General features: G+C 69.6%; 42 protein-coding genes and 1 other RNA gene (1 of these 43 only partly in view). 31 read left to right on the top strand and 12 right to left on the bottom strand.

Going from position 1 to position 49666, the window contains the following annotated elements:
* Nucleotides 1-911: 911 nt before the first annotated feature.
* The 9 genes from CEK65_RS00440 (at nucleotide 912) to CEK65_RS21075 (ending at nucleotide 12554) form a co-directional block, all read left to right on the top strand.
* Nucleotides 912-2420, top strand: coding sequence for an outer membrane beta-barrel protein (locus tag CEK65_RS00440; RefSeq protein WP_152180399.1), 1509 nt, complete (start codon nucleotides 912-914; stop codon nucleotides 2418-2420).
* Nucleotides 2421-2712: 292 nt separating this feature from the next.
* Nucleotides 2713-2805 carry a potassium-transporting ATPase subunit F gene (locus tag CEK65_RS00435; protein WP_010341961.1) on the top strand — a complete coding sequence of 31 codons (93 nt, stop codon included), beginning with the start codon at nucleotides 2713-2715 and terminating at the stop codon, nucleotides 2803-2805.
* 16 nt (nucleotides 2806-2821) lie between these two features.
* On the top strand, nucleotides 2822-4540 hold the full coding sequence (gene kdpA, locus CEK65_RS00430; protein ID WP_152180398.1) for a potassium-transporting ATPase subunit KdpA: 1719 nt from the start codon (nucleotides 2822-2824) through the stop codon (nucleotides 4538-4540).
* Nucleotides 4541-4550: 10 nt separating this feature from the next.
* A complete protein-coding gene (gene kdpB / locus CEK65_RS00425) occupies nucleotides 4551-6620 on the top strand; it encodes a potassium-transporting ATPase subunit KdpB (RefSeq protein WP_152180397.1) in 2070 nt (689 codons plus the stop codon).
* Between the two features lie 72 nt (nucleotides 6621-6692).
* Nucleotides 6693-7289, top strand: a complete 597-nt coding sequence (gene kdpC, locus CEK65_RS00420) for a potassium-transporting ATPase subunit KdpC (RefSeq protein ID WP_226980423.1) — start codon at nucleotides 6693-6695, stop codon at nucleotides 7287-7289.
* A gap of 66 nt (nucleotides 7290-7355) precedes the next feature.
* On the top strand, nucleotides 7356-10034 hold the full coding sequence (locus CEK65_RS00415) for a sensor histidine kinase KdpD (protein WP_043093192.1): 2679 nt from the start codon (nucleotides 7356-7358) through the stop codon (nucleotides 10032-10034).
* The gene (locus CEK65_RS00410; protein WP_152180395.1) at nucleotides 10024-10752 is read left to right on the top strand and encodes a response regulator; all 729 of its coding nucleotides are present in this window, start codon (nucleotides 10024-10026) and stop codon (nucleotides 10750-10752) included. Before CEK65_RS00415 ends, CEK65_RS00410 begins: the two co-directional genes overlap by 11 nt.
* 387 nt (nucleotides 10753-11139) lie before the next feature.
* Nucleotides 11140-11547 carry a hypothetical protein gene (locus tag CEK65_RS00405; RefSeq protein WP_152180394.1) on the top strand — a complete coding sequence of 136 codons (408 nt, stop codon included), beginning with the start codon at nucleotides 11140-11142 and terminating at the stop codon, nucleotides 11545-11547.
* 32 nt (nucleotides 11548-11579) lie between these two features.
* A complete protein-coding gene (locus tag CEK65_RS21075; RefSeq protein WP_226980418.1) occupies nucleotides 11580-12554 on the top strand; it encodes a hypothetical protein in 975 nt (324 codons plus the stop codon).
* A gap of 20 nt (nucleotides 12555-12574) precedes the next feature.
* On the opposite strand, the gene CEK65_RS00395 is transcribed toward CEK65_RS21075, so the two are convergent.
* From CEK65_RS00395 to CEK65_RS00380, 4 genes are read right to left on the bottom strand one after another with little or no spacing between them, the layout of a single operon-like run.
* On the bottom strand, nucleotides 12575-13960 hold the full coding sequence (locus CEK65_RS00395) for an FAD-linked oxidase C-terminal domain-containing protein (RefSeq protein ID WP_152180393.1): 1386 nt from the start codon (nucleotides 13958-13960) through the stop codon (nucleotides 12575-12577).
* Nucleotides 13957-14508 (bottom strand): metal-dependent hydrolase, encoded by a 552-nt coding sequence (locus tag CEK65_RS00390; RefSeq protein ID WP_152180392.1) that lies wholly within the window; start codon nucleotides 14506-14508, stop codon nucleotides 13957-13959. The genes CEK65_RS00395 and CEK65_RS00390 overlap by 4 nt, the downstream gene beginning before the upstream one ends.
* A gap of 1 nt (nucleotide 14509) precedes the next feature.
* Nucleotides 14510-14878, bottom strand: a complete 369-nt coding sequence (locus CEK65_RS00385; protein WP_152180391.1) for a YraN family protein — start codon at nucleotides 14876-14878, stop codon at nucleotides 14510-14512.
* Nucleotides 14868-16592 (bottom strand): penicillin-binding protein activator, encoded by a 1725-nt coding sequence (locus CEK65_RS00380; protein ID WP_152180390.1) that lies wholly within the window; start codon nucleotides 16590-16592, stop codon nucleotides 14868-14870. Before CEK65_RS00380 ends, CEK65_RS00385 begins: the two co-directional genes overlap by 11 nt.
* Nucleotides 16593-16673: 81 nt before the next feature.
* Between CEK65_RS00380 and rsmI the strand changes: the two genes are divergently transcribed.
* Nucleotides 16674-17498 (top strand): 16S rRNA (cytidine(1402)-2'-O)-methyltransferase, encoded by an 825-nt coding sequence (gene rsmI / locus CEK65_RS00375; RefSeq protein ID WP_017914495.1) that lies wholly within the window; start codon nucleotides 16674-16676, stop codon nucleotides 17496-17498.
* A gap of 61 nt (nucleotides 17499-17559) precedes the next feature.
* On the opposite strand, the gene CEK65_RS00370 is transcribed toward rsmI, so the two are convergent.
* The 4 genes from CEK65_RS00370 to CEK65_RS00355 form a co-directional block, all read right to left on the bottom strand.
* Nucleotides 17560-18024, bottom strand: coding sequence for a DUF2442 domain-containing protein (locus CEK65_RS00370; RefSeq protein ID WP_017911117.1), 465 nt, complete (start codon nucleotides 18022-18024; stop codon nucleotides 17560-17562).
* Nucleotides 18021-18251 (bottom strand): DUF4160 domain-containing protein, encoded by a 231-nt coding sequence (locus CEK65_RS00365; protein WP_017914496.1) that lies wholly within the window; start codon nucleotides 18249-18251, stop codon nucleotides 18021-18023. The genes CEK65_RS00370 and CEK65_RS00365 overlap by 4 nt, the downstream gene beginning before the upstream one ends.
* 139 nt (nucleotides 18252-18390) lie before the next feature.
* An RNA gene (gene rnpB / locus CEK65_RS00360) (RNase P RNA component class A) lies at nucleotides 18391-18757 on the bottom strand.
* A gap of 207 nt (nucleotides 18758-18964) precedes the next feature.
* Nucleotides 18965-19729: an NRDE family protein gene (locus CEK65_RS00355; protein WP_152180389.1), complete on the bottom strand. Its 765-nt coding sequence runs from the start codon at nucleotides 19727-19729 to the stop codon at nucleotides 18965-18967.
* 326 nt (nucleotides 19730-20055) lie between these two features.
* Here CEK65_RS00355 and mraZ point away from each other — a divergent pair, with 326 nt between their 5' ends.
* The 15 genes from mraZ (at nucleotide 20056) to lpxC (ending at nucleotide 37797) form a co-directional block, all read left to right on the top strand.
* Nucleotides 20056-20502, top strand: coding sequence for a division/cell wall cluster transcriptional repressor MraZ (gene mraZ, locus CEK65_RS00350; RefSeq protein ID WP_026144304.1), 447 nt, complete (start codon nucleotides 20056-20058; stop codon nucleotides 20500-20502).
* 14 nt (nucleotides 20503-20516) lie between these two features.
* The gene (gene rsmH, locus CEK65_RS00345; protein ID WP_152180405.1) at nucleotides 20517-21629 is read left to right on the top strand and encodes a 16S rRNA (cytosine(1402)-N(4))-methyltransferase RsmH; all 1113 of its coding nucleotides are present in this window, start codon (nucleotides 20517-20519) and stop codon (nucleotides 21627-21629) included.
* Complete coding sequence (gene ftsL, locus CEK65_RS00340) at nucleotides 21626-21889, top strand: cell division protein FtsL (RefSeq protein WP_010344441.1); 264 nt, start codon at nucleotides 21626-21628, stop codon at nucleotides 21887-21889. Before rsmH ends, ftsL begins: the two co-directional genes overlap by 4 nt.
* Entirely contained in the window at nucleotides 21886-23754 is a 1869-nt protein-coding gene (locus CEK65_RS00335) for a penicillin-binding transpeptidase domain-containing protein (protein ID WP_043093186.1), read from the top strand. Before ftsL ends, CEK65_RS00335 begins: the two co-directional genes overlap by 4 nt.
* The gene (locus CEK65_RS00330; protein ID WP_152180388.1) at nucleotides 23751-25235 is read left to right on the top strand and encodes a UDP-N-acetylmuramoyl-L-alanyl-D-glutamate--2,6-diaminopimelate ligase; all 1485 of its coding nucleotides are present in this window, start codon (nucleotides 23751-23753) and stop codon (nucleotides 25233-25235) included. The genes CEK65_RS00335 and CEK65_RS00330 overlap by 4 nt, the downstream gene beginning before the upstream one ends.
* Nucleotides 25232-26773, top strand: coding sequence for a UDP-N-acetylmuramoyl-tripeptide--D-alanyl-D-alanine ligase (murF, locus tag CEK65_RS00325; protein ID WP_152180387.1), 1542 nt, complete (start codon nucleotides 25232-25234; stop codon nucleotides 26771-26773). The genes CEK65_RS00330 and murF overlap by 4 nt, the downstream gene beginning before the upstream one ends.
* Entirely contained in the window at nucleotides 26763-27848 is a 1086-nt protein-coding gene (mraY, locus tag CEK65_RS00320) for a phospho-N-acetylmuramoyl-pentapeptide-transferase (protein ID WP_010344435.1), read from the top strand. Before murF ends, mraY begins: the two co-directional genes overlap by 11 nt.
* Nucleotides 27848-29170 carry a putative lipid II flippase FtsW gene (ftsW, locus tag CEK65_RS00315; RefSeq protein ID WP_043093180.1) on the top strand — a complete coding sequence of 441 codons (1323 nt, stop codon included), beginning with the start codon at nucleotides 27848-27850 and terminating at the stop codon, nucleotides 29168-29170. Before mraY ends, ftsW begins: the two co-directional genes overlap by 1 nt.
* On the top strand, nucleotides 29167-30405 hold the full coding sequence (gene murG, locus CEK65_RS00310; protein ID WP_152180386.1) for an undecaprenyldiphospho-muramoylpentapeptide beta-N-acetylglucosaminyltransferase: 1239 nt from the start codon (nucleotides 29167-29169) through the stop codon (nucleotides 30403-30405). The genes ftsW and murG overlap by 4 nt, the downstream gene beginning before the upstream one ends.
* Nucleotides 30402-31838, top strand: a complete 1437-nt coding sequence (murC, locus tag CEK65_RS00305) for a UDP-N-acetylmuramate--L-alanine ligase (RefSeq protein ID WP_010340124.1) — start codon at nucleotides 30402-30404, stop codon at nucleotides 31836-31838. The genes murG and murC overlap by 4 nt, the downstream gene beginning before the upstream one ends.
* Complete coding sequence (locus CEK65_RS00300) at nucleotides 31835-32776, top strand: D-alanine--D-alanine ligase (RefSeq protein ID WP_152180385.1); 942 nt, start codon at nucleotides 31835-31837, stop codon at nucleotides 32774-32776. The genes murC and CEK65_RS00300 overlap by 4 nt, the downstream gene beginning before the upstream one ends.
* 130 nt (nucleotides 32777-32906) lie before the next feature.
* Nucleotides 32907-33761, top strand: a complete 855-nt coding sequence (locus tag CEK65_RS00295) for a cell division protein FtsQ/DivIB (protein ID WP_152180384.1) — start codon at nucleotides 32907-32909, stop codon at nucleotides 33759-33761.
* On the top strand, nucleotides 33758-34993 hold the full coding sequence (gene ftsA / locus CEK65_RS00290; protein ID WP_010340121.1) for a cell division protein FtsA: 1236 nt from the start codon (nucleotides 33758-33760) through the stop codon (nucleotides 34991-34993). Before CEK65_RS00295 ends, ftsA begins: the two co-directional genes overlap by 4 nt.
* Before the next feature lie 280 nt (nucleotides 34994-35273).
* Complete coding sequence (gene ftsZ / locus CEK65_RS00285) at nucleotides 35274-36500, top strand: cell division protein FtsZ (RefSeq protein WP_017912957.1); 1227 nt, start codon at nucleotides 35274-35276, stop codon at nucleotides 36498-36500.
* A gap of 382 nt (nucleotides 36501-36882) precedes the next feature.
* A complete protein-coding gene (gene lpxC, locus CEK65_RS00280) occupies nucleotides 36883-37797 on the top strand; it encodes a UDP-3-O-acyl-N-acetylglucosamine deacetylase (protein WP_010340119.1) in 915 nt (304 codons plus the stop codon).
* Between the two features lie 144 nt (nucleotides 37798-37941).
* Here lpxC and CEK65_RS00275 read toward each other — a convergent pair whose 3' ends face one another.
* Nucleotides 37942-38418: a DUF721 domain-containing protein gene (locus CEK65_RS00275; protein WP_148827893.1), complete on the bottom strand. Its 477-nt coding sequence runs from the start codon at nucleotides 38416-38418 to the stop codon at nucleotides 37942-37944.
* A gap of 10 nt (nucleotides 38419-38428) precedes the next feature.
* Between CEK65_RS00275 and CEK65_RS00270 the strand changes: the two genes are divergently transcribed.
* The 4 genes from CEK65_RS00270 to CEK65_RS00255 all read left to right on the top strand — a co-directional run bounded on the left by CEK65_RS00270 (nucleotide 38429) and on the right by CEK65_RS00255 (nucleotide 44204).
* Nucleotides 38429-39376 carry a M23 family metallopeptidase gene (locus tag CEK65_RS00270; RefSeq protein ID WP_017916714.1) on the top strand — a complete coding sequence of 316 codons (948 nt, stop codon included), beginning with the start codon at nucleotides 38429-38431 and terminating at the stop codon, nucleotides 39374-39376.
* Nucleotides 39377-39539: 163 nt separating this feature from the next.
* Nucleotides 39540-42281 carry a preprotein translocase subunit SecA gene (gene secA, locus CEK65_RS00265; RefSeq protein WP_017909647.1) on the top strand — a complete coding sequence of 914 codons (2742 nt, stop codon included), beginning with the start codon at nucleotides 39540-39542 and terminating at the stop codon, nucleotides 42279-42281.
* Nucleotides 42282-42577: 296 nt separating this feature from the next.
* On the top strand, nucleotides 42578-42952 hold the full coding sequence (locus CEK65_RS00260; protein WP_017916715.1) for a VOC family protein: 375 nt from the start codon (nucleotides 42578-42580) through the stop codon (nucleotides 42950-42952).
* A gap of 289 nt (nucleotides 42953-43241) precedes the next feature.
* Nucleotides 43242-44204 (top strand): Nudix family hydrolase, encoded by a 963-nt coding sequence (locus CEK65_RS00255; protein WP_152180383.1) that lies wholly within the window; start codon nucleotides 43242-43244, stop codon nucleotides 44202-44204.
* A 715-nt stretch (nucleotides 44205-44919) separates the two neighbouring features.
* Here the strand turns inward: CEK65_RS00255 and CEK65_RS00250 are convergent.
* The 3 genes from CEK65_RS00250 to CEK65_RS00240 form a co-directional block, all read right to left on the bottom strand.
* Nucleotides 44920-45537 carry a DUF4124 domain-containing protein gene (locus tag CEK65_RS00250; protein WP_152180382.1) on the bottom strand — a complete coding sequence of 206 codons (618 nt, stop codon included), beginning with the start codon at nucleotides 45535-45537 and terminating at the stop codon, nucleotides 44920-44922.
* A 163-nt stretch (nucleotides 45538-45700) separates the two neighbouring features.
* Entirely contained in the window at nucleotides 45701-46543 is an 843-nt protein-coding gene (metF, locus tag CEK65_RS00245; protein ID WP_017909642.1) for a methylenetetrahydrofolate reductase [NAD(P)H], read from the bottom strand.
* A 151-nt stretch (nucleotides 46544-46694) separates the two neighbouring features.
* Complete coding sequence (locus tag CEK65_RS00240) at nucleotides 46695-48065, bottom strand: alpha-amylase family protein (RefSeq protein ID WP_193314647.1); 1371 nt, start codon at nucleotides 48063-48065, stop codon at nucleotides 46695-46697.
* Between the two features lie 333 nt (nucleotides 48066-48398).
* Here CEK65_RS00240 and CEK65_RS00235 point away from each other — a divergent pair, with 333 nt between their 5' ends.
* Together CEK65_RS00235 and CEK65_RS00230 are read left to right on the top strand one after the other, a co-directional pair.
* Nucleotides 48399-49319 (top strand): M14 family metallocarboxypeptidase, encoded by a 921-nt coding sequence (locus tag CEK65_RS00235; protein WP_152180380.1) that lies wholly within the window; start codon nucleotides 48399-48401, stop codon nucleotides 49317-49319.
* 246 nt (nucleotides 49320-49565) lie between these two features.
* A protein-coding gene (locus CEK65_RS00230; protein WP_017912964.1) for a DUF3228 family protein crosses the window boundary here: on the top strand, nucleotides 49566-49666 show its 5' portion. It continues 457 nt past the right edge of the window; the window shows 101 of its 558 coding nt (coding positions 1-101); its start codon is at nucleotides 49566-49568; the stop codon falls past the right edge of the window.

The following is a 49666-nucleotide window of genomic DNA, read 5'->3' as shown; positions in this document are numbered from 1 at the left end:
AGCGCTTCGCGCGTCGGACCCTCACCCCAACCCCTCTCCCGGCGGGAGAGGGGCTTTAGCTTCTCCCTTCTCCCATCGGGAGAAGGTGCCCCGCAGGGGCGGATGAGGGTACGGGCGAAGCCTCGTGCAGTTGGATCAGCGCAGCGCTTCGCGCCGGACCCTCACCCCAACCCCTCTCCCGGCGGGAGAGGGGCTTTAGCTTCTCCCTTCTCCCACCGGGAGAAGGTGCCCCGCAGGGGCGGATGAGGGTACGGGCGCAGCCTCGTGCAGTTGGATCAGCGCAACGCTTCGCTTGCCGCACCCTCACCCTCACCCTCACCCCAACCCCTCTCCCGATGGGAGAGGGGCTTTGAGCTTCTCCCTTCTCCCACCGGGAGAAGGTGCCCCGCAGGGGCGGATGAGGGTACGGCACCACGCATCGCCACATAGCGCGCACACCACGCCAGCACAGCACACGAATTTACGCAGCTTTTATTCGAACCCACCTGCGCTTTGCAACGAAGATATTCGGCGATTCCTATACTTTCCGCGCTGACGACGGGGATGCTCGCGTGGAATCGATGGCTGCAATCTTGAGCGTGTCGCAGGCCGCACCGATCGCCTGCAGGCGCCGCGTGCCGCAGACGCAACGGCATGCCGTCCGCGTCCGCGTGGCGGCCATGCCGCGTGCGCCGCGACACCACCATGGCTGCCGCAGCGCGCTGCAGCATCCGCCGCCACACGGCCGCGCGCGTTCGCTGCACGCGCGTTGACGACATAACGCCGCCGCCACCGCGGCGCTGCATTCCAACTCCCTCCCCGCGATGCGCCACCCGGCGCATCGCCTGCGATGGCGCGCGCGCGTGAGGCGGTGCGCCGTCGTTGCCTCCCTCCACCCAACGAAGGACGGCTCGTTGCGAGCCGACGTCGCGATGTCCATGAAGCTCCATCCCTTGTTCCTGTCCCTGGCCGTGCTGTGCGCCGGCGATGCCGCCGCCGCGGGCCTGGCTGCGCCCGTGGCGGAGGCGATGCCGGCGTCGGACGCCGATACTGCGCCGCTGGCGCGCAGCGCCGATTGTTCCAATGGCTTCTTCTCGCGCCTGGCCTCGGCCTATCGCGAGGATGCGCAACCGGCCGATCCCGATGCGCCGACGCCGGCGCACCGCGGCCTGGCGTCGCCGTTCTCCTCGCCGCCGTTCCCGTCGGCCGAATGGCAGCTCGGCGCGGTGGACTACCCGGTCGGCGTGCCCAACGAGAACGCGCAGTACCCGGTCGAGAAGGCGCTGGCCTGCACGCGCGTGGGGCAGTGGATGCAGCGCAACCGCATCGAGCTGTACGGCTGGATCAATCCCTCGCTCAACGCCAGCACGTCCTCGCGCAGCAACTATCCGCTGTCCTACTCCACGCGGCCCAACCGCGGCGAGTTCAACCAGGCGCTGATCCGCCTGCAGCGCGTGCCGGACACGGTGCAGACCGACCATGTCGACTGGGGCTTCCACCTCGACGACCTGTACGGCTACGACTACCACTACACCACGATGAAGGGCGTCACCAGCGACCAGTTGCTGCATCATCCGCAGTCCAATAGCGCACTCAACGGCAAGATCTACGGCAACGATCCGATGATCGCGCACGTGGACCTGTACCTGCCATCGGTGGCGCAGGGCATGCTGGTCACGGTCGGCCGCTATCTGTCGCTGCCGGACATCGAGGCGCAGTTCTCGCCGAACAACTACCTGCTGACCCATTCGATCCTGTACACGGTCGACGCCTATACCAACATGGGCATCCTCACTACCACCAAGCTCAACGACCAGTGGACGCTGCAGCTCGGCGTGCACGGCGGCGACGATTCGGCGATCTGGGACGCGACCAGCCGCCTGAGCGCGCAGGCCTGCCTGCGCTGGGTCTCCAAGAGCAACGACGACATGCTGTATCCGTGCGTGGAGTCGTACAACAACGCCGCGCAGACCTACAACAACCTGCAGGAGTTCGTGCTCACCTGGGGCCACCGCTTCTCGCCGAAGGTGCACATGCTCACCGAGGCCTACCATATCTATGTGCGCGACCAGGCGCTGGCCACCGATCCGTCGCAGTCGCACGCGCCGACCGGACGCCCGGGCTATGCGCTGGGCGAGGCGCCGGACTTCCCGCTGGGGCGCAGCAGCGCCGACGCCATCGTCAACTACGTCAACATCCAGCTCGGCGCGTCGGACATGCTGGCGATCCGCAACGAGTTCGTGAACGATCATGAAGGCCAGCGCACCGGTTTCGCCACGCGCTATTCCAGCCACACCATCGGCCTCACCCACTGGGTGTCGCAGGACCTGGAGATCCGCCCGGAGCTGCGCTACGAGCACGCCTACGATTTCCCCGCCTACGACGGCGGGCGCCGCAACCATCAGGCGACGGCGCTGATCGACGCGATCCTGCATTACTGAGGTCGTCGCGCGCTGCCGTGCAGGCGGCGGCGCGGCGCCGGCAGACGTGGCGCACGCGCCTGCGTCGCGCGGTTTTACGCAGAATTTATGCGTGCCGCGCGCCTTCGCCACGGAGAGTTTATGGCGGCGGCTTCGATAATGCCGGCCTGGGCCAGAAGGCCTGTCCGACCCGGCGTGCGTGGCCATGTTGCGCTTCCCTTCTGCCTCCGTGCGCAGGCCGCGTCCGGCGGTGTTCCCACGCGATTGCGGCCTGCCGTGCGGCGGGCCGTCCCTTTGTTTCGGAGTTGAGACCATGAGCGGTTGGCTTTCGTTCGTTTGCGGCGTGGCGGTGATCGTCGCGGCCGGTTACCTGCTGTACGTGATCCTGCGCCCCGAAGATTTCTGAGCCGAGTGCCACTTCCATGATCGATACATTGCTTGTCTATGCGCTCGCGCTGCTGCTGGGATGGCCGCTGGGCCTGTACCTGGCCAAGGTGATGCGGGGGGCGCCGATGCGCGGCGACGCGCTGTTCGGCTGGATCGAACGCCCGCTGTACCGCCTGCTCGGCACCGACCCGGCGCGCGGCATGCACTGGCGCGCCTATGCCGGCGCGTTCCTGGCCAGCAACCTGGTACTGGGCGTGCTGGTGTTCGTGCTGTTCGTGACCCAGGCCTGGCTGCCGTTCAATCCGGATGCGGTGCCCAACATGCGCTGGGACGTGGCCTTGCACACCATGGTCTCGTTTCTGACCAACACCAATCAGCAGCACTACTCGGGCCAGGCGCAGCTGTCGTACCTGTCGCAAGCGGTGGGCGTGGTCGGCCTGCAGTTCATCACGCCGATGATGGGCCTGGCGCTGGTGGCGGCGACGCTGCGCGGCCTGTTCGGTGGGCGTGGCCAGGATGCGGCGCGCAAGGCGGCCGCGAGTGGCGGCGAGACGGCGCAGGAGGTCGACCTCGGCAACTACTGGGCCGACGTGATCCGTCCGACCCTGCGCTTCCTGCTGCCGCTGTGCCTGCTGTGGACGCTGCTGCTGACCCAGCAGGGCGTGCCTTCGACGCTGGCGGCCGGTCCGGTCGCCACGCCGCTGGACGCCAGCGCCGGCCAGCAGACACAGAAGATCCCGCTCGGCCCGGTCGCGGCGATGGTGGCGATCAAACAGCTCGGCACCAACGGCGGCGGCTGGTACGGCCCCAACAGCGCGATGGCGCTGGAAAATCCCACGCCGTTCTCCAACCTGCTGGAGATGTTGGGCATCGTGCTGATCCCGGTGGCGGTGGCGTTCATGGTCGGCCCGTTCACCGGGCGCCGCAAGTTCACTGCGCTGGTGTTCGGCAGCATGCTGGTGATGTCGCTGGCGTCCACCGCGGTGTCGCTGTGGGCCGAAGGCCACGCGCCCGGCAGTGCCGCGCTGATGGAGGGCAAGGAGGTGCGCTTCGGCGTCGATGCCTCGGCGGCCTGGTCGTCGCTGACCACGCAGACCTCCAACGGCTCGGTCAACGCCATGCACGATTCGCTGGCGCCGCTGACCGGTGGCGTGGCGATGATCAACATGCTGATCAACGCGATCTGGGGCGGTATCGGTTGCGGCCTGCAGCAGTTCCTGGTGTACCTGCTGCTGAGCGTGTTCCTGGCCGGCCTGATGACCGGGCGCACCCCGGAACTGTTCGGACGCAAGATCGAGGCACCGGAAGTGCGCCTGCTGGCGCTGCTGATCCTGCTGCAGCCGCTGGTGCTGCTCGGCTTCACCGCGGTCACCCTGGCGCTGCCGGCCTCGATCTCGGCGACTTCCAATCCGGGCTTCCACGGCATCAGCCAGGTGTTCTACGAGTACACCTCGGCGTTCGCCAACAACGGCTCCGGTTTCGAGGGGCTGGGCGACGGCATTCCATGGTGGAACCTGAGCTGCACCGTGGTGCTGCTGCTGGGCCGCTATCCGGCGCTGATCGTGCCGCTGATCGTGGCCGCGCAACTGGCGCGCAAGCGGGTGGCGCCGGAAACCGGCGGCAGCCTGCAGGTGGAAACCCCGACCTTCGCGCTGACCCTGATCGCGGTCATCGCGATCCTGACCGTTCTGCAATTCACGCCGGCTTTGGTGTTGGGACCGATCGCCGATCACCTGACCCTGGCCGCGCACTGAGACGACGACGATGAGCACCCCGCTTCCTTCTACTTCCGTGGCTTCTTCGCCGGCGCGCCGGCCTGGGCTGTTCGATGCCGCGGCGCTGCGCGCAGCCTTGCGCGACAGCGTGCTGAAGCTGTCGCCGCGGCACCTGCTGGGCAGCCCGGTGATGGCCGTGGTGTTCGCCGGCACGCTGCTGTCGGCGCTGATCACCGTGTCCGGCCAGGGCCCGGCCGGCTTCGGCTGGGCGGTGACCGCGATCCTGCTGGTCACCGTGCTGTTCGGCAACTTCGCCGAGGCGGTGGCCGAGGCGCGCGGCCGCGGCCAGGCTGCGTCGCTGCGGCGCGCACGCAAGGATCTGGTGGCGCGCCGGGTCGCCAGCGCACGGCTGGACGGCGAAACCAGCGTGCCCGCCGCCGAACTGCGCCCGGGCGACCTGGTGGTGGTCTCGGCCGGCGAGCTGATCCCGGCCGATGGCGAGATCGTGCACGGCCTGGCCACGATCAACGAAGCTGCGGTCACCGGCGAATCGGCGCCGGTGCTGCGCGAGGCCGGCACCGACCGCTCCGGCGTCATCGGCGGCACCAAGGTGCTGTCCGACGAGATCCTGGTGAAGGTCACCGCCGAGCCGGGCCACAGCTTCCTGGACCGGATGATCGCGCTGGTGGAAGGCGCCAACCGGCAGAAGACGCCGAACGAGATCGCGCTGACCATGCTGCTGGCGGCGATGACCCTGACCTTCCTGATCGTGGTCGCCTCGCTGCCGGCGATCGCCGGCTTCGTCGGCGTGCACGTGGATCCGCTGCTGCTGATCGCGCTGCTGGTGTGCCTGATCCCGACCACCATCGGCGGGTTGCTGCCGGCGATCGGCATCGCCGGCATGAACCGCGCGCTGTCGGCCAACGTGCTGGCCAAGTCGGGCAAGGCGGTGGAAGTGGCCGGCGACGTCGACGTGCTGCTGCTGGACAAGACCGGCACCATCACCCACGGCGACCGCCAGGCCACCGTGTTCCATGCGCTGAGCGGCGTGGACGTGGCGCAGCTGCGCGAGGCGGCGATGCTGTCGTCGCTGGCCGACCCGACCCCGGAAGGCAAGTCGATCGTGCGCCTGGCGCGCGAGCAGGGCCTGCCGCCGGCCGATCCGGCGGGCGCCGAGTTCGTCGCCTTCACCGCGCAGACCCGCATGTCCGGCGTCGACCTCCCGGCCAACGGCATGCAGCCGCCGCGGTCGATCCGCAAGGGCGCCGCCGATGCGTTGATCCGCCACGTCACCGCGCTGGGCGGGCAGGTGCCGGCGGAGCTGAAGAGCCGCGTCGAGCAGGTCGCGCGCAGCGGCGCCACGCCGCTGGTGGTGGCCGAGGGCCGGCACGTGCTGGGCGTGGTCGAGCTGTCGGACGTGGTCAAGCACGGCGTGCGCGAGAAGTTCGCGCGGCTGCGCGCGATGGGCGTCAAGACGGTGATGATCACCGGCGACAACCCGCTGACCGCCGCGGCCATCGCCGCCGAGGCCGGCGTCGACGACTACATCGCCGAGGCCACGCCCGAGGACAAGCTGGCGCGCATCCGCCAGGAGCAGGCCGGCGGACGCCTGGTGGCGATGGTCGGCGACGGCACCAACGACGCGCCGGCGCTGGCCCAGGCCGACGTCGGCCTGGCGATGAACTCCGGCACTCAGGCGGCCAAGGAGGCCGGCAACATGGTCGATCTGGATTCGGATCCGGCCAAGCTGCTGGCGGTGGTGGAAGTGGGCAAGCAGCAGCTGATCACCCGCGGCGCGCTGACCACCTTCTCGCTGGCCAACGACGTGTCCAAGTACTTCGCGATCCTGCCGGCGCTGTTCGCCGCCTCGATCCCGCAGATGGCCGCGCTGAACGTGATGCGCCTGTCCAGCCCGACCAACGCGGTGCTCGCCGCGCTGATCTTCAATGCGCTGGTGATCCCGGCACTGATCCCGCTGGCGCTGCGCGGCGTGCGCTTCACCCCGTCCTCGGCGACCTCGCTGCTGCGCCGGAACATGCTGATCTACGGTGTGGGCGGCGTGCTGCTGCCGTTCGTCGGGATCAAGGCCATCGACCTGCTGCTGGTGGCGCTGGGCTGACCCCAGCGCCGATTCTCACGCTCCTTCGGAATTACCTCCATGACCGTGTCTTCCGTTTCCCTTCGCGAACCGATGCGCTGGCGCGCGGTGCTGGTGTTGCCGCTGCTGGTGCTCGCGTCCGCGGCGCTGTACTCGTTGCTGGCCACCGTGCTGGCCGGCGCGCTGTTCCCCGAGCAGGCCAACGGCAGCCTGCGCAGCCACGATGGCCGCGTGGTCGGCTCGGCGCTGGTGGCGCAGCCGTTCGCCGCCGCCGGCTATTTCCAGCCGCGTCCGTCCGGCGCGAAGTACGACCCGATGTCGGCGGCCGGCAGCAACCAGGCGCGCAGCAACCCCGACCTGCGCAAGCGCCTGGACGCCACCCGCCAGGCGGTGGCCGCGCGCGAAGGCATCGACCCGGCGCAGGTGCCGGACGATCTGATCACCCAGTCCGGCAGCGGCATGGACCCGGACATCAGTGTGGAAGCGGCGCACATCCAAGTGGCGCGCGTCGCCGCGGCGCGCGGCCTGCCGCCGCAGACCGTCGCCGCCTTGGTCGCCGCGCAGACCCAGCCGCGCCAGTTCGGCGTGCTGGGGGAGCCGCGGGTGAACGTGCTGGCGCTGAATCTGGCCTTGGACGCGGCTGGGAATGGGGAAACGGGAATCGGGAATGGGAAGGAGCAAAAGCAGTAGGGCGGATGGCCCGAGGCTGTACGCTTCGCGAATCCCCAATTCCGAATCCCCAATCCCGGCCCTTCAATGCCCGACCCCCGCACCCAACAGGCCGACGCCCTGATCGGCGAACTGCAGCGCGAGCGCGGCGGGCGCCTGACCGTGTTCCTCGGCGCGGCGCCGGGGGTCGGCAAGACCTACGCGATGCTGTCGCGTGCGCGGCAGTTGCAGCAGCAGGGCAGCAACCTGGTGGTCGGCGTGGTCGAGACCCACGGCCGCGCCGAGACCGCGGCGCTGCTGGAGGGTCTCACCGTGCAGCCGCGGCGGCGGCTGGAGTACCGCGGCCGCACCCTGGACGAGATGGACCTGGATGCGCTGCTGGCGCTGCGCCCGCCGCTGGTGCTGGTGGACGAGTTGGCCCATCGCAACGCGCCGGGCAGCCGCCACGAGCGGCGCTGGCAGGACGTACAGGAACTGCTCGACGCCGGCATCGACGTCTACAGCACGGTCAACATCCAGCACCTGGAAAGCCTCAACGACGTGGTCCACCGCATCACCGGCGTGCGCGTCAGCGAGACCGTGCCCGATGCGATCTTCGACCGCCTGCGCGACATCGTGCTGGTCGACCTGCCGCCACGTGAACTGATCGAGCGCCTGCAGCAGGGCAAGGTCTACCTGCCCGAGCAGGCCGGGCAGGCGCTGCAGGCCTTCTTCTCGCCGTCGAACCTGGCCGCGCTGCGCGAGCTGGCGATGCAGACCGCCGCCGACCGCGTCGACAACGATCTGCGCGACGTGCAGGCCGCGCAGGGCCGCACCAGCGTGGCGCTGCGGCGCACGGTGATGGTGGCGATCGACGGGCGCGGCCAGTCCGACTACCTGGTGCGCGTAGCGCGGCGCCTGGCCGAGCGCCGCGGCGCGCCGTGGACGGTGGTCACCGTGCAGACCCAGGCGCAGCCGGATGCCGACTGGCAACTGGAGATCGACCGCGCCTTCGCGCTGGCGCGCCGGCTGGGCGGCGAGGCCGCGCTGCTGCACGGCGCCAACGTCGCCGATGCCTTGCTCGACCATGCCGCGCGCAGCGGCGTGTCCACGCTGGTGCTGGGCCGCACCCGCGAGCGCCCGCTGGCGCGCATGATCAACCGCACGCTGACCCAGCAGCTGCTGCAACGCGGCGCGCACTACGAACTGGTGATCATCAGTTCGCCGGAAGCGCGCGCGCGGGCGCGGCGGCGCTGGCGCAGCCCCGCGCACTGGCTGTCGCGCGACGACCTGCTGTTCGCCACGGTGGCCTCGGCGCTGGCGGTGGTGGTCGCCTGGATCGCCGAAAGTTGGGTCGGCATCGACGACCTGTCGATGGTGTTCATTGTCGCGGTGGTGATGGTGGCATCGAAGACGCGGATGACCGCGGCGGTGCTGGCGGCGCTGCTGAGCTTCTTCAGCTACAACTTCTTCTTCATCGAACCGCGCTTCACCTTCCAGATCGGCGCGCGCCAGGGCGTGGTCACGGTGCTGCTGTTCCTGGTCGCCGCCCTGGTCGCCGGGCGCCTGGCCTCGCGCCTGCGCATGCAGGTGCTGGCGCTGCGCGCGGTCAACGCGCAGACCACCGCGCTGCAGCGGCTGGGCCGCGAACTGACCAGCGCTGCCGACCTCGGCCAGGTGTTGGAGGCCGGGCGCCGCGCGCTCGCCGGCACGCTCGACGCCGAGGCCTGGCTGCGCCTGCAGCCGCTGGAGCGCGCGCATGACGGCGCCGACGACTACGCGCCGACGATGGCCGCGGTGGACCGCAGCGCCGCCGACTGGGCGCAGCGCCACGGCCAGGCCACCGGTCGCTTCACCGATACGCTGGCCGGCGCGAGCTGGTGGTTCCTGCCGGTGCGCCACGAGCGCGGCACCATCGGCGTGGTCGGCTTGCGCTTCGGCGCCGGCGTGCAGCGCCCGGGCCTGGAGCAGCAGCGCCTGGCCGAGGCGATGGTGGAGGACATCGGCCAGGCCGCGCTGCGCACGCGGCTGGTCGCCGACCTGGAGAGCGCCCGTGTCAGCGGCGAGACCGAGCGGCTGCGCTCGGCCCTGCTGTCCTCGGTCTCGCACGACCTGCGCTCGCCGCTGGCGGCGATGATCGGCGCGGCCAGCAGCCTGTCCAGCTACGGCAAGGCGATGGACGCGGAGGACCGCCGCAGCCTGCTCGACACCATCCAGATGGAAGGCGAACGCCTGGACCGCTACATCCAGAACCTGCTGGACATGACCCGGCTCGGTCACACCGGGCTGACATTGAACCGCGACTGGATCGGCGTGGACGAACTGATCGGCTCGGCCGCGCGGCGCCTGCAGCGCTACCAGCCGCAGGTGCGCCTGGACATCGCCCTGGCCGCCGAGCTGCCGACGCTGTGGGTGCACCCGGCGCTGGTCGAGCAGGCGATCTTCAACGTGCTGGAGAACGCGGCCAAGTTCTCGCCGGCGGATGCGGCGATCCGGGTGGCCGCGGGCATGGTCGAGGGCCGCCTGCGCATCGACATCAGCGACCGCGGCCCGGGCATTCCCGAGGACGAGCGCGCGCGCATCTTCGACATGTTCTACAGCGTCGAGCGCGGCGACCGCGGCCGCCATGGCACCGGCCTGGGCCTGACCATCTGCCAGGGCATGATCGGCGCGCACGGTGGCAGCGTCGAGGCATTGCCGGGCCCCGATGGCCGCGGCACCACGATCCGCATTACCCTGCCGCTCATCGAACCCGCCGCGCCGCCGTCCCGCCCCGATGCCGACTGAGTCCCACGCCGATCCGATTCCGCCGCCGCGCGTGCTGGTCATCGACGACGAGCCGCAGATCCGCCGGTTCCTCGACATCAGCCTGCGCGCGCAGGGTTACCGCGTGCTGCAGGCCGACACCGGCGCCGCCGGCCTGGCGCAACTGGCCGCGCACGGCGCCGAACTGGTGGTGCTGGACATCGGCCTGCCCGACCAGGATGGGCACAGCGTGCTGCGCGAACTGCGGCAATGGTCGTCGGTGCCGGTGATCATGCTGACCGTGCGCGCCGGCGAGGACGAGAAGGTGCAGGCGCTGGACGCCGGCGCCAACGACTACGTGACCAAGCCGTTCGGCGTGCAGGAACTGATGGCGCGCATCCGCGTGCTGCTGCGCATGCAGCCGGTGGCCGGCGAGGCCGAGCCGGTGTTCGACGACGGCCACCTGCACATCCACCTGGGGCTTCGCGAAGTGCGTCTTGAAGGCGAAGCGTTGCCGCTCAGTCGCAAGGAGTACGCGCTGCTCGCCCTGCTGCTGCGACACAGCGGCCGCGTGGTGACGCAGCCGCAACTGCTGCGCGAACTATGGGGCCCCACCCACCAGGACGACACCCACTACCTGCGCATCCTGGTCGGCAAGCTGCGGCAGAAACTCGGCGACAGCGCCGTGGCCCCGCGTTACATCGCCACCGAGCCGGGCGTGGGGCTGCGTTTCATCGGCGTGAACGAACGCTGTAGCTGATTCAAGCGAGTGGACGCATCGATCACGCATGGTCGGCACCGGACGTACTCGCTGTGGAAACGGGGTTTGATCCTGGTCTGGTCCGAGTAGGCCGTCTTGCTCGCCATGCGCGTCGTAGCGACGCGCCGAAGGCGCCGTCTTGTGCAAGCGGGTGGATTTGAATAAATTCCGCGGCATCGTAGGAGCCGGGCCGGACACATGCATGTTAGGGCCATGAGTTGCTGGACGCGAGCCATCCCCGTTGTGCGGCGCCACGGGCATCGATGGCGATGGTTGAGCATCTCGATGTCTTGCCTGATCTTTGCGGCGTGCACCCGCGATGCCCAGCTAGATCGCGCTCGCAGCGTGGCGCCAGCCGTATCCGCCTCAGAGAGCAAGGAGAGTCCGATGGAACGCATCAAGCGGGTGGTGGATCGTCTGGTCGATACGCGATTCGACGACATTGCAGCAATCAACGCACAGCTACAGACTAGCCTCGGTGCCGTACAGGCGGGGGATGGTTTCGACGTGCGCACCAGCGACAGTGGCTCGCTTGGCGGGATACCCGTCAGCGACATTGAATTGCGTAGCGCGAAAGACGATGCGTCGCATGCCACGTTGCTGCTGCGTTTCCCTTTGCCGGGAGTGCCGCTTGAAAGCGCGCCATGGCCGAACGCGACGTTGTATCCGCCTCGGCCCGATGCAGTCGATTCGGCAGCTTACTGGTCCGTTGACGCCGCACCGGACACCCGCGTGATCCTGGGTCTTTCTGCCGACGAGAAGCATCTGATCCAGATGACGATTCGGAAGAACTAAGAACTGTATGCCTTTGGCAAAGGAGTTGCAGCATGGTCGAGTCGATGTCGGAACCCGGCGCTTCGCAGGCGTCGCCAAATTCCTCTCCGCCGCGCCCGGCTACACCGCTGCAGGATCCTTCGCTGCAGTCATTCCTGGAGGAGTCGCCGACGTTGCGAAGCGGATTGGCGCAGTTGCGTCACGACCGCATCGAGGTGATCTGGGGAAGGGCAGGAGGTGGAACCTATGTGGATCCTGGTCGTGCCATCGTCATCGATGAAAACGCGATGGGACATGGTGGGCGAATCGCAAGGTCGATTTCTCACGAAATAGGCCATCATCGATTTACCGAGATACCCGATAAGTCGTCGCGGGAGACCTATGTCGCCAGCATGCTGCGTGGCGAGGCCGCTGCGACGTTGAGCAATGCCAAGGTCAGACAGGAAATCCTCGCTCGTGGTGGAGCCGATATCGGCATCTCCGGCAGTGGAGATCGGCCTAGACAGTACGCGGCAATCGCGGATCAGTACCTGGCCGGTCGGCTAGGGCGGGATGCCGCGCTCAACCAGATCGGTCAGGTGTTCAAGACGGAACAGCCATCGGTCAGTCCCCATTCGACCTATGAGCAATACTACGGTGACTATTACGATCGGGCCATCGCTCCCACGCTGCGTCGACCCGGCACGCCGCAGCCTTCCGAGGTCGACGCGGTTCCGCAAGGACATGCCGTCTATTCCATGTATTCGACCTTGCGTGAGCGGTTTCCGGCGTCTGTCTCCGATGCGCACGTGCTGCACGCGTCGGTCCTGGCAAAGGCCGAAGGGATTCGCGAGAACGATGCGCAGGTCTTCATGAAGGACGATCAGGCATGGGTGGCCGCATCGTTTCCGCCTGGGACCCGCGTCCAAATCGACTTGGGCGCGGCTGCGCCTTCGATGTCCGACGCCTTGCAACAAGCCGCACAACAGGACGGGCAGCATCAGGACGCCGCGATCCATGCCCAAGCGCCGAATGTGCCATCACGCTGAAGTGGCGTTTGGGGAGTCCCTCATCCCGGCGGCAACACCTTACCCGGATTGAGGATCCCATCCGGATCCAGTGCGCGCTTGATCGCGCGCATCGCATCCAGCGTGGCCGCGTCGAAGGCCTGGTCCATGTAGTCGCGCTTGGCCACGCCGATGCCGTGTTCGCCGGACAGCGTGCCTTCCAGCGACAGCACCAGTGCGAACAGTCGCGGCAGCGCCGCCTGCGCGCGCGCGGTTTCGGCGGCGTCGTCGGGCGCGTACATGATGTTGACGTGCAGGTTGCCGTTGCCGGCATGGCCGAAGGCCACGATCGGCAGGTCGAACTCGGCGGCCAGCGCTTCCACGCCGGCCACCAGCTCAGGGATGCGCGACACCGGCACCACCACGTCTTCGTTGATCTTGCCCGGGCGGATCGTGCGCAGCGCCGGCGACAGTGCGCGGCGCGCGGCCCACAGGCGGTCGCGCGCGCTGCCGTCGGCGGCCACGTCCAGCGTCAGCAGGCCCTCGCCCTCGGCTGCCGCACCCAACGCCTGCAGCGTGTAGGGCAGGGTGTCGTGGTCGCCGTCGGCCTCGATCAGCAGCATCGCGCCGGCCTCGGGCACGTCGCTGCCATTGCGGCGCAGCAGCGCGATCGCGCTGCGGTCCATGAACTCGAGCATGGTCGGCGTGCTCGGCTGCGCCATCAGCCGCGACACCGCCGCCGCGGCGGCGGCGGCGTCGCGGTACAGCGCGCGCAGGCCGGCCTGCGCCAGCGGCCGCGGCGACAGCTTCAGCGTCGCTTCCACGATCAGCGCCAGGGTGCCTTCGCTGCCGACCAGCAGGTGGGTCAGGTCGTAGCCGGTGGCGTCCTTGGTGTAGGCGCCGCCACAGCGGATCAGCTCGCCGCTGCCGGTCACCGCGACCAGGCCGAGCACGTTGTCGCGGGTGGCGCCGTACTTCACCGCGCGCGGTCCGCCGGCATTGGTCGACAGGTTGCCGCCGACGCTGCAGATCTCCGCACTGGACGGGTCCGGCGGCCAGAACAGCCCGTGCGGCGCCAGCGCCTGCTGCAGGTCGCCGTTGAGCACGCCGGGTTCGACCACCGCGCAGCGGTCGGCCGGGCGCAGCTGCACGATGCGGTTCATGCGCGCGAACGACAGCACCACGCCGCCGGAGAACGGTACCGCGGCGCCGGCGGTGCCGGTGCCGGCGCCGCGCGCCACCAGCGGCACGCGGTGCGCACGGCAGGCGCGCACGATCGCCTGCACCTGCTCATGGGTCTGCGGCAGCGCCACCGCATCGGCCAGCGCCCAGCGCCGCGAATCGTCCTCGCCATAGCTGCGGCGGCTGTCGGCATCGGTGCGCCAGCCTTCGGTGCCGAGCAGGGCGGAAAGGGTGTCGGTGAGCGCGGTGGGCAAGGCGGTGGTCATGGCGAAGGTGGCGACGACGAAGTGGAGGGCGAGGGCGGCTGCAGCAGTTTCCAGGTGAGCACCGCCAGCGCCAGCGGCAGCCACACCCAGCGTAGTTCGGACCACAGCGTGGCCATGCCGCGCGCGCTGAAGAAACCGTTGGCGAACGGCGAGACCCGGATCGGCCGCCATGGCGCGAACCAGCGCTGTTCGCTCCACGGCCACCCCAGGGCCACGCCGAGGCCGCCGGAGGTCATCGCATCGAGCAGCGGATGCGAGGCGGTGCAGACGAACAGCCAGACGGCCGCCTGCAGCGCGCCGGCGCGCAGGGGCCGGTGCAGCAGCGCGCCGAGCGCGCCCAGTGCCGCGGCGAACAACAGCGAGTGGCTGGCGCCGCGATGGCCGAAGGCGTCGGCGTAGGGGATGTGCAGGGCGAAGCCGAGCACGTCGGCGTCGGGCAGCATCGCCGCGACGATGCCGGCGCCGAGCAGGCGCGTGGAGATGCGCCTGCGATCGGCGGCGGCCCAGAGCGCCAGCGGCACCGCGGCGTGGGTGAAGACGCTGGGCACCTCAGCAATCCTCGGCGCGGAAGGCGTCGCGCAGCCAGGTCAGCCGCGGCGGATCGCCCTCGGCCTCGACCACGTCGAAGCGGCACGGCCAGTTGGCGTACTGCGGATGCGCGGCCAGGAACAGCTGCGCCGCCAGCAGCAGGCGGCGGCGCTTGCGCCGATCGACCGAGGCCGCGCCGCCGCCGAACGCGGCGCTGCGCCGGTAGCGTACTTCGACGAACACCAGGCTCTGCGCCTGCTGCATCACCAGATCCAGCTCACCGCCGCGGAAGGCGACGTTGGCGGCGATCAGGCGCAGGCCGGCGCGCTCCAGTTCGGCGCGCGCCGCCGCTTCCACCGCGTTGCCGCGTCGGCGCCGCTCAGTTTCCATCGGGCAGCGGGGTCGGGCGCCCGCCGCTGAAGGTGGACCAGGCCGGGGTGCGCACGATGTTGCCGAAGCCGTCCAGGTGCAGCACGCCGGTGGCGCCGCGCAGGCCGCTGTCCTTGCCGGTCGCCAGCTTCTCCAGATACGCGGTGATCTGCCAGGCGTCGTAGCCGAACGCGAACAGGCGCCCGGCCGGGCCACGCGCGGTCGGCAGCATGTCGGCCACGCTGGCCGCCGCCGGCAGGCCGCCGACGCCGCGCACGTTCCACAGTTCGCTCGGGTAGACGATGCCGTCCAGCACCAGGTCGTCCTCGGGCTTGCCGGTGCCCAGCACCAACTGCGAGGTCGCCACCCGGGTCTTGCCGGCGAAACCGGCCAGCGCCAGTTGCGGCGCCAGCGCGCGGGCGGTGTTGCCCTTCACCGCCAGCAGCACCGAGTCGGCGGCGCCGGCGTTGCGCAGTTGCGCGCCGATGTCGCCCGGGGTGTCGGCCACGCTGACGCTGCCGGCGACCTTGCCGCCGCGCTCGCTGAAGCGGTCGCGGAACGCGGCCACCGCACGGCGGCCGGTGTCGTCGTTGCTGCCGATCACCAGCGTATTGCGGCGTTCGTGCGCCAGCAGGTACTCGGCGGCGGCGATGCCGTCGTCTTCCGGCGCCAGCGAGAAGCCGGCGCTGCCGCCCGGCGGCGCGTGGGTGCCGCGGTTCAGCGCCAGCACCGGCACCGGCAACGCGTCGCGCCCGAACAGCGCGGTGACCTCGTCGCGGCCGAGCGGGCCGACCACGAAATCGGCGCCGCCGTCGACCGCCTTCTGATAGGCGGCCAGCGCCCCGGCCGGGGTGCCGGTGGTGTCAATGAAGTCGATCGCAGGACGCCGCCGGGTTTCGCCGTAGTAGCCGGCAAGCAGACCGTCGCGCACCGGCGCGGCCGCGGTGGCCAGGCTGCCGCTCAGCGGCAGCAGCACCGCCAGCTTGGCCGGTGGGCGATAGCCGTCGCGTTCGGCCGGCGGCCGCTTGCTGGTGTCGAAGCCCCACTGCTCGCCGCGGTCGAACGGACGCGGCAGCGCCAGGCCGCGGCTCAGCAGCGCGCGGCCGACGAAGTTGTACAGCGGGTCGCCGGCCGGCAGCGCGGCGGCGCGCGCCTGCAGGGTGGCATCGTTGAGCGTGGCCAGCTGGCGCACGATGGCGCGCTGGTTGTCGCTGCGCGCCTGGCCGCTGAGGCCGTTGTCGGCGCGGGCGCGCTCGTCCAGCGCCGCGGTGGCGTCGCCGGTGCCTTCCAGCGCCTGTGCACGGGCCAGATGCCAGCGCGCGCGCAGGTTCTGCGGCACCGCCTGCGGATCGCTGCCCAGCGCTTGCAGCGCCTTGGCCGGCTGGCGGTCGGCCAGGGCCAGCTCGGCCTCGACCAGCGCCACCCGCACCTTGCTCAGCGGCGGCAACTGCCGCGGCTGCACCTGCGCCAGCAGGCTGCGCGCGCGGGCGGTATCGCCGGCCTCGTACCAGGCGAAGGCGGCGTCGCCCAGCAACTGGTTGCGGGCGCTGCCGGTGGCGCCGGCGGCCTGCGCCTCGAGCTGCTGCGCCGCGTCCTTCGGCTTGCCCTGGTCCAGCAGCGCCAGCGCCGCCGATTGGGCCGGCGAAGCGCTCGGCGTCACGCTGGTGGTGGCGCAGCCGGCGACGAGCAGCGCCAGCAGCGACAGGGCGGAAATCCTTGCGAATCGCTTGTTCATTTCTGATCCATTCGGCTGGGCACGCCGGGCGCGCCGGGGAAAACCGCTACGATTCTACCCTTGACCATGGAAAGCCCGTAGATGAGCGCCCAGCCCGGAACCCTGCATGTCGTCGCCACGCCGATCGGTAACCTCGCCGACCTGACGCCGCGCGCCCAGGAGACGCTGCGCTCGGTGGCGGCGATCTGCGCCGAGGACACCCGCCGCAGCGGCCAGCTGCTGGCTCACTTCGGCATCGAGCGGCCGCTGCTGGCGCTGCACGAACACAACGAGGAGGCGCTGTCCCAGCGCATCGTCGCGCGCCTGCTGGAGGGGCAGTCGCTGGCCCTGGTCAGCGACGCCGGCACCCCGCTGGTGAGCGACCCCGGCTACCGCCTGGTGCGCGCGGCACGCGCGGCCGGCGTCCGGGTCAGCCCGGTGCCCGGCGCCTGCGCGGCGATCGCCGCGCTCAGCGTGGCCGGCCTGCCCAGCGACCGCTTCGCCTTCGAGGGCTTCCTGCCGGCCAAGGCCTCGGCGCGCCGCGAGCGCCTGGCGCGGTTGGCCGGCGAGCCGCGCACCCTGGTGTTCTACGAAGCCTCGCACCGCATCGCCGAGTCCTTGGCCGACTGCCGCGCCGCCTTCGGCGATGCCCGCCCGGCCGTGATGGCGCGCGAACTGACCAAGCTGTTCGAGACCGTGCTCGACGGCACCCTGGCCGACCTGCACGCGCGGGTCGAGGCCGACGACAACCAGCGCAAGGGCGAGTTCGTGCTGATGGTGCAGGGCGCCGGCGACGACGCCGACGCGCAACTGGCCGAAGGCCGCCGTGTCTACGCCAAGCTCAGCGAACATCTGCCGCCGTCCACCGCCGCCAAGCTGGCCGCCGAACTGACCGGTGCGTCGCGCAAGGCGCTTTACGGCGGTTGAGGGGGCGATAACGCCCTGCGGCAATGCGATCGCCGGCCAGTCGTCTTTGGCGACTGCGTTCTCAGGCGACTTTCGAATAATCAAACCCTGCCTGTTCGGCCTCCCACCCCAGCATCGCCAAGCCAATGCTCTTGGGGACGGGCTTTTCGCCGCTGCGGTAGTAGGCGAGCATGCGCCGGCTCAAGCCCAATGCTTCGGCGGCTGAATCCAACGTCATGTCGTGGCGATGCATCCAGGCGATGATCTGCTGGTGGGAATAGTCACCGGCTTGCTCGATCGCGAGTGCGCGCAGGTTGTCGCTGGCGAGCGCCAACTCGTCGTTGCCGTCGAAGATGACGCCGCGCTGCCATTCGTCGAGCGAGACCTTATGGAAAACGTGTGGCAGCCGTGCCTTTTTCAGGGAAGGATGCGAGGCCAGGACCTCGCTGAGGTCGACAGTGCAAGTGAAGCCGTCGGCAAAGGTCAGTGCAAGTTCGCGCGCCGCGACTGCCTTCACCTTGGTAATGACGAATTGAGGTTGGTTCATGGATTCAATTCCTGCCATCGGGCGATGAGGGTGGCTTTGTTCGCCGCGGCCCATTCAAGCGCGGCGCTCAATTCGCGTCGGCTCAGGCGGCCGGACAGAACTGCCAGGGTGTCGATGACGATCAGCGCTTCCCGACCATCTCGGGTACGCACATGGAAGTGAGGCGGCAGATGGTCAGCCGCATACATCGTGACAACGCTGTTGGCGAAACGGACGATCGTCGGCATGTGCGGAACATAGTGCAATGATTGCACTTTCGCAAGGAGGGTCCTGTTCGCAACGGGGCGGAGGCCAGAAGGGGGGCATCAACGCCTGGCGCTCCGCGCCCTCAGTGAAGGTTTGGAGTTTTCGGCGTTCTGAAAAAAGTGGCGGAGCCGGCCGATAAGCCGGGTTCTGTCGTGGACAGTCATTCTTCTAGGCGCACCGTCACCGGTACGCTCAAGCAACCTACCCGGACCCGACGCGGGCCGCGCCATGAGGTCCCTATTTGGTCTTGCTCCAGGTGGGGTTTGCCGTGCCGGTCCGTTACCGGACTCGCGGTGCGCTCTTACCGCACCATTTCACCCTTACCGGCCTGCTTGCGCAGACGTAGGCGGTATCTTTCTGTTGCACTGGTCCGTCGGCTCGCGCCGCCCAGGCGTTACCTGGCACCTTGCCCTATGGAGCCCGGACTTTCCTCGGCATCCCGCCGCACCGAAATGCGATGGGATGACGCGACTGTCTGGCCGGCTCCGCCGCGGGCATTGTCGCATGTTAAGACGGGACCTGGGATTCGGGATTTTCCGCGAGTGCAGGTTTCGATTGCACTGTGGGAGGGACTTCAGTCCCGACGGGCTCTACCGGTAAAGCCCGTCGGGACTGAAGTCCCTCCCACAAAAATCGCCGCTTTAGGTCGCTGACAGCGATTTCGCGCCTGACCCCATACTTCCCGAATCCAGGGTCACGAGTCCTGGTTCTCCAGCCGCGTCTCCCCCTGAAACACTCCGTCCGGGCCGAACCGGCGCTCATGGATCCAGCCGTGGCCGGCGGCGTCCACGGCGACGATGGTGCTGGCGCGGGTGCCGTAGTCACTGCCGCGGATGAAGGCTGGCGACAGCCGCCGTTCCAGGTCCGGGCCGACCCCGGTGTCGGGCAGGTCGGCCGGGTCGGCCAGGGTCTCGTCGGCCAGCGCCCGCCACAGCGGCGCCAGGTCGTCGTCGCCGGCGGCGATCCAGGCGGTCACGGCCGCGCGCAGGCGCAGGGTCTTGGGCCAGGGCGCGTCGAGCGCGCCGTTGGACATGCCGTGCACGCCCGGTTCCAGGGCGCTGCGGCCGGGCGGGTGGTTGCCCACGTAGGCGGCGCCGGCGGCATCGGCCAGCAGCAGGTTGAATGGCGGATAGGTGTCGGCGCGCGCCGCCAGCGCGTCGGCGAAGGCCGCGGCCGGCTGTTCGCCGCTCAGGTAGTCGGCGATCAGGGCGCCGCGCGAGGCGCCGGACATCGACGCCAGCGGGTCGCGCACGTTGGTGACCACGGCGCAGCGGCCGGCGGCGTCCAGCCCCACCCAGGTGCCGCCGGAGCGCAGGTCGCGCCCGGCCAGCAGGCGCTGCGCCGGGGCCGGCCAGCGCTGCAGCGGCGCGGTCGGGCGGGCGTGGAATTCGTCGCGGTTGCCGACCAGCAGCAAGCGCCATCGCGGGTGCGCAGCGTGCGCGAGAACGACCAGACACATGCCCGGCAGTGTGCGCGCTTGCGCAACGCGAGGCGAGCCCGGGCGCGATGTCGACGGCCGGTGATGATGGCCTTAACGCCGCGTACACAGGCCTGAATTTCCGTTCAATCTCAAAATTTGAGACGAAACAGTAACTTGTGGATAAGCCTTGAACAAGTCTCTAAAGATCGTTGCAAACCATTGATCCCGCTAGCGATTTACCGCTCGCAAAGTTGTTGACAACCCGTTGCGCGCTGCTAAGGTGGGCACTTGAGGGGAAACCGGGTTTTTTGTGGTTTTTCGTGGTTCAATGACCGCCCAGGCGGATTCGGAAAGGTGCAGGCGTCGTGTTTCAGGGCGAGACCGCAATCACTGTGGACGACAAGGGGCGTATGGCGGTTCCCACCGCGTACCGCGACCTCGTCGCGCGCGTGAGCGGCAATCGGCTGGTGCTGACCTACAACCCGTTCGAGGCCGGCTGCCTGTGGCTGTATGCGGAGAAGGAGTGGGAGCGGGTCCGTGACGACGTCATGGCCAAGCCCAACACCCAGCGCGTGGTGCGGGTCCTGCAGCAGAAGCTGGTGGGTTCGTCGGCCGCGCTGGAGCTGGATGCCAACGCCCGCATCACCATTCCGCCGAGCCATCGCGCCGCGGTGGGCATTGAAAAGCGCGCCGTGCTGTTGGGCATGGGCGACAAGTTCGAACTGTGGAGCGAGCAGGCTCATCGCGCACTGATCCAGCAGACGTTGTCTGACGAGGATCTGGGCGATGGATTGCTCGATCTGAAGTTGTGAGTCGGGGTGTCCGGATGCGCGGACAGGCGCAGGCCGGTCACCTCCCGGTGTCGCAACCATCGGCGGCGCATGTGCCGGTGTTGTTCGCGCAGGTCCTGGACGGGCTGCAGGTGATCGAAAACGGAATCTATCTGGATGGCACGTTCGGGCGTGGCGGACACGCGCGCGGGGTGCTGCACAAACTCGGCCCAGGAGGCCGGCTGCTGGTGATGGACAAGGATCCCGAGGCGATCGCCGAAGCCGAACATGCGTTCGGCGGCGACGCGCGCGTGTCCATCTATCGCGGCAGCTTCGCCGAGCTGGGCCAGTGGGACGCTGCCGTTGCCCTGGACGGAGTGCTGTTCGACCTGGGCGTGTCCTCGCCGCAGCTGGACGTGGCCGCGCGCGGCTTCTCCTTCGGCAAGGACGGCCCGCTGGACATGCGCATGGACCCGGACGCCGGCGAGAGCGCGGCGCAGTGGCTGGCGCGCGCCGAGGAGCGCGAGATCGCCGACGCGCTGTGGACCTACGGCGAAGAGCGGCAGAGCCGGCGCATCGCCCGCGCCATCGTCGCCCGCCGCGAGAAGCAGCCGCTGACCCGCACCGCCGAACTGGCCGAGCTGATCGCTAGCGTGATGCCGCGCGGCGACAGCAAGACCCACCCGGCCACCCGCAGCTTCCAGGCCATCCGCATCCACATCAACCGCGAACTGGCCGATCTGGAAACCGGCCTGGACGCGGCGCTGGCCCGGCTCAAGCCCGGCGGCCGTCTGGCGGTGATCAGCTTCCACTCGCTGGAAGACCGCATCGTCAAGCAGTTCATGCAGCGCCACGCCAAGGCCCCGCCGAGCAACCGCCGCCTGCCCGAGGCCACGGCCTTCGTGCCGACCCTGCGCCTGCACGGCGGCGCGATCAAGGCCGACGCCGACGAACTGGCGGTGAACCCGCGCGCGCGCAGCGCGGTGTTGCGGGTGGCTGAGAAGCTGGGAATCGGGAATCGGGAATCGGGAATCGGGAAAGGCGAAAGCAAGAGCGCGCTTCCCGGGACGGAAGGTTTCCGTGTGCGGTCGACCGGCTCTTCCCCATTCCCCATTCCCGTTTCCCCATTCCCGCCGGCGCATGGCGCGCTCCACAGGAGCGCCCCATGAGCCGGCTGCTGCTGCTCGTGCTCCTCGCCTGCACCATCGCTTCGGCGATCGGGGTGGTGTACATGCGCCATCGCCATCGCCAGTTGTTCGTGGAGCTGTCGCGGCTGGAGCACAACCGCGACGAGCTGAACATCGAGTTCGGCCGGCTGCAGCTGGAGCAGGCGACCTGGGCGGAGAGCAATCGCGTCGACCAGGTCGCGCGCGAGCGGCTGGGGATGAAGTTCCCCGAGACCGGCGACATCGTGGTGGTGCGTCCGTGAACAAGAGCGGCCGCAATCGCCCCCGCAGCAACTTCAACCTGCGCGGCCGCCTGGTGCTGGTCGGCGCGGCGCTGGGCCTGTGCTCGGTGACCCTGATCGGCCGCGCGGCCTACGTGCAGCTGATCAACAGCGATTTCTACCAGCGCCAGGGCGAGGCGCGCTACCTGCGCGAACTGCCGATCGCCACCTCGCGCGGCATGATCACCGACCGCAACGGCGAGCCGCTGGCGGTGTCCACGCCGGTGGAGTCGATCTGGGTCAATCCGCAGGAACTGCTGCGCAGCCCGGACCGCATCCCGCAACTGGCGCAGGCGCTGGAGCTGCCGGTCGACGAACTCACCGCCAAGCTGTCGCAGAAGGCGGACAAGGAGTTCATGTACCTCAAGCGCCGGATCAATCCGGACAAGGCGCATGCGGTGGTCGCGCTGGGCATCCCCGGCGTGTTCTCGCAGCGCGAATTCCGCCGCTTCTACCCGCAGGGCGAAGCGATGGCGCATGTGCTGGGCTTCACCAACATCGACGACCGTGGCCAGGAAGGGCTGGAGCTGGCGTTCGATTCGTGGCTGCGCGGCAAGCCGGGCGCCAAGCGGGTGATCCGCGACCGCAAGGGCGCGATCGTCGAGAGCATCGACCTGGTCAAGCCGGCGCAGCCGGGCAAGGACCTGACCCTGAGCATCGACCGCCGCATCCAGTTCCTGGCCTACAAGGAACTGCGCAACGCGCTGGTCGAGAACAAGGCCGCCGGCGGCTCGATCGTGATCATGGACGTGGCCACCGGCGAGATCCTGGCCATGGTCAACCTGCCGACCTACAACCCCAATGCGGTCAACGGGGTCAACCCGGACGTGCGCCGCAACCGCGCGGTCACCGACCTGGTCGAGCCGGGCTCGACGATGAAGCCGCTGACCATCTCCACCGCGCTCAAGGCCGGGGTGGTGACCAAGGACACGCTGATCGACACCAACCCCGGCTACATGTCGGTGGGCCGCTTCACGATCAAGGACGTGCCGCGCAACAACGGCGTGCTGACCGTGACCGGGGTGATCACCCGCAGCTCCAACATCGGCGCGGCCAAGATCGCGGCCAAGCTGCCGGACCAGACCTTCTACGACCAGGTCCACAGCTACGGCTACGGCAGTTCCCCGCACAGCGGCTTCCCAGGCGAATCGGCCGGCGTGTTTCCGTCGCCGGCGCGCTGGAGCGGCTCGTCCAAGACCACCATGTCCTACGGCTACGGCCTGTCGGTGACGCCGCTGCAGATCGCCCGCGCCTACTGCGCGCTGGGCAACGGCGGCCGCCTGGTGACACCGACCTTCGTCAAGGGCCAGCACGAGGACAGCAAGCAGGTGCTGGACCCGGCGATCTCCAAGGAAGTGGTGGCGATGATGGAGACCGTGGTCACCCAGGGCGGCGCCAAGGGCGCGGCGATCCTGGGCTACCACGTGGCCGGCAAGACCGGCACCGCGCGCAAGGCCGGCCCCGGCGGCTACGAGCGCGGCCACTACAACGCGCTGTTCGCGGGCCTGGTGCCGGCGAGCAACCCGCGCTTCGCAACGGTCATCGTCATCAACGATCCGCAGGGCGCCAAGTACTACGGCGGCCTGGTCTCGGCGCCGGTGTTCCACAACGTGATGGAAGGCGCGCTGCGGCTGATGGACGTGCCGCCGGACGACATCCAGTCGTGGCTGGCCGCGCAAGCCGCCGGCAAGAGCGGCCACGCGCCGCCGCCGGCGCCGGTGGAGCCGGATCCGGCGACCGTGCCCGACGCCGCCGCCGAAGTCGATGCCGCGCTGCCCAGCGCGCGCGCCGTGGCGCCGCCGGCGCCGGCCGCGTTGCCGGCCCCGCTGCAGGAGACCCGCCAGTGACCCGCGCGATGTCGCTGTCGCAACTGCTGCCGGGTGTGGCGCTGCCGCACGACGTGCAGGTGTCCGGGCTGGTCATGGACAGCCGCGCGGTGCGCCCGGGCGATGCCTTCGTGGCGATCGCCGGCTTCGGTGCGCATGGCCTGGGCTTCGTCGAACAGGCGCGCGCCAACGGCGCAGTCGCGGTGCTGTACGACCCGCCGGCCCCGGCCGAGCTGCCGGCGCCGGCCGACGCGATCGCGGTGCCGGGCCTGCGCGCGCGCATGGGCGCGATGGCCGACCAGTTCCACGGCCATCCGTCGCAGACCATGACCATGGTCGGGGTCACCGGCACCAACGGCAAGACCTCCACCGTGCAACTGCTGGCGCAGGCCTGGCACCTGCTGGGCACGCGCAGCGGCAGCATCGGCACGCTCGGCGCCGGCCTGTACGGGCAGGTGCAGCCGACCGGCTTCACCACGCCGCTGGTGCTGCCGCTGCACGCGCTGCTGGCGCAGCTGCGCGACGCCGGCGCGCAGGCGGTGGCGATGGAAGTCAGCTCGCACGCGCTCGACCAGGGCCGCGTGGACGCAGTGCATTTCGACGTGGCGGTGTTCACCAATCTCACACGCGACCATCTCGACTACCACGGCGACATGGCCAGTTACGGCGCCGCCAAGGCGCGCCTGTTCGCCACGCCGGGGCTGAAGTCGGCGGTGGTCAACCTGGACGATGCGTTCGGCCGCGAGTTGCTGGGCACGCTGGATCCGGCGCTGCGCCGCATCGCGGTCAGCTCGCGCGGCCAGGATGGCGCGCAGGTGCGCGCCGAGGCGCTGCGCCTGGACGCGCGCGGCATCGGTTTCACCCTGGCGATCGGCGAGGAGCGGCATCCGCTGCAGTCGCCGTTGCTGGGCCGTTTCAACGTCGACAACCTGCTGGCCGTGGCCGGCGCGCTGCACGCGCTGGACGTGGCGCCGGTGCGCATCGCCGCCATCCTGGCGCAGCTGCAGCCGATCCGCGGGCGCATGAACCGGCTCGGCGGCGATGGTGCGCAGCCGCTGGTGGTGGTCGACTACGCACACACCCCCGACGCGCTGGAACAGGCGCTGCAGAGCCTGCGCGCGCACGCACAGGGCCGCATCACCTGCGTGTTCGGCTGCGGTGGCGAGCGCGACACCGGCAAGCGCCCGCAGATGGCGGAGATCGCGCAGCGCCTGGCCGAGCGCGTGGTGGTCACCGACGACAACCCGCGTGGCGAGGACGGCGACCGTATCGTCGCCGACATCCTGGCCGGCTTCGATGGCATGCAGGCGGTGCAGGTGCAGCGCGACCGCGCGCAGGCGATCGCCATGGCGGTCGCCGACGCCGGCGCCGAGGACATCGTGCTGATCGCCGGCAAGGGCCACGAGCCGTACCAGGAGATCGCCGGCGTGCGCCATCCGTTCGACGACACCGAGGTCGCCGCGCAGGCCCTGCGCGCGCATGCGGCGGAGGCGGCCCGATGAAGCGCCTGCCGTTGTCGATGATCGCGCACTGGGCCGGCGCCGAGCTGCACGGCGACGACGTGGCGATCGATGCGATCAGTCACGACACCCGCAGCCTGGCCGCCGGCAGCCTGTACGTGGCGCTGCGCGGCGAGCGTTTCGACGGCCACGCCTTCGTCGCCGACGCCGCCGCGCGCGGCGCCAGCGCGCTGCTGGTGGAGCGCGTGCAGCCGCAGATCGAGCTGCCGCAGATCGTCGTCGCCGACACCGAGCTGGCGCTGGCGCGGATCGCCGCCGGCATGCAGCGTGGCCGTGCCACCCGCGTGGCCGCGATCACCGGCAGCAACGGCAAGACCAGCGTCAAGGCGCTGCTGCTGGCGATCCTGCAGCATGCCTGCCGCATCGACGGCGGCAGCGTCTACGCCAATCCCGGCAACCGCAACAACGAGATCGGCCTGCCGCTGGCGGTGATCGAGGCGCCGGACGACGCCGACTACGCGATCTACGAGATGGGCGCCGGCAAGCCGGGCGACATCGCCTATCTCACCGACATCGCGCCGCCCCAGGTCTCGCTGGTCAACAACATCGCCGCTGCGCACCTGGAGCGCATGGGCAGTCTGCTCGGCGTGGCGCAGACCAAGGGCGCGATCTACACCGCGCTGCCGGCCGATGGCACCGCGGTGATCAATGCCGACGACGCCTTCGGCCTGTGGTTCGAGCAGCGCCTGGCGACCGGCGAGGCGCGGCCGCAGGTGCTGCGCTTCGGCCTGCAGCCGGGCGCCGAGGTCGGTGCCGCGCAGATCCGCATGGCCGCCGACCGTACCCAGTTCGTGCTGACCACCCCGCGCGGCGACGTCGAGGCGACGCTGCCGCTGCCGGGCCGGCACAACCTGCAGAACGCCCTGGCCGCTGCCGCGCTGGCGCTGGCGCTGGCGCTGGACGTGGCGCCGGCGCGCATCGCCGCCGGCCTGGCGCAGGTGCAGCCGGTGCCGGGCCGGCAGATCACTCACACGCTGCCCAACGGCGCGGTGCTGATCGACGACAGCTACAACGCCAACCCCGGCTCGCTGGCTGCGGCGATCGACGCTCTGGCCGCGGCCGGCGGCGAGCGCTGGCTGGTGCTGGGCGACATGCGCGAACTCGGCGCCGGCGCCGAGGCGCTGCACGCCAGCGGCGGGCGCCGCGCGCGCGATGCCGGGCTGACCCGGCTGTACGCGCTCGGCCCGCTCAGCGCTCACGCCGCGCAGGCGTTCGGCGAGAACGGCCGCGTCTTCGACAGCCATGCGGCGCTGATCGAGGCGCTGCAGCGCGATCTGGCCGCGGTGGCCGGGAATCGGGAATCGGGAGCCGGGATTCGGCAAGAGCAGGATCAAGAGCAGGAAGTGAAGCAGATGCATGAGAACACCAGCGCGCCGTCCGATGGCGCGCTCCCACGGGTCCCGGGTCCCGGGTCCCGGGTCCCGGCCACGCTCCTGATCAAGGGCTCGCGCGGCAGCGCCATGGACACCGTGGTGCGTGCGCTGCTGAACCAGGCACAGGAGGCGCCGCATGCTGCTTGAACTCGCCCGCTGGCTGCAGCAGCTCGAAAGCATGTTCGGGCTGTTCGGCTATCTGACCTTCCGCGGCATCCTCGCGGCGCTGACCTCGCTGTTCCTGTCGCTGTGGCTGGGCCCGGCGGTGATCCGCAAGCTGGCGCAGTTCAAGGGCGGCCAGCCGATCCGCCAGGACGGCCCGCAGACCCACTTCTCCAAGGCCGGCACTCCGACCATGGGCGGCTCGCTGATCCTGCTCACCGTGCTGCTGTCGGTGCTGCTGTGGGGCGACCTGCGCAACCGCTACGTGTGGCTGGTGCTGGCGGTGATGCTGGCGTTCGGCGTGATCGGCTGGTACGACGACTGGATCAAGATCGTGCGCCGCGACCCGAACGGGCTGAAGTCGCGCTGGAAGTACCTGCTGCAGTCGATCTTCGGCCTGGCCGCGGGCCTGTTCCTGTACTACACCGCCGACGTGCCGGCGGCGATCACCTTCTACATCCCGATGTTCAAGTCGATCGCGCTGCCGCTGGCCGGGATCAGCTTCGTGGCCATCGCCTACTTCTGGATCGTCGGCTTCTCCAACGCGGTCAACCTGACCGACGGCCTGGACGGCCTGGCGATCATGCCGACGGTGCTGGTGGCCTGCGCGCTGGGCGTGTTCGCCTATGCCTCGGGCAACGCGGTGTTCTCGGCCTACCTGAAGATCCCGACCATCCCCGGCGCCGGCGAGCTGATCATCATCTGCGCGGCGATCGCCGGCGCGGGCCTGGGCTTCCTGTGGTTCAACACCTACCCGGCGATGGTGTTCATGGGCGACATCGGCGCGCTGGCGCTGGGCGCGGTGCTGGGCACCATCGCGGTGATCGTGCGCCAGGAACTGGTGCTGGTGATCATGGGCGGCGTGTTCGTCATCGAGACGCTGTCGGTGATGATCCAGGTCGCCTCGTTCAAGCTCACCGGCAAGCGCGTGTTCCGCATGGCGCCGATCCACCACCACTTCGAACTGAAGGGCTGGCCGGAGCCGCGGGTGATCGTGCGCTTCTGGATCATTTCGGTGGTGCTGGTGCTGGTCGGCCTGGCCACGTTGAAGGTGCGCTGATGAACGACCCCGCCCGCCAAGCGACCCGCCTGGAGGCCATCGGTGGCCGCTACGACCCGTGGCTGCTTGGCGCCGCGGTGGCGCTGGCGTCGCTGGGCGTGGTCATGGTCGGCTCCAGCTCGATCGAGCTGACCACCAGCCCGTTCTACTACCTGAGCCGTCACCTGCTGTTCCTGGCCGGCGGTGTCGGCCTGGCGATCTGGGCGATGCGCACCGAGCTGAAGAACATCGAGCAGTACAACCAGTTGCTGCTGCTGGCCTGCTTCGGCCTGCTGCTGGTGGTGTTCGTGCCCGGGCTGGGCAGCACCGTCAACGGCGCGCGGCGCTGGATCAACCTGGGCATCTCGCGCTTCCAGACCGTGGAAGCGGTGAAGGTGCTGTACATCGTGTGGCTGTCCAGCTACCTGGTGCGTTTCCGCGACGAGGTCAACGCGACCTGGCCGGCGATGCTCAAGCCGCTGGGTGTGGCGGTGGCGCTGGTCGGCCTGCTGCTGCTGCAGCCGGACTTCGGTTCCTCCACGCTGCTGCTGGCGATCACCGCCGGCATGCTGGTGCTGGGCGGGGTGAATCTGCCGCGCATGTCGATGCCGATCGTGATCGGCCTGCCGGTGTTCGCCTTCATCGCGATCCTCGAGCCGTACCGCCTGCGCCGCATCACCTCCTTCCTCGATCCGTGGGCCGACCAGCTCGGCTCCGGCTACCAGCTGTCCAACGCGCTGATGGCGGTGGGCCGCGGCGAACTGTTCGGGGTCGGCCTGGGCGGTTCGGTGCAGAAGCTCAACTACCTGCCGGAAGCGCACACCGACTTCATCTTCTCGGTCATCGCCGAGGAACTGGGCTTCGTCGGCGTGTGCCTGATCATCTCGCTGTACGCGCTGCTGGTCGGCCGCGCGTTCTGGCTGGGCATGCGTTGCGTGGAAATGAAGCGCCACTTCTCCGGCTACATCGCCTTCGGCATCGGCCTGTGGATCAGCCTGCAGAGCTTCGTCTCGGTCGGCGTCAACCTGGGCATCCTGCCGACCAAGGGCCTGACCCTGCCGCTGATCTCCGCCGGTGGTTCCAGCGTGCTGATGACCTGCGTGGCGATGGGCCTGCTGCTGCGCGTGTCCTACGAACTCAACCGCGCCGAGCGCCAGGTGGCGCTGGTGCGCAGCGACGCGGCGATGCCGGTCAAGCAGACCGTGGACAACGCCGAGGACTTGCACGCCGCGCGCGAGGCCAGCGCCAGCGCGGTCGCCGCGGCGATCCAGGGCGGCGCCCCGGGGCGTGGCACCAGCCGCATGCAGCCGCGCGTCGAACCCACCTTCGGGAGGCTCGGATGAGCGCGGTGCAGGGCGATCGTCCGGTGATGATCCTCGCCGGCGGCACCGGCGGGCACATCTTCCCCGCGCTGGCCGTGGCCAAGGTGCTGCGCGCGCGCGGCGTGCCGGTGGTGTGGCTGGGCGCGGCCGGGCGCATGGAAACGCGGCTGGTGCCGGAGCACGGCATCGAGCTGGACACGATCGAGATCGGCGGGCTGCGCGGCAAGGGCGCGCTGGCCCTGTTCGGCGCGCCGGTGCGGGTGATGCGCGCGGTGCGCGCCGCCGGCTTCGTGCTGCGCCGGCGGGCGCCGCGCGCGGTGATCAGCTTCGGCGGCTTCGCGGCCGGTCCCGGCGGCCTGGCCGCGCGCCTGCTCAAGCTGCCGCTGCTGGTGCACGAACAGAACCGCGCGCCGGGCCTGACCAACAAGGTGCTGGCGCGGGTCGCGCGGCGCGTGCTGACCGGCTTCCCCGGCAGCTTCGCCACGCGCGAGGAAGCGGTGGGCAACCCGGTGCGCGCCGAGATCGCCGCGCTGGCGCCGCCGGCGCAGCGCCTGGCCGCGCGCCACGGCGCGCCGCGGCTGCTGGTGCTGGGCGGTAGCCAGGGCGCACGCGTGCTCAACCAGGCGCTGCCGCAGGCGCTGGCCGCGCTCGGCACGGCCGTCGAGGTGCGCCACCAGTGCGGCGAAGCGCTGCGTGAGGAAGCCGCGCGCGCCTACGCCGACGCCGGCGTCGCCGCCAGCGTCGAAGCCTTCATCGGCGACATGGCCGCGGCCTACGCCTGGGCCGACCTGGTGGTGTGCCGCGCCGGCGCCTCGACCCTGGCCGAACTGTGCGCGGTCGGCATCGGCAGCGTGCTGGTGCCGTTCGCCGCCGCCGTCGACGACCACCAGACCCGCAACGCCGAATACCTGGTCGAGCGCGGCGCCGCCGTGCTGCTGAAGCAGGACGACGCCCTGGCCGGCCGTCTGCAGCGCGTGCTGCGCGACCTGCTGGCGCAGCCGGCGCAGCGCCTGGCGATGGCCGAGGCCGCGCGCCAGCTGGCCAAGCCGGATGCGGCCGAGCGGATTGCAGACATCGTGCTCGAAGAAGCCGGGAGTCGGGATTCGGGATTGGGGATTGGCAAAAAGCAGGAGCACAAGCAGGACACCATGCAGACACCCGTACAACGTGCAGCGCTGCGGCAACCGACCGCCAGCGACACGAATCCCCAATCCCGAATCCCCAATCCCGGCACCTCCACCGGAGGTGCCCTGTGATCCGCCGTCTCCACGACACCGGCGATCTGGTCCGCGCGTTCCCGCGCGTGCACTTCGTCGGCATCGGCGGCACCGGCATGAGCGGCATCGCCGAGGTCATGCTGACCCTGGGCTATGAGGTCTCCGGTTCGGACAACGCCGACAATGCGGCGACCCGACGCCTGGTCAAGCTCGGCGCGCGGGTGATGCGCGGGCACTCGGCGGCCAACGTGCTCGGTACCGACTGCGTGGTGGTGTCCAGCGCGATCCGCGAAGACAACCCGGAACTGATGGAGGCGCGCAGCCAGCGCATTCCGATCATGCCGCGCGCGGCGATGCTGGCCGAACTGATGCGCTTCCGCCGCGGCATCGCGGTGGCCGGCACCCACGGCAAGACCACCACCACCAGCTTGGCCGCGGCGGTGCTCAGCGAAGGCGGGCTGGACCCGACCTTCGTGATCGGCGGGCAGCTGCTCGCCGCCGGCGCCAACGCCAAGCTCGGCGGCGGCCAGTGGCTGGTGGCCGAGGCCGACGAGAGCGACGGCAGCTTCCTGCGCCTGAACCCGTTGATCTCGGTCATCACCAACATCGATGCCGATCACCTGGAGAACTACGGCAACGACTTCGCCCGGGTCCAGGCGGCATTCGCCGAGTTCCTGCAGCGCCTGCCGTTCTACGGCCTGGCGGTGCTGTGCATCGACGATCCGGAAGTGGCCGCGCTGGCGGCGAAGACCCCGCGCCATGTGATGAGCTACGGGCTCAGCGAGAACGCCGACGTGCGCGCCGAGGACGTGGTGCAGGATGGTCCACGCATGCGCTTCACCCTGCGCCTCCCGGAAGGCAGCAGCATCCCGGTGACCCTGGCGCTGCCGGGCCGGCACAACGTGCTCAACGCGCTGGCCGCCGCCGCCATCGGCTGGCAGCTGGGCGTGGCGCCGGAGGCGATCGCCAGCGCGCTGCAGAGCTTCGCCGGCATCGGCCGCCGCTTCAACGACCTGGGCGAAGTGACCACCGCCGGCGGCGCGCGCGTGCGCGTGGTCGACGACTACGGCCACCACCCGCGCGAGCTGGCCGCGGTGTTCGCCGCCGCCCGCGGCGGCTGGCCGGACAAGCGCCTGGTGGTCGCGTTCCAGCCGCATCGCTACAGCCGCACCCGCGACCAGTTCGACGCCTTCGCCGCGGTGCTGTCGGAAGTGGACGCCCTGGTGCTCAGCGAGGTCTACCCGGCCGGCGAGGCGCCGATCCCGGGCGCAGACGCGCGCTCGCTGGCGCGCGCGATCCGCGCGCGCGGCCGCAGCGAACCGGTGGTGGTCGGCCAGGTCGGCGAACTCGACAGCGTGCTGCCGGACGTGCTGCAGGACGGCGACCTGCTGCTGATGATGGGCGCGGGCGACATCGGCTACGTCGCCCAGCACATCGCCCAGCACGGCTTCGCCGGCGGAGCCGACGCATGAGCGCGCAGACCCTGCCGCCGCCGCGCGTCACCGACCCGGCCGCGTTCGGCCGCGTCGCCGTGCTGCTCGGCGGCACGTCCAGCGAACGCGAGGTGTCGCTGAACTCCGGCGCCAACGTACTCGAGGCGCTGCGCAGCCGCGGCATCGACGCGCAGCCGGTGGACGGCATTCCCGCCTTGCTCGAGCGCATCCGCGCCGGCGAAGTCGATCGCGTGTTCAACATCCTGCACGGCGGCGACGGCGAGAACGGCGTGCTGCAGGGCCTGCTGCGCGCGTTGCAGGTGCCGTTCACCGGTCCAGACGTGCTCGGCAGCGCGCTGACCCTGGACAAGATCCGCACCAAGCAGGTGTGGATCGCCGCCGGCCTGCCGACCCCGGGCTTCGCCCGCATCGACGCCCAGGCCGACCTGGCAGCCGCCGCCGCCGCGCTGGGCTACCCGCTGTTCGTCAAGCCCGCCTGCGAAGGCTCCAGCGTCGGCGTGTTCCGCGTGCTGTCCGAGGCCGACCTGGCGCCGGTGCGCGCCTTCGCCGCCGACTACCGCGGCGAACTGCTGATGGAGCAGATGGTGCAGGGCGAGGAGTACACCGTCGGCATCCTCGGCGACGTCGCGCTGCCGTCGATCCGCATCGTGCCCGCCGGCGACTGGTACGACTACCACGCCAAGTACATCGCCGAGGACACCCAGTATCTGTGCCCGGGCATGCAGGGCGAGGACGAGACCCAGATCCGCCAGCTCGCGCTGCAGGCCTTCGCTGCGGCCGGCTGCAGCGGCTGGGGCCGCGTGGACGTGATGCGCGACCGCGTGCGCGGCCTGCAGCTGATCGAGGTCAACACCGCCCCGGGCATGACCAGCCACTCGCTGGTGCCCAAGGCCGCAGCGCAGCTCGGCGTGGATTTCGCCGGCCTGTGCTGGCGCATCCTGGAGCAGACGCTGTGAAGCCGGGATTGGGGATTCGGGATTGGGGATTCGCACCGTCGGCGCTTCGCGCCGCCGGCGAGTTCCGCTGCGCGCGTTGCGCCAATCCCCAATCCCCAATCCCCAATCCCGCGCACCGAAAGGTGCGCCAATGAACGCCTCCCTGCGCATCCTCGCCTGGCTGTTGGCGCTGGCCCTGGTCGCGCTGCCGATCGTGGCCGTGCTCAACGGCTGGGTCGGGGCCGAGCGCTGGCCGCTGAGCCGGCTGCAGGTGAGCGGCGACTTCAAGCGCGTGTCCGCCGAGCAGTTGCGCCAGGTGGTGCTGCCGTATGCGCGGCGCGGCTTCTTCGCGGTGCGCCTGCAGGATGCGCAGGACGCGATCGAGCGCCTGCCGTGGGTCGAGAGTGCGCGCGTGCGCAAGCGCTGGCCGGACGTGCTGGAAGTGCGCGTCGTCGAGCACCGCCCGTTCGCGCGCTGGGGTGCGGACCGCATGCTGTCCGAGCAGGGCCGCATCTTCGCCCTGCCCAACGAACTGCGCGACGTGGCGCTGCCGCATCTGGCCGGCCCGGACGCCAAGGCCGCCGACGTGGTCGCGCTGTACAACACCTCGCGCGCACTGTTCGCGCCGGTCGGCCTGCCGGTGCAGGGCGTGGCACTGGACGCGCGCGGCAGCTGGTCGCTGGCGCTGGGCAACGGCGTGCAGGTGGTGGTCGGCCGCGACGACGCGCGCGCGCGCCTGGAGCGCTTCGCCCGGGTGCTTCCGCAATTGCTGCAGCCGGGCCAGCCGCCGCTGGCGCGCGCCGATCTTCGCTACACCAACGGATTCACCGTGGCATGGGTACCCGAGAGCAAAGAGCCGAGTAAGGAGCCGGGCAAGGAGAAGAAGCCCGCGGCGCCGGCCCAGCCCGCGCGGCACGCGGCACTGGCCGACCCTCCATCCCATCGCGAGAGCCCGCTCTTCTCCCTTACCCATTCCCGATTCTCTATTCCCGGCTCCAAGACATGAACCGCAAAGGCGACAAATCCCTCATCGTTGGACTGGACATCGGCACCTCCAAGGTCGTCGCGCTGGTCGGCGAATACTCGCCCGGCAACCCGATCGAGGTGATCGGCATCGGTTCGCACGAATCGCGCGGGCTCAAGCGCGGCGTGGTGGTGGACATCGAATCCACCGTGCAGTCGATCCAGCGCGCGATCGAGGAAGCCGAGCTGATGGCCGGCTGCGAGATCCGCTCGGTGTACGCGTCGATCTCCGGCAACCACGTGCAGTGCAAGAACTCGCCGGGCATCGTCCCGATCCGCGACGGCGAGGTGACCTGGAACGACCTGGACCGCGTGCTGGAAGCGGCCAAGGCGGTGGCGATTCCGGCCGACCAGCGCATCCTCCACGCGATCCCGCGCGAGTACGTGCTGGACGATTCGCAGGAAGGGATCCGCAACCCGGTCGGCATGACCGGCGTGCGCCTGGAGGTGCACGCGCACCTGGTGGTGTGCGCGCAGTCGGCCGCGGCCAACATCAGCAAGTGCGTGCAGCGCTGCGGCCTGCAGGTGGACGACCTGATCCTGTCCTCGCTGGCGTCCTCGGTGGCGGTGCTGACCGCCGACGAGCGCGAGCTGGGCGTGGTGCTGGTGGACATGGGCGCCGGCACCACCGATCTGGCGGTGTTCGTGCAGGGCGCGATCTGCCACACCGCCTCGCTGCCGATCGCCGGCGACCACGTCACCAACGACATCGCGCACATGCTGCGCACGCCGACCCCGGAAGCCGAGCAGATCAAGGTGCGCTACGCCTGCGCGCTGGCGCAGCTGGCCACCGCCGAAGAAAGCATCCAGGTGCCCAGCGTCGGCGACCGCCCGCCGCGGCGCATGCCGCGCCATTCGCTGGCGCAAGCGGTGCAGGGCCGCTACGAGGAAATCTTCGAGATGGTGCAGGCCGAACTGCGCCGCTCCGGCTTCGAGGAACTGGTGCGCGCCGGCATGGTGCTGACCGGCGGCGCCTCGAAGATGGAAGGCGTGGTCGAACTGGCCGAGGAAATGGTGCAGATGCCGGTGCGCGTGGGCATTCCCCAGCACGTCACCGGCCTGGGCGAAGTCGTCGGCAACCCCGTGCACGCCACCGGCGTGGGCCTGCTGCTGATGGGCAGCCAGATCGAACACCCGCGCCGCCCGTCGCTGCCGACCGGCCGCGCCGGCAGCTTGTTCAAGAAATTGAAGAACTGGTATCGCGGCGAGTTTTGATGAGGCCGGGATTCGGGATTGGAGATTTGGGATTGGTGGAGCAACAGCGGTAGGTAGAGAGAGTGGAGAGCGGTAGGTAGACGATAGGTTTTTTTGCAGTGATTCCGCTGCGGAGAGGGTGACGGACCGGAGAGTCGCTTTTGCGAATCCCCAATCCCGAATCCCCAATCCCGGCATCCAAACAACAACACTCGCCGGACGGAGAGGCGGGACGCAGGATCGGAGTACTTCCGAATCCCCAATCCCCAATCCCGAATCCCGGCTCAAAGAGGAAACGGACATGGCGCATTTCGAACTGATTGAAAAGATGGCACCCAATGCAGTGATCAAGGTGGTCGGCGTGGGCGGCGGCGGCGGCAACGCGGTCGCGCACATGGTCAGCAGCAGCGTGGACGGCGTGGAGTTCATCACCGCCAACACCGACTCGCAGGCGATCAAGAACTGCGGCGCCAAGCTGCAGCTGCAGCTCGGCACCAACGTCACCAAGGGCCTGGGCGCGGGCGCGAACCCGGAAGTCGGCCGCCAGGCCGCGCTGGAAGACCGCGAGCGCATCATGGACGCGCTGCAGGGCGCGGACATGGTGTTCATCACCGCCGGCATGGGCGGCGGCACCGGCACCGGCGCCGCGCCGGTGGTGGCGCAGCTGGCCAAGGAAATGGGCATCCTGACCGTGGCCGTGGTCACCAAGCCGTTCCCGTTCGAGGGCCGCCGCCGCATGCAGGTGGCGCTGAAGGGCATCGAGGAACTGAGCCAGCACTGCGACTCGCTGATCACCATTCCGAATGAAAAGCTGATCACCGTGCTCGGCCGCAACGCCACCATGATCCAGGCGTTCCGCGCCGCCAACGACGTGCTGCAGGGCGCGGTGCAGGGCATCGCCGACCTGATCGTGCGTCCGGGCCTGATCAACGTCGACTTCGCCGACGTGCGCACCGTGATGTCGGAAATGGGCCTGGCGATGATGGGCACCGGCTCGGCCCGCGGCGACGACCGCGCACAGGCCGCCGCAGAAGCGGCGATCCAGAACCCGCTGCTGGACGACGTCAACCTCGCCGGCGCCAACGGCATCCTGGTCAACATCACCGCCGGCCCGGACTTCACCATGGCCGAGTTCGACGAGATCGGCCGCACCATCGAAGGCTTCTCCTCCGAGGACGCCACCGTGGTGGTCGGCACCGTGCTGGATCCGGACATGCAGGACGAAGTGCGCGTGACCGTGGTCGCCACCGGCCTGAACCGCGCGGTGTCGCGTCAGTCGCAGCGTCCGGAGCAGCGTGCGCCGATCAAGCTGGTGCGCAACGCCACCACCGGCCAGCCGGAGTTCGGCGACTTCGAGCACGGCGGCGACGCCGTGTCCAAGGCGGTCGGCGGTGCGATGGGCCTGGGCCTGCGTCGTCCGAGCGGCGAGTCGATGAGCACCGCGGCGTCCGCCCCGGCGCCGGCCGCGGCCGACCTGCCGAGCGACTACCTGGACATCCCGGCGTTCCTGCGCCGTCAGGCCGACTGATGCCGTCCCTGGCGCAGCCGTTTGGCGTGCAGATGGGCCTGCCCGGCCATCCGTGGCCGGGTGCGGGGCCGCTCGCGACGCAGTGCGTCGCAAGCGAGCGGCCCGTCCTGCGCCGCCAGGCCGACTGAGGTCGATGCGTCATCGGCCGGCGTTCGCGCCGGCCCGCAACACCGCCGTCCAGGAGCGCCTCCCTGGCCGGCGCGCCGTGTCCCTTGCTGCCGGGTCCCCGCGACCCGGCAGGTTTTTGCGACCGCGACGCCGGCACGGGCCAGCGTTGCACCGATGGGATGCTGTGACCGCTTTGTTAAAATTTAGCTAAACGCGTGATATTCTCGTTGTCTGTTCAGTTCCCGTGCGAACAGACGTTCCCAGACTGTCTGCCATGACCCAGCAACGCACCCTCAAGAACACGATCCGCGCCACCGGCGTGGGCCTGCACAGCGGCGACAAGGTCTACATGACCCTGCGCCCCGCACCGGCCGACCACGGCATCGTGTTCCGACGCGTGGACCTGGATCCGGCGGTGGACGTGCCGGCCGATGCCGAACTGGTCACCGAGACCACGCTGTGCACCGGCCTGAGCCGCGGCCAGGCCAAGATCCAGACGGTGGAGCACCTGATGTCGGCGATGGCCGGCCTCGGCGTGGACAACGCCATCGTCGAACTGTCCTCGGCCGAACTGCCGATCATGGACGGCTCGGCCGGTCCGTTCGTGTTCCTGCTGCAGTCGGCGGGCATCGTCGAGCAGGACAAGGCCAAGCGCTTCATCCGCATCAAGCGCGAAGTGGAAGTGCGCGACGGCGACAAGATCGCCCGTTTCGTGCCCTACGACGGCGGCTACAAGCTCGGTTTCACCATCCAGTTCGACCACCCGATGATCCCGGCCAAGCAGTCGCGCCAGGAGATCGAGTTCTCGACGATGGCCTACATCAAGGAAATCTCCCGCGCGCGCACCTTCGGCTTCATGCGCGACCTGGAGTACATGCGCGAGCGCAATCTCGGCCTGGGCGGTTCGATGGACAACGCCATCGTGCTCGACGAGTTCCGCGTGCTCAACGACGACGGCCTGCGCTACGCCGACGAGTTCGTGCGCCACAAGATCCTCGATGCGATCGGCGACCTGTACCTGGCCGGCGGTGCCATCCTCGGCGCCTACGAGGGCTACAAGTCCGGTCACGCACTGAACAACAAGCTGGTCCGTGCCCTGCTCGCCGAACAGGCGGCCTGGGAGTGGGTCAGCTTCGAATCCGCCGCGCAGCAGGCGCCGGTGGCTTACGGGGCGGCGGCTTACGCCTGAACCGTTCAACCCGGTGACGGCCGGGTGGGTATCACGGAATCGGCAATCGGCCGTTCCTTCTTCTCCCCTTAACGCCGATTTAACGAATCGGTAACGACCTCGCGCCCGACGCCCGCTAGGATGCGTCGGTCGCGGCGTGCGTGTCTACGTACGTCGACGCCCACGGTCGGAGCCCGTGGTCGCATCGGGCGTCGCGGAGACGACGTCCTGCAGGGAAGCCAGGGCCTCGCGCAACCCCTTGTGCGTGGCCGCAGAAACCGGAGCCGGCGTGCTTCTTGCCTGATGCATTGGGGAATGCGCGGGCGCAGTCGCAGTCTTGACGGTCACTTTGGTGGCTTTCAGCCCGAGGGAGCGGGCCGCAGCAAGGATGTCGGCCTCGGCCAGCCTGACCCGGGCGTGCCAGACCGGAGACTCAACGAGAAAAACGAGCTGTTCGCCGTTCACATTGGCCAACCGGCAACGGGGCGCCAGGTTCGGCGGCAAATGGGGGCGTAACTGCCGGTCCAGCGCGTCGAGCCACAGGGCGCGGCGCAACGGGTCGCCCGCCTTGTCCGCCAGTGCGGCGTCCAGCGCCGGCTGCGGCGTGGCGGTATGGCCTTCGCCGGACTTTCGCTTAGACATGAAAACTCATATGACGTTCAAGAAGATCGTAATCCGTTCCAGTGAAAAGGGGGTCAAGACGTTGCCATGGCGATTGCGCGAATTCGCCGATCGTCGCCCCCTCGCCGCGCTCGGTGCGGTGCTCGGCCTCGGCATGGTACTCGGCATCGGCGTCAGCGCCGCAGCCGGATGGGGTGGTTCGGCGCAGATGCGCGCCAAGCTCGAGCGGCAGGACCAGGAACTGGCGCAGGTGCGCCGCGACGCGCAGACCCAGGTCAACGCCCTGGCGGCCCGGCTGGGCGAACTGCAGGCGCAGGCGACCCGGCTCAACGCACTCGGCGATCGCCTGACCCGCATGGGCAAGCTGCAGGACGGCGAGTTCGATTTCGACCAGCCGGTCGGCGTCGGTGGCGGCGACGACGAACCCAGCCACGACATGCCCGCGCAGCAGCTCGGCAAGGAACTGGACGGGCTGCAGCAGCAGTTCGCCACCTCCGGCCAGCAGCTGTCGGTGCTGGAATCGCTGCTGTTCGACCACCAACTGGACCAGAACGCGGTGCCTTCGCGGATGCCGATCCGCAACAGCTACATCACCTCGGCCTTCGGCGGCCGCGCCGATCCGTTCGGCCGCGGCACCGGCAACCACAAGGGCATCGACTTCCACGCCAATGTCGGCGACCCGGTGCTGGCGGTGGCCGACGGCGTGGTCAGCTACGCCGGCGTGCGCGGCGGCTACGGCAATGTGGTCGAGGTCGACCACGGCAACGGCTATGTCACCCGCTACGCGCACAATTCGCGGCTGTCGGTGAAGGTCGGCGACCTGGTGCGGGTCGGCCAGGAAGTGGCCAAGGCCGGTTCCACCGGCCGTTCCACCGGTGCCCACGTGCATTTCGAGGTCTGGAAGGACGGGGTGGTGGTGAACCCGGCCAAGTTCCTCGGCGATGGCGCCATTCCGGTGGGCCGCCGCGGCCGTGGCTGAGCCGCGCGGGGGCTGGCGTGCCGGCGCTTGAATCGCCGGGCGCCGCCCCAAGCTACAATGTGCTTTGCCATCGACAGGGCGCCTCGCGCCCTGTTTCGTTTGCGGCCCGTCGATTCCCTGGGGATCGGGCCGTCGAGGCGTTCCTTTCCAACCGGTTCCTTCAATGATCAACAGTCTGCTTACTCGCGTTTTCGGTAGCCGCAACGAGCGCCAACTGCGCCAGCTCCACCGTATCGTCGCCAAGATCAATGCGCTGGAGCCGGAGATGGAGCAGCTCTCCGACGAGCAGCTGCAGGCCAAGACCCCGGAACTGCGTGGGCGCATCGCCGGCGGCGAGACCCTGGACAAGGTGCTGCCGGAAGCGTTCGCGGTGTGCCGCGAGGCCAGCCGACGCGTGCTGGGCATGCGCCACTACGACGTGCAGTTGATCGGCGGCATGGTCCTGCACCTGGGCAAGATCGCGGAAATGCGCACCGGCGAGGGCAAGACCCTGGTCGCGACGCTGCCGGTGTACCTCAACGCGCTGGAAGACAAGGGCGTGCACGTGGTCACCGTCAACGACTACCTGGCGCGCCGCGATGCCGCGCAGATGGGCAAGCTGTACAACTGGCTGGGCCTGAGCGTGGGCGTGGTGTACCCGGGCATGCCGCACAGCGACAAGCATGCCGCCTACGCCGCCGACATCACCTACGGCACCAACAACGAATTCGGCTTCGACTACCTGCGCGACAACATGGCGCTGTCCAAGGCCGACCGCTTCCAGCGCGGGCTCAACTACGCCATCGTCGACGAGGTCGACTCGATCCTGATCGACGAAGCGCGCACCCCGCTGATCATCTCCGGCCCGGCCGACGAGTCGCCGGAGCTGTACATCCGCGTCAACCGCATCGTGCCGCAGCTGGTCAAGCAGGAGTCGGAAGAGGGCGAGGGCGACTTCTGGGTCGACGAGAAGGGCAAGCAGGTGCACCTGTCCGAAGCGGGCATGGAGCACGCCGAAGAACTGCTGCGCGCCGCCGGCATCCTCACCGACGAGGAAGACCGCCTGTACGGCGCGCAGAACCTGAGCGTGGTCCACCACCTCAACGCGGCGCTGCGTGCGCACGCGATCTACCAGCGCGACGTGGACTACATCGTGCGCGACGGCGAGGTGGTGATCGTCGATGAGTTCACCGGCCGCACCCTGCCGGGCCGCCGTTGGTCCGACGGCCTGCACCAGGCGGTGGAAGCGAAGGAAGGCGTGCCGGTGCAGCGCGAGAACCAGACGCTGGCCAGCATCACCTTCCAGAACCTGTTCCGCATGTACAAGAAGCTGTCCGGCATGACCGGTACGGCCGATACCGAAGCCTACGAGTTCCAGAGCATCTACGGCCTGGAAGTGGTGGTGATCCCGACCAACCGCCCGACCATCCGCAAGGACTGGCCGGACCAGGTGTTCCTCAACCGCCAGGGCAAGTTCAACGCGGTACTGGCCGACATCGAGGACTGCGCCAAGCGCGGCCAGCCGGTGCTGGTCGGTACCACCTCGATCGAGACCTCGGAGATGCTGTCCGAGCACCTGCGCAAGGCGGGCGTGAAGCACGAAGTGCTCAACGCCAAGCAGCACGAGCGCGAAGCGCAGATCGTCGCCAACGCCGGCCAGCCGGGCGCGGTGACCATCGCCACCAACATGGCCGGCCGCGGTACCGATATCGTGCTCGGCGGCTCGCTGGAAGCCGAACTGCATGCGTTGGGCGAGGAGCTTGACGACGCGACGCGCGCGCGCCTGAAGGCGGCCTGGCAGGAGCGCCACGACGCGGTCAAGGCCGCCGGCGGCCTGCACATCATCGGCACCGAGCGCCACGAGTCGCGGCGTATCGACAACCAGCTGCGCGGCCGTTCCGGCCGCCAGGGCGACCCGGGTTCCTCGCGGTTCTACCTGTCGCTGGAAGACAACCTGATGCGCATCTTCGCCTCGGACTGGGTGCAGAAGGCGATGCGCATGATGGGCATGAAGGAAGACGACGTCATCGAGGACAAGCTGGTCAGCCGGCAGATCGAGAAGGCGCAGCGCAAGGTCGAGGCGCACAACTTCGACATCCGCAAGAACCTGCTCGACTTCGACGACGTCAACAACGACCAGCGCAAGGTGATCTACGCCCAGCGCGACGAACTGCTGGACGCCGAGTCGGTCAAGGAGAACGTCGACGGCATCCGCGACGACGTGATCTACGACATCGTGTCGCGCTTCGTGCCGCCGAACTCGGTGGACGACCAGTGGGACCTGCCGGGCCTGGAAGCCACGCTGGCCAGCGAACTCGGCCTGTCGCTGTCGATCACCGACCTGGTCAAGCGCCACGAGGAACTGGACGCGGACGGTATCGTCGAGAAGGTGCGTGAGGAAGTGGACCGCCATTTCCGCGAGAAGGAATCGGCGATCGGCGGCGAGACCATGCGCGCGCTGGAGAAGCACGTGATGCTCACCGTGCTCGACCAGAGCTGGAAGGAGCATCTGGCGCGCATGGACTACCTGCGCCAGGGCATCCACCTGCGCGGTTATGCGCAGAAGCAGCCCAAGCAGGAATACAAGAAGGAAGCCTTCGAGCTGTTCTCGGAGATGCTAGAGCACGCCAAGCGCGAAGTGGTCACCCTGCTGGCGCGGGTGCGCATCCGCAGCGAGGAGGAAGTGGCCGCGCTCGAAGCGCAGGAGCGTCAGCAGGTGGAGGCGCAGTTGCGCCAGGCCCAGTTCCAGCACCAGGACGCCGGCGGTTACGGCGCCGACGAGGAAGCCGAGCAGGTGCAGCGTGGCGAGGCGGGTGCGCCGACCGTGGCGCAGGTGACCCGCGAAGCGCCGAAGGTCGGCCGCAACGATCCGTGCCCCTGTGGCAGCGGCAAGAAGTACAAGCACTGCCACGGCCAGCTGAGCTGAGCCTGGCGTTGCGCGGACCGCTGCGCAAGCGCGTGGCGGCTCCGCATTCGGCGTCGCACGCTGTGGGTGCCGGGGTGCCAGTCATGACACCCCCACGCCGGCTCTTGCACTCCCTTCGGCGAAGGAGTGAGCGACGGATGCAGGTGTCGGATCGATCACGCGTTTGCGAATAGCCCCGCCTTGCGCGGGGCATTCTGTTTTTGGGAAGGGCTTGGAGCGATGCGCTTGCCGACGTGGCGTACCGTGCGTGCGGCGCGTAGGCTGGCCGATGTCGCCATTGCCTCTGTAGGCCTGCCGTGGAGCCTTCGCCCAGCCTGGAACTGAAGGTCTTCGTGCCGGCGCAGGATCTCGCGCTGTCTGCGCGGTTCTATGCCGACGTAGGCTTCGCGCCCGAGCCGCTCGGCGACGGCCTGATCTGCTTCCGCCATGGCGACCGTTGCGCGTTCCTGCTGCAGGATTTCTACCACGCGGGCCTGGCGCACAACCTCGTGCTGCATCTGTGGGTGGAGGACGCCGATGCCTGGTGGCGGCGGCTGCATGCAGCCGATTTGGCGGGCCGTTACGGCGCGCGTCTGGGCGAACCCGGGGACCGTCCCTGGGGCATGCGCGACTTCACCCTGCACGACCCCGGTGGCGTGCTGTGGCGGATCGGCCACAGCCTGGGCGCCTGAGCGGGCGGTGGTGGTGGAAGTGCGGCAATCACCGCCATGCGCGCCGCCGCAGCGCGTTGCGCGTCGCGCGCCGGGCAGCGTTGCAGGCGGATCAGCGCCCACTCACGGCCATTTCCGATGACGCTCTGGCGTTGGTGCGGTAGGCGCCTGCCGTCATTGGCGCGTCGCCAAAAAGGCCATCGCCTGGGACTGCCTGGCTGCGTGGGCGTCGCTGCCCTCCACAGCCGATCGGCGCCAATGTGATCCTGGTTGATTGCGCTGGCGCTGCCGGAAACGGCAAGCTTGCGCCATGTCCGAACCGCTCAGATCCATTCATGTCGTCGCCGGCGTCATCACCGATGCGCGTGGCCGTATCCTGCTGACCCGCCGCACCGAGGGCCGCGACCTCGCCGGGCTGTGGGAATTCCCTGGCGGCAAGCGCGAACCCGGCGAGACCTCGGAGCAGGCGCTGGTGCGCGAGTTGCAGGAGGAACTGGGCATCGAGGCCGTCGTCGGCGAGTGGCTGATGGAAGTGCCGCAACGCTACCCGGACAAGCGGCTGCGCCTGGAAGTGCGCCAGGTGGCGGCGTGGAAGGGCACGCCGCGCGGCCGCGAGGGCCAGGCGCTGACCTGGGTGAGCGCCGACAAGCTGGGTCGCTACGCGATGCCGCCGGCCGACCAGCCGGTGGTGGCGATGCTGCGCCAGCCCGCCTGCTACCTGGTGACGCCGGAGCCGGCCGAGCCGGGTCCCTGGTTGGCGGCGCTGGAGCGCGCGCTGGACGCCGGCGTGCGCCGCGTGCAGTTGCGTGCGCGCAGCCTGCCGGCCGAGCAGTGGGCGCCGCTGGCGCGGACCGCGGCGACGCTGTGCGCGACGCGTGGCGCGCAGGTGCTGCTCAACCGCGACGTGGCGCTGGCCCAGGAACTGGGTGTCGGCGTGCACCTGGGCGCGGAGCAGTTGCCGCAGTGGCAGGCGCGCCCGTTGCCGGCCGGGCAGGCCGTGGCGGCGTCCTGTCATACCGTTGAAGAATTGCAGGCGGCGCAGCGCATCGGCTGCGACTTCGCAGTGGTCGGGCCGCTGGCCCCCACCGCCAGCCACCCAGGCGCCGCGCCGCTGGGCTGGGAGGCGTTCGAGCGCCTGCGCGAGCAGGTCGCCCTGCCGATCTATCCGATCGGCGGCCTGGCGTCGACGCAAGTCGCCGAGGCGCGCCGCCATGGCGGCCAGGGCATCGCCGCGATCCGCGGGCTGTGGCCGCTGGCGGCCGATGTGGCGTGAGTGGGGCGACAGCAACCGCTCCCCTGGTCAACTGTCATGCAGCCGCGAAACGCGAAGTGGCGTGCTTCCGATGGCGCAATGCGTCGGGACTGAAGTCCCTCCCACCGTGATCCTCCAACGAGGCCGGTGCCGTATCCGTTGGAGCGGCTTCAGCCGCGACACCGGATCTCCGACCGGTCGCGGCTGAACCCGCTCCTGTGCAAGGGGAGGCGCGTGCGCGGAAGCCGCTGTTGCGATTCCCCAATCCCCATTCCCGAATCCCGGCTCCTCAGAAGAAGTGGCTTGCTTCTCGATGGCGCAATGCGCCGGGACTGAAGTCCCTCCCACAGTGATCCTCCAACGAGGCCGGTGCCGCTCCTGCGCGAGGGGGAGGCGCGTACGCGAAAGCCGCTGTTGCGATTCCCCAATCCCCAATCCCGAATCCCGAATCCCGAATCCCGAATCCCGAATCCCGGCTCCTCAGAAGAAGTGGCGTGCTTTCCGATGGCGCAATGCGTCGGGACTGAAGTCCCTCCCACAGTGTCCGACGAGGCTGGCGCCGCTCCTGGGCGGGGGGAGCCGCGTACGGGGGAACCGCTGTTGCGGTTCCAGAATCCCCAATCCCCAATCCCGGCTCCACCGCGTCGCGGCTGAAGCCGATCCTACAGGTGACGCAGTGCGCGCGCAGGGAGCCGCTTTCGCGATTCCCCAATCCCCATTCCCCATTCCCGGCTCCTCAGAAACTGATCCAGAAGCAGTCGTACTGCCGGCGCAGGTCCAGCACGGTGGAGGCGGGGGTGATGCTGCCGGCGAGGGTCTGCTGCAGGCGCAGGCCGGTCGGATGCGGGCGCGATGGTGCCTCGCCACCGTCGGCATCCGCCGCGGCCGACGTGGCCGTTGTCGCGGACGCGGCTGTCGACGACGTACCGGCTGCGGGAGCGGTCGTCCCGCCGGTCTCCGGCAACACCGGCACGATCGCCACCAGGGGGCGGCGCACGATCGCCTCCAGCCGGTCGAAGATGCGTTGCGCGCCGTCGTCGGAGACGCCGTTCCACCAGTACAGTGCCGATAGCCGGTTGACGTCGCGGGTCTCGACCGCGGTGCGGATCTGCTGCGCCAACACGCTGAGCCGGCGCACGCACAGCGGCGGCGCCAGGCCGCGAGCGGCGCTGCCGACATTGCCGGGCGCCGCCGGTGGCGGTAGCCGGTCGATCGCGCCGACGTCCTCGCAGCGGCGATCGCTGAAGACGGTGGTGCCGTCGGGCCCGGTGCAGCGGTTCACCCGCTGCGCCATGGCAGGCGGCGCGAACACGCATAGGCACAGGAGCAGCAATATCGGCGGAAGGGCGCGCATCGGCGCAGGGTAGCCGCAGCCGGTGTGACCGCGGAGCGAATGCCTTACGAGCGGGGATTGGGGATTCGGGATTGGGGATTCGCCAAAGCGAGGCCTCGCGCCGCTGTTACCAATCTCTAATCCCGAATCCCCAATCCCAGCGTTCGGCCAGCGGCCGCGACACTCAGCCGGCGGCGACGTCGCCGCGCAGACGTGCCAGGACGTTGGTGGTGGGCTTGGCCAGGTTGAGCGTATAGAAATGCAGCCCGGGCGCGCCGCCGTCGACCAGGCGTTGGCACAAGGTGGCGACCACGTCGGCGCCGAACTCGCGGATGGCCTCGGCATCGTCGCCGTAGGCCTGCATGCGCTTGCCGATCCAGCGCGGGATTTCCGCGCCGCACTGCTCGGAGAAACGCCGCAGCTGGCTGAAGTTGGAGATCGGCATGATGCCGGGCACGATCGGGATCTGCACGCCGAGCTTGCGCACAGCGTCGACGAAGTGGAAGTAGGCGTCGGCGTTGTAGAAGTACTGGGTGATGGCGGCATCGGCGCCTGCATCGACCTTGGCCTTGAAGTGGCGCAGGTCGCTGAGCGCGTCGTGGGCCTGCGGGTGCGTCTCCGGATACGCGCCCACTTCCAGATGGAAGGCGTCGCCGTGCTCGGCGCGGATGAAGGCGATCAGGTCGGCGGCATAGCGCAGGTCGCCCGGGTGGCCCATGCCCGACGGCAGGTCGCCACGCAGCGCGACCAGGCGGCGGCAGCCGATGGCGCGGTACAGCTTGAGCAGCTCGCGGATCTCCTCGCGGCTGCCGCCCACGCAGGACAGGTGCGGCGCGGCCTCGAAACGGTGGTGCTGCTTGAGGTGGCGCACGGTCTCGGAGGTGTAGCTCAAGGTCGAGCCGCCGGCGCCGAAGGTGCAGGAGACGTACTCCGGGGCGTAGGCCTTGAGCCGCGCGGCGGTGCGGTCGAGCTGCGCGCGCTGCTCGTCGGTCTTGGGTGGATAGAACTCGAAGCTGATGGCGGTCATTGGCGCAACGCAGCGGGCGGTGTGGCGAGTATATCTCTTCATCCGGATGGATGTGCAAGAGGTCGCAGCCTCGCGATCGCCGCGTCGCCCGGGGGCGGCGACGCGCGCCCCGCGCGGCGCGCCGGTGGGCGCGCCGCGTCCGCTCCCTGGCTCAGCGCTTCCACATCCGCACCTGCCGCGGCGGCAGACTGAAGGTGTAGCTGCCGCTGGAAATACGCACCACGCTGCCGGAACCCAGCGCATCGGTGTAGTCGACGTTCCAGCGCAATACGCTGCCGTTCATCGGTACCGCAGCGGTGACGGTATTGCCGCACTTGTTGATGCCGACGATGCCCAGGTCGCCGCGGCGGAACAGCAGGTAGCAGGCGCCGTGCGCCAGCACCTGCATGTCGCGGCCCTGCGCGGCGTTGTGGAAGCCGACCATGCGCTTGAGGTCGTCGCGCTGGTAGGCGTTGACCCAGCGGTTGTCGCCGCTCTCGTTGTTGTCCGAGTACACCATCGGCACGCCGCCGTCGCGGCCGAGCAGGTAGGCGTAGGCCAGGGTCTCGTCGACCGGGTCCATGATCGCGTAGCGGAAGCCGGCGTTGTTGGGGATGTCGTGGGTGATGGCGAAAGTCACCGCGCGCGCACCGGGCAGCGCCTGGCCGTAGGCGCCCGGATCCACCAGCAGGTCCATGCTGCCGCCGTAGGCGAAGGCGTTGCGCACCGAGTTGAACAGCGGGAAGTCGTAGGCGGCGTGCGGGGTGGCCTGCAGGTACGGTGCCAGGAACTGGTCGTAGTCGGAGTTGCCGCTGCCGCCGCCGGTGATCACCTCGCCGAACACCAGCACGCCGGAGCGGACCTGCGCATCGAGCACCTTGTTCAAATGGTCGAAGGTCATGTGCTTGGCCGCGTCGATGCGGAAGCCGGTCACGCCCAGCGCCTTCAGCGCCAGCAGGTAGTTGCGCTGCTGCTGCACCACCCAGTCGTTGCCGACCAGATCCGGCAGGCCGGGATCGTTGCCGCCGCCGCAGATGCGGTAGGTGCGTACCTGGTAGGGATCGTTGTAGTTGGTGATGCATTGCGCCGGGCCGAAATCGTTGGCGCTGAGGAAATTCTGCGAGAGGTCGCCGAACAGTCGCAGCGACGCATAGCGCTGCGGATTGGCGGCGTACTGGCCGAGCACCGCGCTGCCCGGGTAGTTCAGGTCCGAGCGCGTGGCCGCTTCGTTGGCCATGTGGTTGAGCACCACGTCGGCATAGGTTTCCACGCCCACCGCCTTCAGCGCCTGCACCATGCTGGCGAAGGCGTCGGTGTCGCCGAGCGGGTTGTCGATCAGGCGCATGTCCTGCGGCTGGTAGCGCGCCCACCAGGCGTCGCCCTGCGAGCGGTAGGCCGGCGCCACCAGTACTTTGCGGTAGCCGGCGGCGGCGATCTGCGCGGCACGCGCTTCCACGGTGGCGTAGGGCCAGTTGAAGGCATGCAGGATGACGTCGGCCTGGGCGCTGGCGGTGGCCAGGAGCAGCAGCAGGCCGACCAGCAGGCTGCGCCAGCGGTGCAGGTGCAGCAGACGATTTGCAGCGGATGGGACGCGCATCGTTCGATCTCCTCGGTGCGTGGGCGCAGGCAGGACGCCTGCAGGACAGGGATATGACGTCGCCGCGGGGCTGGCGAGCGGCCGGAGGATGCTAAGCGCGCATCGCGGCGCAACATGCGCGCGCTACATACGTATTCATGGCGACAGCGTACGAAAGCGGGATCGGCATCCGCTTCCGCTCGGGAGCGCCGTGCGCGCTGCATTCATGGCACATGTCGCATCGCGGCCCATGCGCTTTGCTACAGTCGCCGCCCTCACCTGTCGACGCGGAGCCGCACCATGACCAGCGCAGCCTTCTATCCGATCGGAACCCCCGGCGTGCCTTGGGGCGCGGCCGAGAAGGCGGCCTGGCTGGCGGGTCAGCCGCGCCGGCGCAGCTACCAGGACGAGGTGGTCGCTGCCATCGAAGGCCTGCGCGGGCAGTGGGAGGTGGTCGCGTACGGGGAACTGGCATACGCGCAGGAGCGCTATCCGCTGCTGGCCTTGCGCAGCCGCAACTGGGACGACGCCTTGCCGTGCATGCTGGTTACCGGCGGCGTGCATGGTTACGAGACCAGCGGCGTGCACGGCGCGCTGCAGTTCGCCCAGCAGCATGCCGGGGACTACACCGGCCGCGCCAACGTGCTGGTGGCGCCGTGCGTAAGCCCGTGGGCGTACGAGCGCATCCATCGCTGGAACGCCGATGCGCTGGATCCCAACCGTTCGTTCCGCGCCGACAGCCCGGCGCAGGAATCGGCTGCGCTGCTGCACCTGGTCGCGCCGTTGCGCGATCAAGTGCGCATGCACATCGACCTGCACGAGACCACCGACAGCGACGAGTCCGAATTCCGGCCGGCGCTGGCCGCGCGCGATGGCATCGCCTACGCGCCGGGCGGTATTCCCGACGGTTTCTACCTGGTCGGCGACAGCGAGAACCCGCAGCCCGCGTTCCAGCAGGCGGTGCTGGCCGCAGTCGCGCAGGTCACCCATATCGTGCCGGCCGACGCCGCCGGCGAACTCATCGGCACGCCGCTGGCGGCGCCGGGGGTCATCAACTACCCGGTGAAGCGGCTGGGTCTGTGTGCAGGCATCACCGACGCGCGCTACACCACGACTACCGAGGTGTATCCGGACAGCGCCAGCGCCACGCCGCAGCAGTGCAACGCCGCGCAGGTGGCGGCGGTACGCGCGGCGATCGACTACGCCTTGGCGCATCCGTAGTCCCCAGGTGGATGCACGATTTGCAGCACCCCTGTCACCCAGCCGCGACGAGCGACGCCCGCTGGGTACCCAACCTTGCACGGCGTCGGGACTGAAGTCCCTCCCACAGTGCACCCAGCCGAGGTATCGCAAGTTCCGCTGAGCGCTGTTCCGCATGGCCTTGCGCCACCGGCTGCGACGGCGGCAGCGGTGGGCACCGACCCTGCCGCGCGCTACGCTTGTGGGCCCTCGTTTGCCATGCACCCCATGTCCATCGTCCTCACGCCGTTTGCCCGCACGCGTCTGTTCCCGCGCGATGGCCGCCGCAATGCGATCCAGGACTGCACGCCCGAGCAGTTCGAGCAGCA

Source organism: Xanthomonas sp. LMG 12459, from assembly GCF_009192905.1.
In the GTDB taxonomy this organism is placed as follows: domain Bacteria; phylum Pseudomonadota; class Gammaproteobacteria; order Xanthomonadales; family Xanthomonadaceae; genus Xanthomonas_A; species Xanthomonas_A sontii.
Note: the sequence above shows the minus strand (reverse complement) of the source record. Positions and strands in the feature narration are given on the sequence as shown.

What these genes read in the sequence shown, in the direction of transcription:
- ftsW (WP_043093180.1), top strand. Translation starts at nt 27,848, where the DNA reads ATGAACGACCCCGCCCGCCAAGCGACCCGCCTGGAGGCCATCGGTGGC.
- CEK65_RS00250 (WP_152180382.1), bottom strand. Translation starts at nt 45,537, where the DNA reads ATGCGCGCCCTTCCGCCGATATTGCTGCTCCTGTGCCTATGCGTGTTC.
- CEK65_RS00300 (WP_152180385.1), top strand. Translation starts at nt 31,835, where the DNA reads ATGAGCGCGCAGACCCTGCCGCCGCCGCGCGTCACCGACCCGGCCGCG.
- murG (WP_152180386.1), top strand. Translation starts at nt 29,167, where the DNA reads ATGAGCGCGGTGCAGGGCGATCGTCCGGTGATGATCCTCGCCGGCGGC.
- CEK65_RS00255 (WP_152180383.1), top strand. Translation starts at nt 43,242, where the DNA reads ATGTCCGAACCGCTCAGATCCATTCATGTCGTCGCCGGCGTCATCACC.
- kdpC (WP_226980423.1), top strand. Translation starts at nt 6,693, where the DNA reads ATGCGCTGGCGCGCGGTGCTGGTGTTGCCGCTGCTGGTGCTCGCGTCC.
- mraY (WP_010344435.1), top strand. Translation starts at nt 26,763, where the DNA reads ATGCTGCTTGAACTCGCCCGCTGGCTGCAGCAGCTCGAAAGCATGTTC.
- CEK65_RS00435 (WP_010341961.1), top strand. Translation starts at nt 2,713, where the DNA reads ATGAGCGGTTGGCTTTCGTTCGTTTGCGGCGTGGCGGTGATCGTCGCG.
- CEK65_RS00395 (WP_152180393.1), bottom strand. Translation starts at nt 13,960, where the DNA reads ATGACCACCGCCTTGCCCACCGCGCTCACCGACACCCTTTCCGCCCTG.
- kdpB (WP_152180397.1), top strand. Translation starts at nt 4,551, where the DNA reads ATGAGCACCCCGCTTCCTTCTACTTCCGTGGCTTCTTCGCCGGCGCGC.
- ftsA (WP_010340121.1), top strand. Translation starts at nt 33,758, where the DNA reads ATGAACCGCAAAGGCGACAAATCCCTCATCGTTGGACTGGACATCGGC.
- CEK65_RS00275 (WP_148827893.1), bottom strand. Translation starts at nt 38,418, where the DNA reads ATGTCTAAGCGAAAGTCCGGCGAAGGCCATACCGCCACGCCGCAGCCG.
- CEK65_RS21075 (WP_226980418.1), top strand. Translation starts at nt 11,580, where the DNA reads ATGGTCGAGTCGATGTCGGAACCCGGCGCTTCGCAGGCGTCGCCAAAT.
- murF (WP_152180387.1), top strand. Translation starts at nt 25,232, where the DNA reads ATGAAGCGCCTGCCGTTGTCGATGATCGCGCACTGGGCCGGCGCCGAG.
- CEK65_RS00365 (WP_017914496.1), bottom strand. Translation starts at nt 18,251, where the DNA reads ATGCCGACGATCGTCCGTTTCGCCAACAGCGTTGTCACGATGTATGCG.
- CEK65_RS00410 (WP_152180395.1), top strand. Translation starts at nt 10,024, where the DNA reads ATGCCGACTGAGTCCCACGCCGATCCGATTCCGCCGCCGCGCGTGCTG.
- CEK65_RS00405 (WP_152180394.1), top strand. Translation starts at nt 11,140, where the DNA reads ATGGAACGCATCAAGCGGGTGGTGGATCGTCTGGTCGATACGCGATTC.
- CEK65_RS00385 (WP_152180391.1), bottom strand. Translation starts at nt 14,878, where the DNA reads ATGGAAACTGAGCGGCGCCGACGCGGCAACGCGGTGGAAGCGGCGGCG.
- CEK65_RS00355 (WP_152180389.1), bottom strand. Translation starts at nt 19,729, where the DNA reads ATGTGTCTGGTCGTTCTCGCGCACGCTGCGCACCCGCGATGGCGCTTG.
- rsmI (WP_017914495.1), top strand. Translation starts at nt 16,674, where the DNA reads ATGAGCGCCCAGCCCGGAACCCTGCATGTCGTCGCCACGCCGATCGGT.
- CEK65_RS00295 (WP_152180384.1), top strand. Translation starts at nt 32,907, where the DNA reads ATGAACGCCTCCCTGCGCATCCTCGCCTGGCTGTTGGCGCTGGCCCTG.
- kdpA (WP_152180398.1), top strand. Translation starts at nt 2,822, where the DNA reads ATGATCGATACATTGCTTGTCTATGCGCTCGCGCTGCTGCTGGGATGG.
- CEK65_RS00415 (WP_043093192.1), top strand. Translation starts at nt 7,356, where the DNA reads ATGCCCGACCCCCGCACCCAACAGGCCGACGCCCTGATCGGCGAACTG.
- secA (WP_017909647.1), top strand. Translation starts at nt 39,540, where the DNA reads ATGATCAACAGTCTGCTTACTCGCGTTTTCGGTAGCCGCAACGAGCGC.
- lpxC (WP_010340119.1), top strand. Translation starts at nt 36,883, where the DNA reads ATGACCCAGCAACGCACCCTCAAGAACACGATCCGCGCCACCGGCGTG.
- ftsL (WP_010344441.1), top strand. Translation starts at nt 21,626, where the DNA reads ATGAGCCGGCTGCTGCTGCTCGTGCTCCTCGCCTGCACCATCGCTTCG.
- CEK65_RS00380 (WP_152180390.1), bottom strand. Translation starts at nt 16,592, where the DNA reads ATGAACAAGCGATTCGCAAGGATTTCCGCCCTGTCGCTGCTGGCGCTG.
- CEK65_RS00440 (WP_152180399.1), top strand. Translation starts at nt 912, where the DNA reads ATGTCCATGAAGCTCCATCCCTTGTTCCTGTCCCTGGCCGTGCTGTGC.
- CEK65_RS00270 (WP_017916714.1), top strand. Translation starts at nt 38,429, where the DNA reads ATGACGTTCAAGAAGATCGTAATCCGTTCCAGTGAAAAGGGGGTCAAG.
- rsmH (WP_152180405.1), top strand. Translation starts at nt 20,517, where the DNA reads ATGCGCGGACAGGCGCAGGCCGGTCACCTCCCGGTGTCGCAACCATCG.
- CEK65_RS00370 (WP_017911117.1), bottom strand. Translation starts at nt 18,024, where the DNA reads ATGAACCAACCTCAATTCGTCATTACCAAGGTGAAGGCAGTCGCGGCG.
- metF (WP_017909642.1), bottom strand. Translation starts at nt 46,543, where the DNA reads ATGACCGCCATCAGCTTCGAGTTCTATCCACCCAAGACCGACGAGCAG.
- CEK65_RS00235 (WP_152180380.1), top strand. Translation starts at nt 48,399, where the DNA reads ATGACCAGCGCAGCCTTCTATCCGATCGGAACCCCCGGCGTGCCTTGG.
- ftsZ (WP_017912957.1), top strand. Translation starts at nt 35,274, where the DNA reads ATGGCGCATTTCGAACTGATTGAAAAGATGGCACCCAATGCAGTGATC.